The 57,671-nt window shown below is 64.2% G+C and carries 46 protein-coding genes and 2 tRNA genes (1 of these 48 running past the window's edge); 19 read left to right on the top strand and 29 right to left on the bottom strand.

Going from position 1 to position 57,671, the window contains the following annotated elements; translation table 11 throughout:
- Both IGS61_RS18320 and IGS61_RS18325 read left to right on the top strand, forming a co-directional pair.
- A tRNA-Leu gene (locus IGS61_RS18320) sits at positions 1-75 on the top strand.
- 82 nt (positions 76-157) lie between these two features.
- A tRNA-Leu gene (locus tag IGS61_RS18325) sits at positions 158-242 on the top strand.
- 97 nt (positions 243-339) lie between these two features.
- Here the strand turns inward: IGS61_RS18325 and IGS61_RS18330 are convergent.
- Positions 340-1,191 (bottom strand): SDR family oxidoreductase, encoded by an 852-nt coding sequence (locus tag IGS61_RS18330; protein WP_230540980.1) that lies wholly within the window; start codon positions 1,189-1,191, stop codon positions 340-342.
- Between the two features lie 112 nt (positions 1,192-1,303).
- On the opposite strand from IGS61_RS18330, the gene IGS61_RS18335 reads away from it, so the two are divergent.
- From IGS61_RS18335 to phaP, 4 genes are all read left to right on the top strand, one after another.
- Positions 1,304-1,732: a winged helix-turn-helix transcriptional regulator gene (locus IGS61_RS18335; RefSeq protein ID WP_230540981.1), complete on the top strand. Its 429-nt coding sequence runs from the start codon at positions 1,304-1,306 to the stop codon at positions 1,730-1,732.
- 91 nt (positions 1,733-1,823) lie between these two features.
- Positions 1,824-4,085, top strand: a complete 2,262-nt coding sequence (locus IGS61_RS18340) for an ATP-binding protein (RefSeq protein WP_230540982.1) — start codon at positions 1,824-1,826, stop codon at positions 4,083-4,085.
- A 47-nt stretch (positions 4,086-4,132) separates the two neighbouring features.
- The gene (locus IGS61_RS18345) at positions 4,133-4,327 is read left to right on the top strand and encodes a hypothetical protein (protein WP_230540983.1); all 195 of its coding nucleotides are present in this window, start codon (positions 4,133-4,135) and stop codon (positions 4,325-4,327) included.
- A gap of 107 nt (positions 4,328-4,434) precedes the next feature.
- Positions 4,435-5,046 (top strand): TIGR01841 family phasin, encoded by a 612-nt coding sequence (gene phaP / locus IGS61_RS18350; protein WP_230540984.1) that lies wholly within the window; start codon positions 4,435-4,437, stop codon positions 5,044-5,046.
- A 64-nt stretch (positions 5,047-5,110) separates the two neighbouring features.
- Here the strand turns inward: phaP and IGS61_RS18355 are convergent, their stop codons facing one another.
- Both IGS61_RS18355 and IGS61_RS18360 read right to left on the bottom strand, forming a co-directional pair.
- Positions 5,111-5,734, bottom strand: a complete 624-nt coding sequence (locus IGS61_RS18355; protein ID WP_230540985.1) for a helix-turn-helix transcriptional regulator — start codon at positions 5,732-5,734, stop codon at positions 5,111-5,113.
- Positions 5,731-6,948 (bottom strand): MFS transporter, encoded by a 1,218-nt coding sequence (locus IGS61_RS18360; protein ID WP_230540986.1) that lies wholly within the window; start codon positions 6,946-6,948, stop codon positions 5,731-5,733. Before IGS61_RS18360 ends, IGS61_RS18355 begins: the two co-directional genes overlap by 4 nt.
- A 152-nt stretch (positions 6,949-7,100) precedes the next feature.
- On the opposite strand from IGS61_RS18360, the gene IGS61_RS18365 reads away from it, so the two are divergent.
- From IGS61_RS18365 to IGS61_RS18375, 3 genes are all read left to right on the top strand, one after another.
- Positions 7,101-7,805, top strand: coding sequence for an SMI1/KNR4 family protein (locus IGS61_RS18365; RefSeq protein WP_230540987.1), 705 nt, complete (start codon positions 7,101-7,103; stop codon positions 7,803-7,805).
- Positions 7,806-7,899: 94 nt separating this feature from the next.
- Positions 7,900-9,549: a VRR-NUC domain-containing protein gene (locus IGS61_RS18370; RefSeq protein WP_230540988.1), complete on the top strand. Its 1,650-nt coding sequence runs from the start codon at positions 7,900-7,902 to the stop codon at positions 9,547-9,549.
- Positions 9,546-11,801 (top strand): ATP-dependent DNA helicase, encoded by a 2,256-nt coding sequence (locus IGS61_RS18375; protein WP_230540989.1) that lies wholly within the window; start codon positions 9,546-9,548, stop codon positions 11,799-11,801. The genes IGS61_RS18370 and IGS61_RS18375 overlap by 4 nt, the downstream gene beginning before the upstream one ends.
- Here the strand turns inward: IGS61_RS18375 and IGS61_RS18380 are convergent.
- From IGS61_RS18380 to pstS, 14 genes are all read right to left on the bottom strand, one after another.
- Complete coding sequence (locus IGS61_RS18380) at positions 11,787-12,515, bottom strand: LytR/AlgR family response regulator transcription factor (RefSeq protein WP_230541028.1); 729 nt, start codon at positions 12,513-12,515, stop codon at positions 11,787-11,789. The genes IGS61_RS18375 and IGS61_RS18380 overlap by 15 nt on opposite strands.
- A gap of 11 nt (positions 12,516-12,526) precedes the next feature.
- Positions 12,527-13,603: a sensor histidine kinase gene (locus IGS61_RS18385; protein WP_230540990.1), complete on the bottom strand. Its 1,077-nt coding sequence runs from the start codon at positions 13,601-13,603 to the stop codon at positions 12,527-12,529.
- Positions 13,604-13,609: 6 nt separating this feature from the next.
- Positions 13,610-14,419: a LiaI-LiaF-like domain-containing protein gene (locus IGS61_RS18390; protein WP_230540991.1), complete on the bottom strand. Its 810-nt coding sequence runs from the start codon at positions 14,417-14,419 to the stop codon at positions 13,610-13,612.
- Positions 14,409-14,792 (bottom strand): LiaF transmembrane domain-containing protein, encoded by a 384-nt coding sequence (locus IGS61_RS18395; protein WP_230540992.1) that lies wholly within the window; start codon positions 14,790-14,792, stop codon positions 14,409-14,411. The genes IGS61_RS18390 and IGS61_RS18395 overlap by 11 nt, the downstream gene beginning before the upstream one ends.
- Positions 14,793-15,173: 381 nt before the next feature.
- Positions 15,174-16,088, bottom strand: a complete 915-nt coding sequence (locus IGS61_RS18400) for an NAD-dependent epimerase/dehydratase family protein (protein WP_230540993.1) — start codon at positions 16,086-16,088, stop codon at positions 15,174-15,176.
- 228 nt (positions 16,089-16,316) lie between these two features.
- Entirely contained in the window at positions 16,317-18,257 is a 1,941-nt protein-coding gene (locus IGS61_RS18405; RefSeq protein ID WP_230540994.1) for a UvrD-helicase domain-containing protein, read from the bottom strand.
- Between the two features lie 33 nt (positions 18,258-18,290).
- The gene (gene senA / locus IGS61_RS18410) at positions 18,291-19,487 is read right to left on the bottom strand and encodes a selenoneine synthase SenA (protein WP_230540995.1); all 1,197 of its coding nucleotides are present in this window, start codon (positions 19,485-19,487) and stop codon (positions 18,291-18,293) included.
- Positions 19,488-19,556: 69 nt separating this feature from the next.
- A complete protein-coding gene (gene phoR / locus IGS61_RS18415; protein WP_230540996.1) occupies positions 19,557-20,873 on the bottom strand; it encodes a phosphate regulon sensor histidine kinase PhoR in 1,317 nt (438 codons plus the stop codon).
- A gap of 11 nt (positions 20,874-20,884) precedes the next feature.
- Positions 20,885-21,574 carry a response regulator gene (locus IGS61_RS18420; protein ID WP_034755074.1) on the bottom strand — a complete coding sequence of 230 codons (690 nt, stop codon included), beginning with the start codon at positions 21,572-21,574 and terminating at the stop codon, positions 20,885-20,887.
- Positions 21,575-21,579: 5 nt separating this feature from the next.
- Positions 21,580-22,290: a phosphate signaling complex protein PhoU gene (gene phoU / locus IGS61_RS18425; protein ID WP_076570862.1), complete on the bottom strand. Its 711-nt coding sequence runs from the start codon at positions 22,288-22,290 to the stop codon at positions 21,580-21,582.
- A 48-nt stretch (positions 22,291-22,338) separates the two neighbouring features.
- Positions 22,339-23,121 (bottom strand): phosphate ABC transporter ATP-binding protein PstB, encoded by a 783-nt coding sequence (gene pstB / locus IGS61_RS18430; RefSeq protein ID WP_373631409.1) that lies wholly within the window; start codon positions 23,119-23,121, stop codon positions 22,339-22,341.
- A gap of 38 nt (positions 23,122-23,159) precedes the next feature.
- Complete coding sequence (gene pstA / locus IGS61_RS18435) at positions 23,160-24,056, bottom strand: phosphate ABC transporter permease PstA (RefSeq protein ID WP_230540997.1); 897 nt, start codon at positions 24,054-24,056, stop codon at positions 23,160-23,162.
- Positions 24,053-25,024: a phosphate ABC transporter permease subunit PstC gene (pstC, locus tag IGS61_RS18440; protein ID WP_230540998.1), complete on the bottom strand. Its 972-nt coding sequence runs from the start codon at positions 25,022-25,024 to the stop codon at positions 24,053-24,055. The genes pstA and pstC overlap by 4 nt, the downstream gene beginning before the upstream one ends.
- Before the next feature lie 207 nt (positions 25,025-25,231).
- Positions 25,232-26,281, bottom strand: coding sequence for a phosphate ABC transporter substrate-binding protein PstS (gene pstS, locus IGS61_RS18445; RefSeq protein ID WP_230540999.1), 1,050 nt, complete (start codon positions 26,279-26,281; stop codon positions 25,232-25,234).
- A gap of 271 nt (positions 26,282-26,552) precedes the next feature.
- Between pstS and ppk1 the strand changes: the two genes are divergently transcribed.
- The 3 genes from ppk1 (at position 26,553) to IGS61_RS27880 (ending at position 29,454) form a co-directional block, all read left to right on the top strand.
- The gene (gene ppk1 / locus IGS61_RS18450) at positions 26,553-28,646 is read left to right on the top strand and encodes a polyphosphate kinase 1 (RefSeq protein WP_230541000.1); all 2,094 of its coding nucleotides are present in this window, start codon (positions 26,553-26,555) and stop codon (positions 28,644-28,646) included.
- Positions 28,647-28,671: 25 nt separating this feature from the next.
- On the top strand, positions 28,672-29,130 hold the full coding sequence (sixA, locus tag IGS61_RS18455; protein WP_230541001.1) for a phosphohistidine phosphatase SixA: 459 nt from the start codon (positions 28,672-28,674) through the stop codon (positions 29,128-29,130).
- Between the two features lie 198 nt (positions 29,131-29,328).
- Positions 29,329-29,454, top strand: a complete 126-nt coding sequence (locus IGS61_RS27880) for a hypothetical protein (RefSeq protein ID WP_254926692.1) — start codon at positions 29,329-29,331, stop codon at positions 29,452-29,454.
- Between the two features lie 96 nt (positions 29,455-29,550).
- On the opposite strand, the gene IGS61_RS18460 is transcribed toward IGS61_RS27880, so the two are convergent.
- From IGS61_RS18460 to IGS61_RS18500, 9 genes are all read right to left on the bottom strand, one after another.
- Positions 29,551-30,672, bottom strand: a complete 1,122-nt coding sequence (locus IGS61_RS18460; protein ID WP_230541002.1) for a polyamine ABC transporter substrate-binding protein — start codon at positions 30,670-30,672, stop codon at positions 29,551-29,553.
- A 168-nt stretch (positions 30,673-30,840) separates the two neighbouring features.
- Complete coding sequence (clpB, locus tag IGS61_RS18465) at positions 30,841-33,447, bottom strand: ATP-dependent chaperone ClpB (protein WP_070221393.1); 2,607 nt, start codon at positions 33,445-33,447, stop codon at positions 30,841-30,843.
- 121 nt (positions 33,448-33,568) lie between these two features.
- A complete protein-coding gene (moaE, locus tag IGS61_RS18470) occupies positions 33,569-34,042 on the bottom strand; it encodes a molybdopterin synthase catalytic subunit MoaE (protein WP_230541003.1) in 474 nt (157 codons plus the stop codon).
- The gene (locus IGS61_RS18475) at positions 34,039-36,618 is read right to left on the bottom strand and encodes a DUF349 domain-containing protein (protein ID WP_230541004.1); all 2,580 of its coding nucleotides are present in this window, start codon (positions 36,616-36,618) and stop codon (positions 34,039-34,041) included. The genes moaE and IGS61_RS18475 overlap by 4 nt, the downstream gene beginning before the upstream one ends.
- Positions 36,619-36,810: 192 nt before the next feature.
- A complete protein-coding gene (locus tag IGS61_RS18480) occupies positions 36,811-37,452 on the bottom strand; it encodes a hypothetical protein (RefSeq protein WP_230541005.1) in 642 nt (213 codons plus the stop codon).
- Positions 37,453-37,567: 115 nt separating this feature from the next.
- On the bottom strand, positions 37,568-40,234 hold the full coding sequence (locus IGS61_RS18485) for a bifunctional acetate--CoA ligase family protein/GNAT family N-acetyltransferase (protein ID WP_230541006.1): 2,667 nt from the start codon (positions 40,232-40,234) through the stop codon (positions 37,568-37,570).
- Between the two features lie 116 nt (positions 40,235-40,350).
- Entirely contained in the window at positions 40,351-41,343 is a 993-nt protein-coding gene (locus tag IGS61_RS18490) for a DUF2804 domain-containing protein (RefSeq protein WP_230541007.1), read from the bottom strand.
- Positions 41,340-42,623 (bottom strand): winged helix-turn-helix domain-containing protein, encoded by a 1,284-nt coding sequence (locus IGS61_RS18495; RefSeq protein ID WP_230541008.1) that lies wholly within the window; start codon positions 42,621-42,623, stop codon positions 41,340-41,342. Before IGS61_RS18495 ends, IGS61_RS18490 begins: the two co-directional genes overlap by 4 nt.
- Positions 42,624-42,696: 73 nt before the next feature.
- On the bottom strand, positions 42,697-44,058 hold the full coding sequence (locus tag IGS61_RS18500; protein ID WP_230541009.1) for a sensor histidine kinase: 1,362 nt from the start codon (positions 44,056-44,058) through the stop codon (positions 42,697-42,699).
- 166 nt (positions 44,059-44,224) lie between these two features.
- Between IGS61_RS18500 and IGS61_RS18505 the strand changes: the two genes are divergently transcribed.
- Positions 44,225-46,369: a TonB-dependent receptor domain-containing protein gene (locus IGS61_RS18505; protein WP_230541010.1), complete on the top strand. Its 2,145-nt coding sequence runs from the start codon at positions 44,225-44,227 to the stop codon at positions 46,367-46,369.
- Positions 46,370-46,446: 77 nt separating this feature from the next.
- Here the strand turns inward: IGS61_RS18505 and IGS61_RS18510 are convergent, their stop codons facing one another.
- Both IGS61_RS18510 and IGS61_RS18515 read right to left on the bottom strand, forming a co-directional pair.
- Positions 46,447-47,115 (bottom strand): response regulator, encoded by a 669-nt coding sequence (locus IGS61_RS18510; protein ID WP_230541011.1) that lies wholly within the window; start codon positions 47,113-47,115, stop codon positions 46,447-46,449.
- A 20-nt stretch (positions 47,116-47,135) separates the two neighbouring features.
- Positions 47,136-47,507: a YajD family HNH nuclease gene (locus IGS61_RS18515; protein ID WP_034755042.1), complete on the bottom strand. Its 372-nt coding sequence runs from the start codon at positions 47,505-47,507 to the stop codon at positions 47,136-47,138.
- A 296-nt stretch (positions 47,508-47,803) separates the two neighbouring features.
- Between IGS61_RS18515 and IGS61_RS18520 the strand changes: the two genes are divergently transcribed.
- From IGS61_RS18520 to IGS61_RS18530, 3 genes are read left to right on the top strand one after another with little or no spacing between them, the layout of a single operon-like run.
- Positions 47,804-50,824, top strand: coding sequence for a PAS domain-containing protein (locus IGS61_RS18520; protein ID WP_230541012.1), 3,021 nt, complete (start codon positions 47,804-47,806; stop codon positions 50,822-50,824).
- A 54-nt stretch (positions 50,825-50,878) separates the two neighbouring features.
- Positions 50,879-52,105 (top strand): exonuclease SbcCD subunit D C-terminal domain-containing protein, encoded by a 1,227-nt coding sequence (locus IGS61_RS18525; protein ID WP_230541013.1) that lies wholly within the window; start codon positions 50,879-50,881, stop codon positions 52,103-52,105.
- A 16-nt stretch (positions 52,106-52,121) separates the two neighbouring features.
- Entirely contained in the window at positions 52,122-55,880 is a 3,759-nt protein-coding gene (locus IGS61_RS18530; RefSeq protein WP_230541014.1) for an AAA family ATPase, read from the top strand.
- 4 nt (positions 55,881-55,884) lie between these two features.
- Here IGS61_RS18530 and IGS61_RS18535 read toward each other — a convergent pair whose 3' ends face one another.
- Positions 55,885-56,052, bottom strand: a complete 168-nt coding sequence (locus IGS61_RS18535) for a hypothetical protein (protein ID WP_168208539.1) — start codon at positions 56,050-56,052, stop codon at positions 55,885-55,887.
- Between the two features lie 178 nt (positions 56,053-56,230).
- Here IGS61_RS18535 and IGS61_RS18540 point away from each other — a divergent pair, with 178 nt between their 5' ends.
- The 3 genes in view from IGS61_RS18540 to IGS61_RS18550 are tightly spaced (at most 60 nt apart) and all read left to right on the top strand, a layout consistent with a single transcriptional unit that may run on beyond the window.
- Complete coding sequence (locus IGS61_RS18540) at positions 56,231-56,440, top strand: hypothetical protein (protein ID WP_034755039.1); 210 nt, start codon at positions 56,231-56,233, stop codon at positions 56,438-56,440.
- A 60-nt stretch (positions 56,441-56,500) separates the two neighbouring features.
- Positions 56,501-57,349: a hypothetical protein gene (locus IGS61_RS18545; protein WP_230541015.1), complete on the top strand. Its 849-nt coding sequence runs from the start codon at positions 56,501-56,503 to the stop codon at positions 57,347-57,349.
- A 58-nt stretch (positions 57,350-57,407) separates the two neighbouring features.
- Positions 57,408-57,671 carry the 5' portion of a methyltransferase gene (locus IGS61_RS18550; RefSeq protein ID WP_230541016.1) on the top strand. 915 nt of this gene lie beyond the right edge of the window, so the window shows 264 of its 1,179 coding nt (coding positions 1-264); it begins with the start codon at positions 57,408-57,410; its stop codon lies beyond the right edge, outside the window.

The raw sequence follows: 57,671 nt of genomic DNA on the forward strand, positions 1-57,671 counted from the left end.
CGGAATTGGTAGACGCGCATGGTTCAGGTCCATGTGCCTTCGGGTGTAGGGGTTCGAGTCCCTTCGTGGGCACCACCAGCAACGAGTTGTTTTCGTTGTAGTCCGCAGTAAAGCAGCACAGTAGTGAGATACAGCAACAAGTAGTAGCAGCATCAGTGCCCACGTGGCGGAATTGGTAGACGCGCATGGTTCAGGTCCATGTGCCTTCGGGTGTAGGGGTTCGAGTCCCTTCGTGGGCACCATTACCTAATTCGCAAAAAAGCCGCAAACTTTCACGAGTTTGCGGCTTTTTTCATTACAGAATGCCGCGCGGTTTCCCCAACCTGCGGCACCCTCCCCTTATTTGCCCAGCGCCGCCTTCACCGCTTCGGCCAGCGCCGTCGTCGGACGGCCTATCAGCGCGCTCAATTGCTTGCCATTGTCTTCCAGGCCGCCCTTGGCCGCGCCCGCATCGGAATCGGCCAGCAGTTCGGCAAAGCCTTCCGGCACGCCCACGCTCACCAGCGCCGCCTTGAAGTCCGCCTGCGGCATATCCTTGTACACGATCGCCTTGCCCGACTGGCGCGCCACCTCGGCCGCGTACTCGGCCAGAGTAAAGCCGTGGTCGCCAGCCAGTTCATAGATGGCTTGCGGCTGGGCCGCCGTCAGCACGGCAGCGGCGGCCGCCGCGTAATCGGCACGCGCAGCCGACGAGAAACGCCCGTCTTGCGCCGCGCCCAGCACGACGCCATGCTCGAGCACGGGCGCCAGGTGCTCCGTATGGTTTTCCAGATACCAGCCGTTGCGCAGGAAACTGTAGGGCAGGCCGGACGCGCGGATGGCCGCTTCCGTGACGACGTGCTCGGCGGCCAGGCCCAGCGGCGACGTGTCGGCGCGCAAGACGCTGGTATAGGCCAGCAGGGCCACGCCGGCGCGCCTGGCCGCATCGATGACGTTCTGGTGCTGCTGAGCGCGCTGGCCCACTTCGCTGGACGAAATCAGCAAGATTTTCGTTGCGCCCTCGAATGCCGCGTCGAGGCTGGCGCCGTCGTTGTAATCGGCCTGGCGCACTTGCACGCCCTGGGCGGCCAGACCGGCGGCCTTGGCCGGATTGCGCACGGCGGCGATGATGCTGGATGCGGGGACGGATTTCAGCAGGCTGGCGATGACGTGCTGGCCCAGATTGCCTGTGGCGCCGGTAATGACGATCATGATTTCTCCTTGGTACGTGGGTGGTAAAACCCTATAATAGGGCTATTACTTACTTATTGTAAGTACGTACCTTTTGGTAAGTGTAAATTAAATTTTTTTCAGGCCAACTATCATGCCCACAGACACTCCCGGCGCCGGCCTGCGCGCCGCCCTCGCCCGCCAGAACCAGGGCGCGCACCTGCTGGCGGCGGCCTGCCCGTCGCGCGCCGTGCTCAGCCATCTCACCAGCCGCTGGGCCGTGCTGGTGCTGGTAGTGCTGCTGAGCGGTACGCGGCGCTTCAGCGAGCTGCGCCGCGAAGTGGGCGGCGTCAGCGAAAAAATGCTGGCGCAAACCCTGGAAGCGCTGGCGGGCGACGGTTTCGTGCTGCGCCAGGCGTATCTGGTGATCCCGCCCAAGGTGGAATACAGCCTCACGCCGCTGGGACGCGAGGGGGCCGAACGCCTGGCCGTGCTGGTCGACTGGATAGAGGATAATTATCCACGCATCGAACAGGCGCGCGCCGGCGTGGAAGCGGCACCGGCAGCGCAAAATGCGGCTTGAACGGATTGCTTTTGATCATCAAGAATTATCGTTTACTCCTTCTTGCCTTGATGTAATACTAGGCCCATGAAACGCGTAAGGGCGCGACACCATGAATCAGCTGATATCTTCCATCACCGACCGGGCCAATGTGCTACTGGTCAGCAATTCGCCGAACGAAGTGCGCGAACTGCTGTATGTGCTGGACCGGCATAACCTGGGCACGGGACTGGCGGGCGATATCGACGAAGGCGTGGAACTGGCAGCCGGCGGCACGGACCTGATCCTGCTCGACGCGGCCCTGGCGGGCACGAATATCGGCGCCACCTGCATGCGCCTGCGCAATGCGGGCGGACGCCACAGCGTGCCGCTGCTGCTGATGTCGGCCACCCCCAGCGCCGAGGAGCAGGGGCGCAGCGTGGGTGCCGGCGCGTCCGACTACATCAAGATGCCCTTCAATGCGCGCGACGTGGCGGAAAAAATCCTCATGGAACTGGCGCTGCACAAGGCCGAGGCGCCCGCCGTCCGTCCCTTCGCCACGCCCGCCACGCCGCCGCGCCCCGTGCATCCGCAAACGCTGGAAGTCAATTACCACTCGATCCTGGCCGGTTCGCCCGACGCCGTGCTGCTGTTCGATATCGACAACAAGCTGCTGATCGACGCCAACCACCTGGCCGAAGACCTGTTCGGCATGCCGCTGGCCGAGCTGTTGCAAGGCGGCATGGAGCCGCTGTTTCCCCAGCATCAGGGCGATGGCCGCGCCTCGCCGCAATTGCTGGAAGAAAAGATCCAGGATACCCTGCAAGGCAAGATCGTCGTCTTCCGCGCCAGCTGCTGCCACCGCGACAGCCACCCGATCGCCTGCGAAATCCGCCTGATGCGATTGTCCGTGCCGGGCCGCCAGCTCGTGCATGCGCGCATCATCGACTTGACCGAGCGCAACCTCGCCGAAGCGATGCGCTCGGGCCAGAGCGCCCTGCTGGAAATGGTCGCCAAGGGTGCGCCCCTGGTCCCTACGCTGAACCAGCTGCTGCTGCTGATCGAGGGCCAGTCGCGCGGCGTGGTCTGCTCCATCATGCTGCTCGACGACGACGGCGTCCACATGCACAGCACGGCCGGCCCCAGCCTGCCGCCCGAGTACATGGCCCTGCTCGAAGGCGTCGCCATCGGCCCCGGCGTGGGTTCTTGCGGCACCGCCATGTTCCTGCGCGAACCGGTGGTGGTCAGCGACATCATGCACGACCCGCTGTGGGCGCCCTACCGCGAGCTGGCCGCGCCGTTCGGCTTGCGCGCCTGCTGGTCGCGCCCCATCTTCGGACAGGATGGCGCCGTGCTCGGTTCCTTTGCCATGTACTACCGCGAAGTGCGCCAGCCCGATGCGCGCGAAGAGGAGCTGATCGACACGGCCACCGACCTGGCCGGCATCGCGATTGGCCGCATGCGCCACGAACGCGAGCTGCAGCGCCACCGCGCCCACCTGGAAGAGCTGGTGGTCGAACGCACGGCGGCCCTGACGCAAGCCAAGGAACACTCGGAGCAGGCGAACCGCGAATTGGCCGCCGCACTGGAAAACCTGTCCATCACGCAAGAAGAACTGGTACGCCGCGACAAGCTGGCCGCGCTCGGCGCACTGGTGGCCGGCATCGCGCATGAACTCAATACGCCGATCGGCAATGGCCTGGTGGTGGCCACCACGATGGCCGAACGCACGCGCGAAATCCAGGCCAGCTTCCTCGATGGCTTGCGCCGCTCGGAACTGGGCGCCTACCTGACCCAGGCCAGCGAGGCGGACGCCATCATGCTGCGCAACCTGCAGCGCGCCGCCGACCTGGTGTCGAGCTTCAAGCAGATCGCCGTCGACCGCGCCAGCTCGCAGCGCCGCCACTTCTTGCTGCGCCAGTTCGTGGCCGAGCTGATGCTGCCCCTGTCCACGCCGCTCAAGGCCGCCGGCCTGAGCCTGACGCAGGACGTGCCGGACGGCCTGGCCATGGACAGCTATCCCGGCCCGCTGGGCCAGGTGCTCAGCAACCTGCTGGAAAACTGCCTGCGCCACGCCTTCGAGGGCCGCAGCGGCGGCACCATCGCCATTACCGCGCGCGGCAGCGACGACGGGCAGACGATCACCCTGTCCATCGCCGACACGGGCGTGGGCATCGCCGCCGACGACCTCGTGCACGTTTATGACCCCTTCTTCACGACCAAGCTCGGTTCCGGCGGCTCGGGCCTGGGCTTGCACGTGGCACACAACATCGTCACGGGCGTGCTGGGCGGCCATATCGACGCCACCAGCAGCACCGGGGACGCCAGCGGCACCAGCGGCACCACCTTCACCCTGCAACTGCCCGCCGCGGCGCCGCAATCGCCCGCCCCCTGAACGGCCGGCGCGCTACAATGCCGGCAAGCTTTTCTTTCGGAGCAACTATGAAATACCTGATTGCCACGGCCCTGCTGGCTGCCTGCGCATACGCCTCGGCCGGACCGGCGCCCTGGTACCAATGGCGCAGCAAGATCGACGGGACCCTGGCGTGCGCCCAGTCCACCCTGGGATTTGGCTGGGAACTGGCCTCGGGACCGTACAAAGATAGCCGTTGCGAAAAACCGGCGCTTGTTAAATAATGGGGCCATGACCACACGGGGCACCGGCTTGAGATCAAGCGATGGCATTGCGGCGTCGAAAGAGTATGGAACGATAAGAACGTATCTATTCAAACCGAGGAGACCACATGTTTACGAATCCCGAACAATTCGCATCGGCCACCAAGGCCCTGTTTGAATTCCAGCTGATGACCTTCAACACCCTCACCTCCAAGGCCGTGCAAGGCGTGGAGCAGGTGCTGGCCTTGAACATGGCCACCGCCAGGTCCGGCATCGAGGATGGCCTTGCCGCCGGCAAGGAAATCAGCCAGGCAAAGGATCCGAAGGCCGCCATGGCTGCCGCCGCTGCCCAGCTGCAACCGGGCGTGGCAGGCGCAAAAGCATATAAACAGCAACTCGACGACATCATCAAGGAAATCCACACGGAATTCACCACAGCCGCCGAAGCCCACGTGGCCGAAGCGAAAAGCAATCTGAGCGCCCTGATCTACGACGTCACGAAAAACGTGCCGCCCGGCTCGGAAAACGCCGTCGCCATCGTCAAGGCCGCCATCGACAACGCCTTCCTCGGCTACGAACAAGTGACCAAGGCCACGAAACAGGCCGTGAAGACCGTGGAAGAGCAGATCGCCAAGGCCAGCGCGCAAGTGGCGCAGGCTTCGGAAAAAGCCACGGCCGGTGCCACCGCCGCGGCTGAAAAGGCGGCCCCTGCCGCCAAGCCGAAAGCGGCTAAAAAGTAACAAGCCCCAGGAGCAGATACCGGTGTCGTACCCTGCAGGGTACGATCCCGGCCTTTGCCGGGTTTTACCCCACCGGCACGATCCGGTACACGCAGCGCCTCCCTCCCTCCAGCAAATACTCGCTGCGCTCCACCGTGCAATCGTCCCCCAATACCCGCTGAAAGATGGCCAGCTCGGAGCGGCAGAAATTCTGGCATGCCGTGGCTGCCGCGCAAATCGGGCAATGGTTTTCCACCAGCAAGACGCTGCCATCGTCCTGCGGCACCGCGTGGGCCATGTAGCCCTCGCCATCGCGCGCGCGCGCCAGGCTGTCCACCCGTTGCGCCAGCGCAAGCTGCGGGTCGATGAGCTTGCCATAAGCGGCTTCGCTGCTGCGCTCGCGCGCGCCGATCAGTTTATCCAGGCCTTCCTCGCCGAACAGGGTTTTCACTTGCGCGATCAATTCCAGGGTCAGGCCGGCATGGCGGTCGGGATAGCGCGCGTGGCCGGCCGGTGTCAGTTGCCAGCGCCGCGACGGGCGCCCCACCTTGTCGGCCACGTCCTCGAAGTCCACCAGGCCACGCTCTAGCGCCGCTTCCAGCTGGCGCCGCGCACCCATGGAGGTGATATCGAGCAAGGCCGCCAGTTGCTGCGCCGTCTGCGGCCCGCGCATCTTCAGCAGGAACAGGGTCTGTTCGGCAGTGTTCATGCCACCGCCTTGGCGTCAACCTCGCCGGCCAGCTGGCGGCGCCAGGCCGCCATGCGCCACGCGGCCCAGGCGGCGGACAAGGCGCCCGCGACGAGGATCAGCCGCGTGTCGATCAGGGTCAGCACGGAGCCGCTGAGGGCGACGATGATGTTGGCGATGCAAAAGGTGGTGGCCAGCAAGCCCATCACGGCGCCCTGTCCGTGCGCACTGAAGCGCTCGGCGCACCAGCCCTGTATGACCGTGTTGTACAGCGCATTCGGAATGCCGAACAGCACGATGGCGGCGATACCCACCCAGATATTGCCCAGCGCCAAAATCCCCACGGCCAGCGCCACGCCGCACGCATACCAGCTGGCGCGCAGCAGCGGCGCATGGCGGCTGGGACCGCCCGCCAGCAGCGACGTAATCGTCATCGTGCCGCACAGGCCCACGTTTACCCAGGCAATTTCCTGCGCATGGTAATTGGCCGTCTCGACCAGCCACAGCGGATAGAACTCATAAAAACTGGCCACACCGCAGGTGAGCGCCAGCTGCACGATGAACAGGGTGCGCAACTCCTCATGGCGCAGCAGGTTCAGCGAATGGCGGTCGCGCGCCACCTGCCACCACGACGTCGTCAACAGCGATGGCGTTTCGCGCGGCAAGCCGACGGCCACCAGCACGGCGACGAGCATCAGCGCGGCGGCGGCGATCCAGAACGGCACCGTCACGCCCCAGCCCAGGGTCGCGCCCGCCAAGATCGGCCCCACCAGCCAGCCCAGGTAAAACGCGCCGTTCAGCCACGACATGGCGCGCAGGCGCAACGGCCCCGTCAGCTGGTCGGCCAGCATGGCGCGCGCCACGGCGCCATTGCCTTCAAGCAAACCGGTGATGAAACGGGCGACGATGAACAGGGGGTAGGACTGGATCACCAGCGCCCAGGCTGTGATCGCGTGGCCGATGGCGGCGCCCACGGCCGTGCGCATCAGCAAGGGACGGCGGCCGTAGCGGTCGGACAAGGGCCCCAGCAGGGCCGAGCCGATCAGCAAGCCCAGCGGGTTGATGGTCAGCGCCAGGCCGAACAGCAATTTCGACGGCAAGCCGAGGAAATTGTTGAAGGCATTCGGCGCTTCGGCCGCGAACAGGGGCGGCAGGATCGGGTAGGGCAGCGAGGCGCCGATGGTCGACAGCAGCGCCAGCAGGCAGGCGGCGGAAATCAGGATGATGTTTTTCATGCGGACTCGATCAATAGTGTCTGGCAAGGCTACGTGGTCATGCTGCATAAGTAAACAAAAAAGTTTATTAATGCTGGGCATTGTCACAATGAAACGTGCAAGCCATCGCCTCGGCTATCATTGCCCCATGAATCTTATTTAACAGGGCAAACATGACACTGTCAGAAATTGAACAGCAACACGGCTTCACCTATCCCCCGCTGTACCGGCAACTCGAGCGCGACGGCATGCTGGCCGTGGGCGAATATGGCCCCGACTGGTACAAGCTGATGTTTCCTACCTTAAAGGATAAACCCACCCTGCTGCTGCATGCCGACGATTTCGAATTGCTCAATATCAAGGCTGTTGCCGAAGCAGCGGCAACCTTGCTTGACGGGGACGATTACCGGCAGATCGACCCCGCCTTCCGCTTCATCCCGTTCGCGCAAACGGGCGCGGGCGACCATTACTGCTTTTTCGCGTCAGGCGAACAGGACGGCGAGCTGCCCATCGTGCTGCTGTGGCATGACGAGAATGAAGCCCAGTACCTGGCGAAAAACCTGCAGGATTTCCTGTTTCACATGTTATTAAACAGCATGGCCGACCAGGATACCTACAACGACGTCAGCGACGAGGAATTCAGGGAACAGCTGGAAAAAACCCTGCTCACCCATGCGCGCTACCTGACGGCGCGCCAAGCCGACGTGCTGCAAACCTTGCTGGCCAGGAACATCATCGATTACGACGTGCTGCTGCCGAAAGGACGCAAGGAAGCGCACCGGGGCTTGCTGACCGATATCGAACTGGCCAGCCTGCGCGCGGAATGCATTCCCTACGAAAAGTTCGACAGCTGTTTTGCCTACAGCGCGGCTGGCTGAACATAAATCGCTGGGCAAGCGGCCGATGAAGGTTTAAACTGTATATAAACACAGTAAAACCGATCACCTTGCATCTTGCCCTATTGCCATCCCCATGTTGAGAGTCCTGGAAAATCCCCTGTACTATCTGGATAATTTCCAGGACGTGCTGAGCTGGATCAGCGCCCGTTACGCCGATCTGCTGAGTCTTGAGGAAACGCAATTCATCGCCGACTTCGGCGCACTGCCGCAGCCGTCGCGCGCCCTGTTCGTGCGCCTCGTCATGCGCAAGGGCTGTCTGTTTCGCGCCAGCAAGCTCAATTACCCGGAAATCGGCGACACGCGCGCGGCTGCCCTGCCCTTGCTGGCCACGGGCTGGGTGGAAGCCGATCCCGTCATTGGGCTCGATGAGTTGTTCGAGCAACTGCTGAAAGGGGAAATCGCCCAGGCTTTCGACCTCGCCCCGTCCCTGAAGGCGGCGCGCAAGGCCGAGCAGCTCGAAGCCTTGCGCGGGCAGAATGGGGAAAACAGACCGTTCTCCGCCTGGCATCCGGCCTCCGGCGACGTGCTGTACCGTATCGGCCTGCAAGCGCTGTGCGACCGCCTGCGCCTGATTTACTTTGGCAACTATCACCAGGACTGGTCGGAATTCGTGCTGTCCGACCTGGGCGTATATCAATACGAAAAAGTGGAATTCTCGCCCGAGTCGCGCGGTTTTCGCACGCGCCAGGATATCGAGCACTATGAAGTGCTGCACCAGTGCCGCGAACGCTACAACGACAGCGCGCCGGCGGACGAGGTGCTGCAGGAACTGGCCGCCCTGCCATTGCCCGAGGACAATACCTGGCTGGCCAGCCGGCGCGACAAGCTGCGCTTCCAGATCGCCCAGCATCTGGAAAAATGCCAGGACTGGCCCGCCGCCTACCGCGCCTACGCCGATTGCCGCTACCCGGGCGCCCGGGGCCGCGCCATCCGCGTGCTGGAAAAAGATGAACAGCCGCAAGCGGCCTACGAACGCCTGACGATCGCGCTGGCCGCGCCGGAAAGCGAGGCGGAACAGCAATTGCTGCAGCGCATGGCGCCCCGCTTGCGGCGCAAGCTGGGCCACGTAAAACAGGCGGCAGGCGCACCCGCCAGCATCGAGCGCATCGACCTGCTGCTGCCGCATCCGGGCGAAGCGTGCTACGTGGAAGGGGTGGTGCAGCAACACCTGATGCAGGACGACTCTCCCGTGTACTACGTGGAAAACACCCTGATCAACTCGCTGTTCGGCCTGCTGTGCTGGCCCGCCATCTTCAAGGCCATGCCAGGTGCCTTCTTCCATCCGTTTCACCGTGGCCCGGCCGACTTGCACAGCGCCGATTTCTACCAGCGCCGCAGCAAGGACTTTGCCGCCTGCCTGGCCCAGCTGGACGACGGCAGCTATCAAGCAACGATACGCGCCACGCTTGCCGCCAAGCATGGCATCGTCTCGCCCTTCGTCAGCTGGGACGTGCTGGGCGACGGCTTGCTGGATCTGGCGCTGGCCTGCATGCCGGCCGCGCATCTGAAAAAGGCGTTCGAACGCATCTTGCTCGATATCAAAAGCAACCGCAGCGGCTTGCCCGACCTGATCCAGTTCTGGCCGGCGGAACGGCGCTACCGCATGATCGAAGTCAAGGGTCCCGGCGACCGCCTGCAAGACAACCAGCTGCGCTGGATCGCCTATTGCGCCGAGCACGCCATGCCCGTCAGCGTGTGCTACCTGCAATGGGAGGGTGCATGAAATACACGATCGCCGTGCGCGCCCTGTGCGAATTCACGGCCAAGGTGGGCGACCTGGACTTGCGTTTCACGCCCTCGCCCACGGCCCAGGAAGGCATGGCCGGCCATGCCACCGTCACTGGCCGGCGCGACGACGATTACCAGCGCGAAATCAGCGTGTGCGGCGACTTCGGCCCCCTGCACGTGCGGGGCCGCGCCGATGGCTACGATCCGGCGCGCCGCCAGCTGGAAGAAATCAAGACCTACCGGGGCGACCTCGACGCCATGCCGGCCAACCACCGCCAGCTGCACTGGGCACAGGCGCGCATCTACGGCCATTTGCTGTGCCAGCAGCTGAACCTGCCCATGCTGCGCGTGGCGCTCGTGTATTTCGATATCGTGAGCCAGAAGGAAACGGTGATGCACGAGGAATGCACGGCCGAGGCGCTGTGCCTGTTCTTCGAGCAGCATTGCGCGCTGTTCCTCGACTGGGCCGAACAGGAAATGGCGCACCGGGCCAGCCGCGACGCGCAGCTCACGGCCATGGCCTTTCCCCACGCGGACTTCCGCCCGGGCCAGCGCCAGCTGGCCGAAGCCATGTACAAGGCCAGCAGCCGCGGCTGCGGCTTGCTGGCGCAGGCGCCGACCGGCATCGGCAAGACGGTGGGCAGCCTGTTCCCCATGTTGAAAGCGACGGCCGCGCATGGCCTCGACAAACTGTTTTTCCTGGCTGCCAAGGTGCCGGGCCGCCAGATGGCGCTCGACGCCTGCGCCATCCTCAAGGAGAGCGCGCCGCTGCTGCCCTTGCGCGTGCTGGAACTGAGCGCCAAGACCAGCGCCTGCGAACATCCCGACAAAGCCTGCCACGGCGAATCGTGTCCGCTGGCCAAGGGTTTTTACGACCGTTTGCCGCTGGCGCGCGAGGTGGCGCTGGCCAGCGGTTTGATATTGGACAAGGAAGCCGTGCGCGCCATCGCCTTGCAGCAGGGTATCTGCCCCTATTACCTGGGCATGGAACTGGCGCGCTGGAGCGACGTCGTCATCGGCGACTACAATTATTATTTCGACCTCAGCGCCATGCTGTACGGCATGACATTGGCCCACGACTGGAAAGTCAACGTGCTGGTCGACGAAGCGCACAATATGGTGTCGCGCGCGCGCAGCATGTATTCGGCCGAGCTGGCGCAGACCGACCTGAAAATGCTGCGCAAATTCGCGCCCGAGGGCTTGAAAAAGCCGCTGGACCGCCTCTCGCGCCAGTGGACGGCGTTATTAAAAGAGCAGGATGGCGACTACCACGTGCATGCGGCCTTGCCCGATAAATTCTTTGGCGCCCTGCAAGGCGTGGCCACGGCCATCGGCGACTACATGGCCGAGCACGCTGCCGCGCTGGACGAGGACTTGCAGCGCTTTTATTTTGACGTGCTGCTGATCAACCGCCTGGCGGAGAGTTTCGGCGCGCATTCGCTGTTCGACGTCAGCAAAACGGACACGGGTTCCACCGTCTGCATCCGCAACATCGTCCCGGCGCCGTTCTTGAAAGAACGCTTCGCGGCCAGCCACAGCACGGCCCTGTTTTCCGCCACCCTGAGTCCGTGGAATTACTACAGCGACACGCTGGGCATGCCGGCCGACACGGCCTGGGTCGACGTGGAATCGCCGTTCCAGGCGGAACAACTGTCCGTGCGCGTGGCCGATAGCATTTCCACGCGCTACCAGCACCGCGCCGCCTCGCTGCTGCCCATCGCCCAACTGATGGCGAAGCAATACGCAGAAACGCCGGGCAACTACCTGGCCTTCTTCAGCAGCTTCGACTACATGGAAAAGACGGCCACCCTGTTTGCCCAGCATTACCCCGACGTGCCCCTGTGGCAGCAGCCGCGCCGCATGGACGATAGTGCCCGCGCGCAATTTCTGGGCCGTTTCGGCCTGGACACGCGCGGCATCGGCTTTGCCGTGCTCGGCGGCGCCTTCGGCGAAGGCATCGACTTGCCCGGCGCGCGCCTGATCGGCGCCTTCATCGCCACCCTCGGTTTGCCGCAGATCAACCCTGTCAACGAACAGATCCGCCAGCGCATGGGCGAGCTCTTCGGTTCCGGCTACGACTACACGTATCTGTATCCTGGCATGCAAAAGGTGGTGCAGGCCGCCGGCAGGGTCATCCGCACACAGTCGGACAAGGGCGTCGTGTATCTGATCGACGACCGCTTTTCACGCCCGGAAATCCGGCAACTCTTGCCCACGTGGTGGGATGTGCAGCTAGCCAACCAGTAACTTCAGCTTCTGATACCCCGCCTTGCTCACGGGTATCCTCGTATCGTCGCGCAAGATGGCCACGTGGCTGTCTTTCGTCGCCGCCTCGATGCGGCGGATGCCGTCGATATTGAGCAGATACGAGCGGTGCACGCGCAGGAACTTGGCGGGGTCGAGCTGGGTTTCCAGCTCCGATAAGCGTTGGCTTTTCAGGTAGGACTTGCCCTCGGAACGGATACTGATGTAATCGTCCTGCGCTTCGATATAGTCGATCCGGGCGCTGGCGATCACGTGGACCCTGGCGCCGTCGCGTATCAGCACGCGGTCCAGCGGTGCCGCGCGCGTGGCCGCCTCGCGTGCCAGCGTCAGCACAGTTTCGGGCAAGCTGCGGTTGGCGCGCGCATGGGCCAGCGCCTGCTCGAAGCGCTGTTCGCTGAACGGTTTCAACAGATAATCAAGGGCATGGCATTCGAACGCTTTCAAGGCGTACTGGTCGTAGGCCGTGACAAAGATCAACTTTGTCTTCGCGCCGATCAGCTCGGCCACTTCGAAGCCGTCCAGGCGCGGCATCTGGATGTCGAGAAACACCAGTTCCGGTTCCAGTTCCGCGATGGCCTTGACGGCGTCGAAGCCGTTGGCGCACTCGGCCACGATGTCGATATCGTCATGGCGCGCCAGGTATTCGCGCAGCACGCTGCGCGCCAGCAATTCATCATCGACGATGGCGACCCGCATTCTTGCCTGCATCATGCTTCCTCCGTGTCGCCGGTCTGCGCCGGCATGGAAATCGTCACTTCGAAATGGCCGTCGCGCCGGCCCCAGTGCACGCTGGCCTCGTGGCCATAGGCGCCGGCCAGACGCTGGCGCACATTCTCCAGGCCTACGCCATTGCCGCGGGCCGTTCCTTGATCCGCATCAATCGGGTTGCGCACGGCAATCTGCAGCAGGCTGCCCGCGCGCCGGGCCTCAATGGCGATCAGCCCGCCCTCCGTCAAGCCGCAGATACCATGCTTGACGGCATTTTCCACCAGCGGCTGTATCAGCATCGGTGGCAGCAAACACGCCAGCGCGGCGGCGTCGATGGCTTCCGCCACTTGCAGGCGTTCGCCGAAACGCACTTGCTCGATGGCGAGAAAGTGGCGGATCAGCACCAGTTCCTGCTCCACGGTAATGTGCTTGTGCGCTTCCAGGCTCAGGCTCTGGCGAAAGAAGCTGGCCAGCTGCACCGTCATCTGGCGCGCGCCCGCCGCATTGATGGACGTCAAGGCGCTGATGGAGTTCAGGCTGTTGAACAGGAAATGCGGATCGATCTGCGTGCGCAGCATGCGCAATTGCGCTTCCTGCGCCGTCAGTTGCGCTTCCAGCCCCCGCTGTTCGGCCATCCTGGCACGCACGAATTCCAGCAACAAATAATGCACGGCGGCAGCCAGGCAATACAGCAGCGCGCCCAGGCCGAAGAACAGGGCCAGCAGCGACTGCGTCAGGTTCACGCCCAGCCAGCGCACATCCGGCAACAGGCTGATGCTGTTCAAAAACTGCAGCAAAGTAGCCCACAGCAAGCCCGCGAACAGGGCCGCCACGCCCATCACACCGGCGATGGCGAGCGGATGGCGGGCGTGCAAGGGGTAGGCGCGGCACAGGTAAAACGCGGAAAAGCCCGAACCGATCGCATACACGAGCGTGGCGGGCACCACCAGCACGATGGCGTTGAGCCACGGTGCGTGGGCCACCCTGGCCAAAATACAAGCCAGGGCCAGGCCCAGCGCAATGCACACCAGGAACACCACCACGGCGCCGCGCCGCTTCGACAAGGACCCGGACATGCGCGCCTAGTTGCGGATTTCCAGGCCGCCCATGATGGCGTAACCCGTCACGTACAGACGCTTGGCCTGGTTCGGCGGCACGATGGTCTTTTCTTCGAAGCCGCCGAGGATGGGCGTGCCCTGCAGCACGACGCTCCAGTCGGGCGGAATCTTGATGGTGACGCCGCCGCACAGGGCAAATACGTTGAGCACGGCTTCGCCTTCGATCGATGCCTGGCGCAAGTCGATTTCGCAGCCGGCCATGATGACATTGATATCGCCGCCCCTGAAGCGCTGCGACGACACGCGCCGCACGTAGCCGCCCAGGATGGCCGTCACTTCGATGATGCTGTCGTCGTCCGCCTGCCCGCCCGTGCCGGGCGCTGCCGATACTGCTTCCTTGTCGAGGGAAACGGCGCCATTCCTGGGCTGGCCGAATGCGTCGGGCGCAGCGGTGCCGTCGGGTGGCGCGGCAAAATGCCGGCGGCGCTGGCGCTGCTGCGCGCCGGGCAAGGATTTCGACACCACGGCCACGCCGGCGGCGATGATGAGCAGCGGCCACAGCATGCTCCAATTGATATAGAACAAGCCCATGGCTTTCAGGGTCCAGCTCAAGCCCAGCAAGACCATCACGCCGCCGAGAATGTAGCCGGAGCGGGTATGGCTTTGCGAAATTTTCAGCAAGCCGAAAATGATGAGGATGGTGGGCCAGAAGCGGAAGGTGTAGCGCACGCTGATGAAACCGAGGTTATCGAGCAGGAACAGCAGCCCCAGGCCGATAACGATGACGCCCAGCACGATCTGCGATGGCGAGTGCAGCGGCGGTTTATTTTTCATGCTCGGACTCCCGGTAGGCAATAAAATGTTTGTTCAACAGCGGTTCCAGCACGAGGCCCACGCCCCAGGCGATCAGCAAGGCTGGCCAGCTATTGTAGAAATTCAAGTTCCACAGTTCTTCATACGACACATACCACCAGGCGGCAAAGAAGATCAGCCACAGGCCGCTCAGTACCTGCTTGGCGGACACGGGCGTGAGCAGCTTGTTGAGGCCGAAGACGGCCAGTATGAGCGGCCAATAATGCCATAGTGCATAGTAATCGTGGAGATAGATCACATCGAGCCGGTCCAGCAGGATGACGGCGCCGATGGCGATCAGCAGCACGCCCCACAGCAGCTGGGTACGGCGGCAATAAGCTGGTTCAGGTTTCACGGTCACCCCTTGAAGTTGGTTGATCGTAAAGATACGCGGATTTGGGGCGCGCGCAAACGGCGCTTCGGCGAATGGCGGACAGGTGGCGGTGAATGGCGCGGCGGAGGAAACGACAGGCAAAAAAAAGACCGGCTAGCGCCGGCCTTGAAGGGGTTCGCAGTTCACACCGCGACCTGGAGTTGCAGTGCACAGCCGCTGGCGCAAGCGCGCCAGCGGCGGAAATCTGGTGCCGATCCTTGAGGCGACCGGCTGACCTGCTGGAAGATCGAACATGCCGCCAACTTCACGGCAGTGCGTCTCAACCAAGCAAAGCCATCATACTCCCGATCAGGCAAAAGCACCGTTCGCTAGCGCACACAGATGCGGTTTTGCTGAGGTGCATCAAGCAGTCGTGGCGTGCGGCGGCTGCAGCATGTCGTGCTTGATCCATGCCAGCACGGACGGTCCCTGCGGCTGCCAGCCCAGCAACTTGCGCGACCGTTCGCCGCGCACGCGGCTGTTGGAACCGAGGCCATACGACGCCATCTCGTAGCCCCATTCGGCAATCGCCTCGGGCAGCGGCCAGTCCTGTGCAGGCCCCAGGTCAAGCGCCTGGGCGATGACGGCCGTCATGTCGCAGAAAGCCGCCTCGCCCGACTCGACAAAGTAAAAGGTGCCGGCGGGCGACTTTTCCAGCGCCAGCAAATACAGGCTGACGACATCGTCGATATGCACGTTCGACCAGATATTGCGGCCCGGACCCACGTGGCGCACGATGCCGCTCTTGCGCGCCTGTTTCAATAAGCGGGGCAATTGCACGCTGTCGCGCGGCAAGGCGCCATGGCCATAGATCAAGGTGTTGCACAACACGCTGGCGCGCACGCCTTGCGCGGCGCTGGCCAGGATCAAATCATCGATGGCGACCCGGGCTGCCTTGTCGGCCGTGGGCGCCGGCAGCTTGTCTTCGACATAAATCTGTTCCGTGCCCTCGCCGCCCGAAGCGTCGCCCACGATGGACGAGCCGCTGGTATGCAGAAACACTTTGTTGCTGCCTGCCAGCGCTTCAATAATGGCTTCGACGGCGCCCCGGTGGTCGCTGCTGGCCGCATTGATGACGGCATCGGCCGCCTTCGCCTGCTCGATGATCAGCTCGCGGTCGTTCAAGGTGCCGACGATGCCTTGCACGCCAATGGTAGCCAGCTCGGCCACCTGCTCCGGCTTGCGCACGAGGCCCGTCACCTGGTGGCCGGCGCGCACGAGGCCCGCCGCGATGGAACTGCCGATAAAGCCTGCCGCGCCTGTCAAAAATACCTTCATACCGTGGACGCCAAACAAAACCTACTGCGCGTCGCGCTTTGCGGCCTGCGATGCTCACCGTGCTCCAGCACGGTTGCGCTTCTTAGCCACAAATCATCGCCGCTCGCTACGGTTTTGTTAGGCGTCGTTCCTCCTTGGTTAGCTTTGTTAATTCAGATCAAAAGCGATCGCATGAACAAAGTATGCCCGCTTTAATCTTTCGTAAAAAGCGGCTGCACGGCAAAAGATCTATGACTTGGACGCAACAATCTTGAGCTGCAGGGCGGCGATGTAGCGGCTGCGCCAGGCGGGATCTTGTGGCGTGAGCAAGGTGAGCCTGTCGCGCGCGCGCGTGGCGGCCACATAGAAACGGTTCTCTTCTTCCAGCGGGTCGGTCTTGCTGCGCGGGAATTCATCGACGGCCAGGTAAGGCAAGATCACGTGGTTGTATTCGAGGCCCTTGATCTGGTCGATGCAGGCGATGACGAGTTTGGCCTTGCCGGTCGACACCGTCACGGCGTCTTCCATCTCGCCCAGCCAGCCGGCAAAGCCGCCCAGCGCCACGCCCGCTTCGCGGCACACGTCGATAAAACCGTGCAGGGACCGGGCCACGACCCGCGCCTGGGCCGGGTCGACATAGATGCGGCGCGCCGTCTGTTCCAGCTGCATCAGGCCAAAGATGTGCTGCAGCGCATCGCCCGCCAGGGCGTCCGGGGGCAGCGCGCGCAGGTAATCGACTGCGGCCAGGGTCAGCGCCGCCTTGTCCTGGTTCTGCGACTTGGCCAGCTGGTTCGTCAAGAAACCTTCCAGCAAGTCCGGGTAGTTGGCCACGTCGGCCTTGGCTTGCTGCAACTCCGCGCGCGTAAACGGGATTTCCGCGAAGGCCACCAGGGCTTCGAGGATCTCGCCGCGGCGCGGGCCGCTCTTGATCGCGTGCAAATCCTTGCGGGCGATGGCGACCATGCCGCGCAGCATCAGTACTTCCAGGCTCAGCAGATAACTGTTCATATCCACCAGGCCATACGCGATGCCGCTCTGGAACAGCGCCGTTTCCACGCGGATCGCCTGGTCGCGGTCGCGCAGCAAGATGGCCGTCGTGCCCGCATGCGCGTGTTCGAGCGCGGCGATCAGCTGCGCGCTGCACGCTTGCGGCTGCGCATGGTCGTACTCGAGCAGTTCGATGTGGGTGGCGCGCGACAGGGCCGACACGCTGGCCTTGTTTTTCAGCACGCCCACGGCCTGCGCCAGCTGCGGGCCGTAGCGGTAGGACGCCGTCAGCGGCAGGCGCTGCAAGGCGGGAAATTCCTGCTCGAAACGCTGGCGCAGGAAGCGGTGGTCGGCGCCCGACCACGTGTAGATCACTTGATCCTTATCGCCGGCGCCGCAGAAAAACGCATTTCCACGGCGTATCAGCATGGTCAGCAGGCGGAACGACGCTTCGTTCAAGTCGTGCAATTCATCGGCCACGATGATCTGGAAGGCCGGCAATTGCTGGCGCAGCGGTTCGTCGCCGTCGAGCATGCGCACGAGGTCGTAGGTGGCGTCGAACGGGGCGCGGAACTGGATATCGCCCGTGTCGGCGCCGCGCAAGCCTTCGTATTCGCGCAGCCACAGATAGTGTGTGCGCGACATGCCCAGCAGCTCCAGGTTGTCGTCGAGGGAATTGCTCTCGAAGTCGGGATTTTGGAAATCCAGACGGGCCTTGGTGCGCAACTGCAGTTTCAGGAATTCGGCGATGGCGCCGTTGGTCGTATTGATTTCCAGCGGGTAGCGGTGAGCGTATTTCTCGGAGACCACTTCCAGCGCTTCCCAGGCCACCGGGCGCAGCTCTTCATCGCTGCGCATGGATGCCACTTGCATATTTTCCAGCTGCAACAGCACCTTGGCGGCAAAGGCGTCGAAGGTATCGATCGTCAGGCGCTTGACGACGCCCAGCGGCACGCCCACTTCCAGCAGGCGCTGGCGCAGGGCCACGCGCGCCGCCTCGGTGAACACGAGGGCCAGCATGCGCTCGGGCGCGCGGCCCCGGTGCAGCGCCTCGGCCAGGCGCAGGGCCAGGGTCGTCGTCTTGGCCGCGCCGGCATTGGCGTCGATCAAGACCACTTTCTTTTGCGCCGTCTGGATGGCGACCTGTTCCGGCGTGGGCGTGATGCGTTTGGGAATGAACTGCGGGGCGTTATCTGTACTCAAGGGTATCCTGAAATGATGTCTGTTTTCGGCGCGCTACCAGGCGCAGGTGCGCAGGCCGGCAAAGATGTCGCCCCGTTCGGGCGCGTGGAAGGCGCGCATGCGGGGCGAATGCAGGCGCGGCGGCGTGGCAAAGGCGGCGCCGCGCAGCACCTGGTGCTGCATGAAATACGGCGCCGAATATTCGCGCCAGGCATCCACCGCAAAGCCCGGATACGGCTCGAACGGCGTCGCCGTCCACTCCCATACCTGGCCCCAGTGAAAGCGCGGGTGGCCGGACAGCGCAGCATACTCCCATTCCGCCTCGGTCGCCAGGCGGCGGCCCGCCCAGGCGCAGTACGCCTGCGCTTCATACAGATTGATGTGGCGCACGGCTTCATTCGGCGGCAAGGTCGTGCGCCGGCCGAAACGCATGGTGCGCCACTGCGTCGCTTCGCGCAGCCAATATAAAGGCGACGAGCGCTCCTGCCGCATCAGCCAGGCGCTGCCGGCCGCGCTCCAGAACTGGCGGTTCTGGTACCCGCCATCGGCGACGAAGTCGGCAAACTGGGCGTTTGATACGGCGCAAGCATCGATGGAAAACGGCGCCACGTAGCAGCTATGAGGCGGCGATTCATTGTCGAAGGCAAACCCGTCCCCGCGCGGCGAGCCCAGTGCGATGGTGCCGCCAGGAAAAGCGATCTCCCCCGCCCCGGGCGGCAAGGCCGGGCTGGCGGCGAGGGATTCCGGCGCTTCCAGGCCCAGCCATTGCAAGCCTGCCAGCATTTCCTCGCCACACAGGTCTTCATGCGCCAGGGCCAGACGGTACGGCGCCAGGGCGCTGTCGACATTGGCTTCGCGCGAGAGCTTATCGAGCACGCGGTCAAGTACTTCGCGGCAATACGTTTTGACGGCGCCGGGACTGGGCAGTTCCAGCTTCCAGCGCGCGCGGTGCTCGACCATATTGGCGTCGAACAAGTCGTCGCCGCGCGTCAGCAGGGAGTTATAGATGGCGTCGGCCGGGTGGCTCGATGCCGCTTCGCGCAGGATGTACCACTCGGCAAACCAGGCGATCTGCGCCAGTTGCCACAAGGGCGGCGTGAGGCGCGGATGACGGGGCAGGCCCGCCACCACGTCCAGGCCGGCACTGACATAACAGTCGAACAGGGAAAGGGTATCCTGGCGCGCGGCTTGCAGCGACTGGGCCAGTTGCTGCGCGCCGGCATGGCGAAAAGAGGCGTTGATTAAAGTCATGGCCTGATTGTAACGACTTATGCCAAGCTTGCACCAGTCGCCGGGGAAACAGGGAGCTGCCTCCCCCGCTTACTTGACGAGCAATTCGCCCTGCAGCGGCGTGACGACGGACTTGGGCATGCTGACGATAAAGCTGCTGCCCTTGTCGGCCACGGACTGGATCGCCAACGTCCCGCCGTGGCGCAGCAGCACGTGCTTGACGATGGCCAGGCCCAGGCCCGTGCCCTGGGTTTCGCGCGAACGGCTCTTGTCGACGCGGTAAAAACGTTCCGTCAGGCGCGAAATATGCTCCTGGCTGATGCCGATGCCCGTATCTTGCGCGATAAATTGCGGTCCGGCCGGGCCATCCTGCCAGCGCAAGGTGATGGTGCCGCCGGCCGGGGTGTAGCGCACGGCATTCGAGGCCAGGTTGCCGAAGGCGCTGTACAGCTCGTCGTAGCTGCCCAGCACGTCGGGGCCGTTGCATTCCATGGTCACTTCATGCTTGCCTGCCGACAAGCCCTTGGCGTCACGCAAGACTTGCTGCATGAGCTTTTTGACATCCACGGGCTCGGGGCGCAGCGGATAGTCGACCGATTCCAGGCGTGACAGGGTCAGCATGTCCTCGATCAGATGCTGCATGCGGTGGCCCTGCTCCGTCATCAGCTTGAGGTGGGCGGCGCGCGTGGCGGCGTCCAGATCCAGCTCGGCGGAAGCGATTTCCAGGAAGCCGACGATGACCGTCAGCGGCGTGCGCAGTTCGTGCGAAGCGTTGGCGATGAAGTCGCGGCGCATCATTTCGATGCGTTCCGTCTCCGTCACATCGTGCGTGACGAGGATCTGGCGGCGGTTTTCAAACGGAATGATCTGCACGATCAGCTTGCGGTTGCGGAAGGTGATCGTCAGCGGCTGGTCGTAGCGGCCCAGGATGATGTAATCCATGAACTCGGGGCTGCGGATCAAATTCGTCACGCGCATGCCCTTGTCGCGCTCGTGGGTGAGGCCCAGGTGTTTCTCGGCGGCAGGATTGCACCATTCGAGGAAGAGCACGTCGTCCATGATGACGACGCCGTCCGGCAACAGGTGCATGGCCTGGCGGAAACGCGCCAGCCATTCCGTCAGCTCGGCCTGGTTTTTCTCGTCGTCACGGCGCATGCGGTACAAACGCGCAAAGATGCTGGTCCAGGCGCCCCAGCCGTCGGGCAGCCTGGCGCTTTGCGGATTGTCCAGCCAGTTGCTCAGCTGGAACAGATACGACAGCTGCACGAACACCATCATGGCCATCAGCACGAAGGCGATGCCCAGCGCATACGTGGCGCCGAACAGATACCAGACGACGGCCACGCCCAGCAGCGCCAGCACCATGCGCAAGGCGGCCGGTACCCAGAACAGCAATTTCGGATTCATAGAGGCAAGCTTTACTTTTCAGACAACATGTAGCCGACGCTGCGCACCGTCTTGATCAGGCTTTCCGCCTCTTTCAAGGCTTTGCGCAAGCGCAATACGTGGACATCGACCGTGCGTTCCTCGATCACCACATGGTCGCCCCACACCTTGTCGAGCAGCTGGCTGCGCGAAAACACGCGTTCCGGATGGGCCAGCAGGAATTTCAGCAGCTTGTATTCGGCATGGCCGATATCGATCTTCTGTTCATCCATCATGACGGTGCAGCTGACGGGGTCCAGGGCCACGTTGCCGGCACGCATCGGCGCCTGCGCATGTTCCGGACTCTTGCGTCGCAGCAAGGCTTTGGCGCGGGCCAGCAGCTCGCGCGGCGAGAACGGCTTGGTGACGTAATCGTCGGCCCCGCTGTTCAGGCCGGCCAGCTTGTCTTCTTCCATGCTCTTGGCGGTGAGCATGATGACGGGGATGGCGGCGAAATTGCGGTCGGCGCGGATGCGCGACAGCAAGCGCAAGCCCGTCTGGTCCGGCAACATCCAGTCCAGCAGGATCAGATGCGGCGTGCGGTGCTGGATGAATTCCCAGGCATCGGCGACGTTTTGTACGGAACAGCAATTCCAGCCGGATTCGCGCAGCGAATAGGTCACCAGTTCAACGATGGCCGGCTCATCTTCAACAATCAATACCGTGGTTTTATCAGATGCCATAAAGCTTACTCAGGGAGCTCCTCGGAAATGGCGGGAGCAGCCACCTTGGTGTGGCGGATGTCCTTGCCTTCAACCACGTAAATCACGTATTCGGCGATGTTTTTCGCATGGTCGCCGATCCGTTCGATGGCCTTGGCCACCCACAGGGTATCGAGCGCCGCCGAAATCGTGCGCGGGTCTTCCATCATAAAGGTAATCAAGTTGCGCATGATAGACCGAAACTCATGGTCGATGATGGCATCTTGTGCAATTAATTGTAAGGCCAGCTTGCCATCGTTGCGGGCGAAGGCGTCGAGCGCGTCGTGCAGCATGTCGGTGGCCGTGTTGGCGATGCCGCGCACCATCTCGTAATGGTTGACGACGCCGTTGCCGCGCTTGTGCAGGTTCTTCGCCACGCGGGCGATTTTGGTCGCCTCGTCGCCTACGCGTTCGAGGTCGGTAATCACCTTGATGGTGGCCATAATGGTGCGCAAATCGTTGGCGGCCGGCTGGCGGCGCACGATCAGATGGCTGCAGGCGTCGTCGAGCGACACTTCCAGCTGGTTGACGACGTCGTCTTCGCGCATCACGCGGTCGGCACGCTCGGCATTACCGATGCGAAAGCACGTCATCGCGTCGAGGAACTGGGTTTCAACGATGCCGCCCATCAGGAGCACTTTCGAGCGGATCGCTTCGAGTTCGTTATCGTATTGCTTGGATGAATGTTCGCCTAACATGCTGTCTCTCCGTATTCAGTTGTCTTGTATATCGTTATTCTGTTCGGATCAGCCGAAGCGGCCCGTGATGTAATCCTGCGTTTCCTTGCGGGCCGGATTCATGAAAATCTGGTCCGTTTCGCCGAATTCCACCAGTTCGCCCAGATACATGTACGCCGTGTAGTCGGAGCAGCGCGCCGCCTGTTGCATATTGTGCGTCACGATGGCGATCGTGTAATCCTGTTTCAGTTCGCTGATCAGCTCTTCCACCTTCGACGTCGAGATCGGGTCCAGCGCCGAGGTCGGCTCATCGAGCAGCAAGACGTCCGGCTTCACGGCCACGCCGCGCGCGATGCACAGGCGCTGCTGCTGGCCGCCCGACAGCGACAGGCCGCTCTTCGTCAGCTTGTCCTTGACTTCGCCCCACAGCGCCGCCTTTTTCAGGGCCCACTCGACGCGCTCATCCATCTCGCCCTTCGACAGGTCTTCATACAGGCGCACGCCGAAGGCGATGTTGTCGTACACGGACATGGGGAACGGCGTCGGCTTCTGGAACACCATGCCGACCTTGGCGCGCAGCATGTTGACGTCCTGGTCCGCGTCGAGCACGTTGCGGCCGCGGTACAGGATCGAGCCTTCCGCGCGCTGGCCCGGATACAGGTCATACATGCGGTTCAGGGTGCGCAGCAGGGTTGATTTGCCGCAACCGGACGGGCCGATGAAGGCGGTAACCTTCTTCTCGTGGATGTCCAGGTTGACGTTATGCAAGCTTTGCGTTTTGCCGTAAAAAAAGTTCAGGCCCGAAATCTCGATGGTTTTTTTCTTTGGTGCCAGGTCTTGGGCTGGATTCATTTGCGTATTCATATGGGTTCGCTTCGCTCGGTATCTGTTTAATGTGGGACTTTTTGGCTGAACACGGTGCGCGACAGGATATTTAAGGCCAGCACGCTGAAGGTGATCAGCAGTGCGCCGCCCCAGGCCAGCGAGCGCCAGTTGTCGTACGGGCTCATCGCGAACGATGCGATGACGGACGGCAAGTTGGCCATCGGCGCATTCATGTTGAAGCTTTGGAACTGGTTATTCAGGGCCGTGAACAGCAGCGGCGCCGTTTCGCCGGCGATGCGGGCCAAGGCCAGCAGTACGCCGGTGATGACGCCCGCCTTGACGGCGCGCAAGCGCACGAGTGTCGCCACCTTCCAGCGCGGCGCACCGAGGGCAAATGCGGCTTCCAGCAGGCTGTTCGGCACCAGGCGCAGCATATTGTCCGTCGTGCGCACCACCACCGGCACGGCGATCAGCGACAGGGCGATGGCGCCCGCATAACCGGAGAAATGTTTGACGTGCGCCACGTACAGCGCATACACGAACAGGCCGATGACGATCGATGGGGCCGACAGCATGATGTCGGTGACGAAGCGCGTCACTTGCGCCAGCTTGTTTTCTTCGCCGTATTCGGCCAGGTAGATGCCGGCCAGAATGCCGATCGGGGTGCTGACGACCGTCGCCAGGCCCACCATCAGGGCGCTGCCGACGATGGCATTGATCAGGCCGCCGCCTTCGCTGCCGGGGGCCGGCGTCGTTTGCGTGAACAGGTCGACGGACAAGGCGCCGAAACCCTTGATCACCAGGGTGAACAGGATCCACACGAGCACGGCCAGGCCCAGGGCCATGGCGGCCACCGACAGGGCGATGCCGATGCGGTGCATCAGCAGGCGCTTGCGGTAGACGGGGTTCATGGCCGGCTTGGCCGGAGCGTCGTGGGTGCTAACTTGGCTGAGCTGGCTCATTTCGTGCCTTCCTTGCGGGACATGCCAGCCAGCATCAGCTTGGCGGCGGATAAGACGATAAAGGTGATGACAAACAGGATCAGGGCCAGCGAGAACAGCGACGCCACGTGCAGTTCGGATTGCGCTTCGCCGAATTCGTTCGCCAGCAGCGAGGTGATGCTGTTACCGGCGGCAAACAGCGACCACGACAGCTTGTTCGCGTTGCCGATGACGAAGGTCACGGCCATGGTCTCGCCCAGCGCGCGGCCCAGGCCCAGCATGACGCCGCCGACGACGCCAGTCTTGGTGTACGGCAAGACAATCTTGCGCACCACTTCCCAGCGCGTGCAGCCGAGGCCGTATGCGGATTCCTTCAGCACGGCAGGGACGATTTCGAACACGTCGCGCATCACGGAAGCGATGAAGGGGATGATCATGATGGCCAGCACCAGGCCGGCCGTCAGCAAGCCGATGCCCATCATGGGGCCGCTGAACAGCTGGCCGATGACGGGCACGTTGCCCAGCGTGGCTTTCAGGATAGGCTGGACGTGGTCGGCAAACAGGGGGGCAAACACGAACAGGCCCCAGATGCCGTAGATGATCGATGGCACGCCAGCCAGCAGCTCGACAGCCGTGCCCAGCGGGCGGCGCAGCCAGGCCGGGCAGATTTCCGTGAGGAACAGGGCGATGCCGAAGCTGACGGGGAAGGCGATCAGCAAGGCGATGACGGAGGTCACCAGGGTGCCGATGATGGGAATCAGGGCGCCGTACTGGTCATTGACGGGGTCCCACTCGGCCGAGACGATGAAATGCAGGCCGAAGGTCTTGAAGGCCGGTATCGATTCCATGATCAGCGAAATGATGATGCCGACCAGTACGATCAGCACCGACAGGGCGAACAGCATCGTCACCTTGTGGAACATGAAATCCTGGATGCGCTGCTTGCGCATGGTGGAAAGCATTTGCGCGTGACTGATGGAATCGGTCATGGTGCCGCCTGGCATGGGGATCGTGGAGGAGGTAGATTGTGCGCTCATAATGTGCCATGTGGGTGGTACTGCAGGTACTGCTATTTTTATTTTGCTCTTTTAGCCGGGAACGCCTGCAAGGGCTTGCGGGCGGTCCTGGCTAACTCCCTGCCCCGCCGTGCTGCTGGCGGGGACAAGGATGGATATTGCTGTATTCAGACTATCGGATTAGTAGATCGACTTGCCCGATGCATCTTTCAAATTGGCTTTCCACGATTCCTGCACCAGTTTCACGACCGATGCCGGCATCGGCACGTAGTCCAGTTCGACGGCAGCAGGGCCGCCGTTCTTGTAGGCCCAGTCGAAGAATTTCAGGACTTCTTTTGCCTTGGCTGCGTCAGCCTGGACTTTGTGCATCAGGATGAACGACACGCCCGTGATCGGCCAGCTGTTCTTGCCAGCCTGGTCGGTCAGGACCACGCCGAAGCCTGGGGTTTGCGTCCAAGGTGCCGAAGCGGCGGCTGCCTTGAAGTTTTCGTCGTCAGGCTGCAGGAAGTTGCCGTCCTTGTTTTGCAGCTGGGTGTGCGACATCTTGTTTTTCTTGGCGTAAGCCCACTCGACGTAGCCGATCGAACCCTTGATACGCTGTACGTTGGCGGCGACGCCTTCGTTACCCTTGCCGCCCACGCCGACAGCCCATTTCACGGCCGAGCCAGCGCCGATTTTCGATTTGAATTCCGGGTTGGTTTTCGACAGGAAGTCGGTGAACAGGAAGGACGTGCCCGAACCGTCGGCGCGGTGCACCACGGTGATTTCCGTGTCCGGCAGCTTGACGCCACTGTTCAGTGCGGCGATCTCGGGAGCGCTCCACTTGGTGATCTTGCCCAGGTAGATGTCGCCAACGACCTTGCCCGTCATTTTCAGCTGGCCTGGGGTCACGCCGTCCAGGTTGACGATGGTGACCACGCCGCCCATGATGGCCGGGAACTGCATCAGGCCCGCTTCTTCCAGCTCTTCCGCCTTCAAAGGCATGTCCGAAGCGCCGAATTCAACAGTCTTGGCCTTGATTTGCTTGATGCCGGCGCCGGAACCGACGGACTGGTAGTTCAGGCCGTTGCCCGTGTTGGCTTTGTACGTCTCAGCCCATTTGGCGTAGATCGGGTACGGGAAGGTTGCACCAGCACCTGTCATATCTGCCGCCATGACGGAAGCGGAAGAAAATGCCATCGCTGCCGAAGCACCCACGACGATAAATTTGAACATTTGCTTCATTTGCATATCAAGTCCTCAGGGTTGTTAGGGCTCAAAGTCCCGGTTGAATGCTGCGCAGTCTAGCAAGCGAATATGACAGCTTTATGACATGGGTAAAAAATCCTGAAATAATTGGCTACGCCCGGGGAATCGCCCTTTTTGGCGCGAAAAATGACAGGGCGGGCGACGCTTTATGACAGCTTATGTCACGCTTACGTCATATTTCATGATTACACTCACAACGCGTCATACATGATGAAATACGGCTAGAATTAACTATCTGCAAAGACAAAAGAATATGAAACCTGAACTGCACACGGAAGTGACCAAATCGGGCATCCTGCTTGACCGCGAGCTGTCGCAACTGACTTTCAACCGGCGCGTGATGGCCCAGGCGGAAGACCCGAACATTCCGCTGCTCGAGCGCCTGCGCTACCTGTGCATCGTCAGCAGTAACATGGATGAGTTCTTCGAGGTGCGCGTGGCCAGCCTGCTGGCGGCCGGCAGCATCGGCGGTTCGCTGGCCGGCCACCCTGCCCTGGCGGCCAACCTGGAGCGCATCGGCAAGGAATGCCATGCACTGGTGGAACGCCAGTACGAGATATTAAATAGCGAAGTCTTGCCGGCCCTGCGTGAAGCGGGCGTGCATTTGCTGCGCGACAGCGACCGCAACGAGGCGCAGCGCGCCTGGGTCAAGCAGTATTTCGACCGCGAAGTGCGCCCACTGCTGACGCCGATCGGCCTCGACCCGGCCCATCCGTTCCCACAGGTAGTCAACAAGAGTCTCAATTTCATCGTTTCGCTGAGCGGCAAGGATGCGTTCGGCCGCGGCACGGCCATCGCCATCGTCAAGGCGCCCCGCGTCTTGCCGCGTGTCATCAAGTTGCCGGACGACATATCGGGCGACGGCGTGTCCTTCTGTTTATTGTCGTCCGTCATCCATGCGCATATCTCGGACCTGTTCGCCGGGCGCGAGGTGATTGCCTATTCGCAATTCCGCGTCACGCGCGACAGCGACCTGTGGGTCGATGAAGACGAAGTCAAGAATCTGCGCCAGGCGTTAAAAGGCGAACTCGTGGGGCGCCAGTTCGGCACCTCCGTGCGCCTGGAAGTGGCGCGCAATTGCCCACCGGAATTGTCGCAATTCCTGCTCGACCAGTTTAATCTGGATCAAAGCCGCCTCTACCGCGTCAACGGCCCCGTCAACCTGGTGCGCCTGTCGGAGATGATCGACCACGTCAAGCAGCCGGAACTGCGCTTCCCGCCGTTCTTCCCCGGCCTGGCGCACAAGGCCATCGGCAACGACATCTTTGCCGCGCTGACCAAGCACGACATCCTGCTGCACCACCCGTATCAATCGTTCCAGACGGTCATCGACTTCATCCGCAGCGCCGCCTACGATCCGTCCGTCGTGGCCATCAAGCAGACGATCTACCGCACCGGCATGAACTCCGACCTGATGGAATCCTTGATCACGGCGGCGAAGATGGGCAAGGAAGTGACCGTCATCGTGGAGCTGATGGCGCGTTTCGACGAAGAAGCCAATATCAACTGGGCCGACAAGCTGGAACAGGCGGGCGCGCAAGTCGTGTACGGCGTGGTGGGCCTGAAAACCCATGCCAAGGTGGCGCTCGTCATCCGCCGCGAAGAAGGCGCGCTGCGCTTCTACGCCCACTTGGGCACCGGCAACTACCACCCCACGACAACCAAGCTGTACACGGATTTCGGCTTGCTGACGGCCAACCAGGACCTGGCCGTGGAAGTCAATGAGGTGTTCATTCATCTCACCAGCCTGACCAAGCCGCACAACCTGAACCATTTGTGGCTGGCGCCGTTCGGCCTGCAAAGCGAGATCATCAAGGCCATCCGCAACGAGGCGAAGATCGCCCGTTCCGGCCGGCGCGGGCGCATCATCGTCAAAGTCAATGCGCTGGTCGATGAATCCGTGATCCGCGCCCTGTATGCGGCCTCGACCGATGGCGTGAAGATCGACCTGATCGTGCGCGGCGCCTGCACCCTGAAGCCGGGCGTGCCGGGCTTGTCGGAAAACATCAAGGTGCGCTCCGTGATCGGGCGTTTCCTCGAACACAGCCGTATTTACTACTTCCGCAATGATCTGGCGCACGATGTTTACCTGGCCAGCGCCGACTGGATGAGCCGCAACCTGTTCCGCAGGGTGGAAGTGGCCTTCCCCGTGCTGGACCGGGCGCTGAAGCGGCGCGTGATCGCCGAGGGCCTGAATCCGTATTTGAAGGATAATACGAATGCATGGGAACTGGAGCCGACGGGCCATTACGCGCGCCGCAAGCCGCGCGGCAAGCAAACGCCGTTCAGCGCCCAGCAATACCTGATGCACACACTGGGCACGCCGGGCGCGGAGGTCGGCGAATAGGCAATTCTACACAGAGGAGTACAACATGGATCTCATCTTGTGGCGGCACGCAGAAGCGGAGCCGGGCGTCCCCGACCTGGAACGCGCACTGACCGTCAAAGGGCAGAAACAGGCGCGCCGCATGGGCGAATGGCTGGCCTCGCAACTACCGGAAAATTGCCGTATCCTCGTCAGCCCCGCCCTGCGCACCCTGCAAACGGCCGAAGCGCTGGGCCGCAAGTTCAAGCTGATGCCGGAACTGGCACCGGGCGCCGAGGCGGAAGACATCCTCAAGGCGGCGAACTGGCCCGGAGGCAAGGAAAGCGTGCTCATCGTCGGCCACCAGCCCACCCTGGGCCAGGCGGCCGCCCTGCTGCTGACGGGTGAAGAGCAGGAATGGGAAATGCGCAAGGCCAGCGCGTGGTGGTTTTCCCAGCGCGAACCGGGCGACCCCATCAGCGTCTATTTAAAGGCCGTGATGGCGCATGACCTAGTGGTGAAATAAGGGTGGTGAAATAAGGGAGCTGAAGCAGAAAATGCGCAAAAAGTGCGCTGGGACAAATGCTAGTAAGAATTACAACTCGGCAGCCTTGCAAAGCGCTGCCGATCTGCTAGAGTTTAATTGCATCAACTACGTGTTGGAGCGCTGCTCTGGCACATTGAGCAACCCAGCGGACAGCCGTCCAACGGCGGCTGAAAGACCATGTTAACCTTCCTCGTTTTTCTCTTCATCGCCATCTTCGCCGCCATCATAGGCTTCGTCGCCTTTGAACTGATCGAAGAAATGCGCGGCAGTCATCACAAGCTGATGGACCGCTACCACGAGTAGTGTTCACCTCGGCAATATCGCATGGCGCCAGCGACGGCCTACAGGCCCGTCCCTCGCGCCATACTTGTTTTTACGCTCCCGTCTTACGCTCCCGTATTACACTCCCGTCTTGAACTTCGTATAAATGCGCGTCATCAGGCGGCGGATATCGGCCGTGGTCGCTTCTGGCGCGGCCATGCGCTGCTTGTCGGCGTCGGACAGGAAGATGGCCTTGTTCTCGCCGATGTCCTTGCGCACATATTTGATGCTGGCCGGATTCGGATTCGCGTAGAACACCTTGTTGCTCAGGCTGGCATGCACTTGCGGACGCAAAATGTAATTGATGAACAGGTGCGCATTGTTCGGGTGCGGCGCGTCGGCGGGAATGGCCATGGTGTCGAACATCAGGGCGGCCGTCTTCGGCACCAGCACCTGGATCACATTGCCGTTTTTCGCGTCGATGGCGCGCTGGCGCGCGATATTGATGTCGCCCGACCAGCCCAGCGCCACGCAGACGGAGCCGTTGGCCATGTCGTTGATGTAGCCGGACGAACTGAACAGGGTCACGTAGGGACGGATCGCCTGCAGCACCTTGCCCGCTTCCTGGTAATCGGCAGCCGTTTTCGAGTACGCGGGCTTGCCCAGGTATTGCAGGGCGGCCGGCAGCACTTCCGACGGCGAGTCGAGGAAGGACACGCCGCACGATTTCAGCTTCGCCGCATATTTCGGGTCGAAGATCAAATCCCAGGCGTTGTCGGGCATGGGCATGCCGCCCAGCGCGGCCTTGACCTTGTTGACGTTGATGCCCACCGTCGTGTAGCCCCACAGCCAGTCGACCAGGTAATCGTTGTTCGGGTCGATCTTCGACAATTTCGCCTGCAGGTTCGGGTCCAGGTTGCCCAGGTTCGTCAGCTTGCTCTTGTCGAGCTTGCGCAGCAGGCCCGCATCGATCTGCAGGCGCGCCCACTGGGCTGTCGGCACGACGATGTCGTAGCCGGACTTGCCCGCCACCAGTTTCGCGTTGAGGATTTCGTTATTGTCGAAAACGTCGTAGCGCACCTTGATGCCCGTTTCCTTCTCAAAATTCTTGATCGTATCGTCGCCGATATAGTCCGACCAGTTATAGATGTTCAGGACCTTCTCTTCCTGGGCCTGAGCTTGGGCCGACAATGCCAGCATGGCCGCCGCCAAGGTCAGTCCCACTCCAATGCGCCGCCCTGCTTGCCATGTGTTTGCCATCGTACCGCCTCCGAAAATTAGTCAGAAAATAGTGACGATGATAGCAAGAAGGGCGGCATCAGGTCTAGCCTGATACCGCCCTGCTTATTACTGCTAAATCAACCCCCACCGCAAACACCGGGGTCGGACCCTGAGGGTCCGACCCCAGCCTTTCGCCTTTGGGGTAAATTACACCTTGTCCAGCCCCACCTGCGCACCCGTAAACACCAGGTTGCCGTTCTGGGCGTCGATGCGGATCTCGTCTTTCGGGCCGAAGCGGCCTTCCAGAATCAGCTTCGACAGCGGATTTTCGATCTGCTGCTGGATTGCCCGTTTCAACGGACGTGCCCCATATACCGGGTCGTAGCCCGCCTCGGCGATTTGCTGCAGCGCAGCGTCCGTCAGGCTCAGCTGCATGTCCATGCGCGCCAGGCGTTCTTCGAGGATCTTCAGCTGGATCTTCGCGATCGCGCCGATATTCTTCTCGTCGAGGCCGTGGAACACGACGATTTCGTCGATGCGGTTGACGAATTCGGGACGGAAGTGCGAGCGTACCTCGGCCATCACGGCCAGCTTCACGACACCGGGATCATCGCTTTCCATGGCCTGGATCTTGTGCGAACCCAGGTTCGAGGTCATGATGATGACGGTATTCTTGAAGTCCACCGTGCGGCCCTGGCCGTCCGTCATGCGTCCATCGTCGAGCACTTGCAGCAGCACGTTGAAGACGTCGGCATGCGCCTTTTCCACTTCGTCGAGCAGGATCACGCTGTACGGCTTGCGGCGCACGGCTTCCGTCAGGTAGCCGCCCTCGTCGTAGCCCACATAGCCTGGCGGCGCGCCGATCAGGCGGGCCACGGAATGTTTCTCCATGAACTCGCTCATGTCGATGCGGATCATCGATTCTTCCGTATCGAACAGGAAGGTCGCCAGCGCCTTGCTCAGCTCGGTCTTGCCGACGCCCGTCGGTCCCAGGAACATGAAGGAACCATACGGCCGGTTCGGGTCGGAGAGGCCGGCGCGGGAGCGGCGGATGGCGTCTGCCACGGCCGTGATCGCTTCATCCTGGCCCACGACGCGCTCATGCAGCTTCTCTTCGATGTGCAGCAGCTTGTCGCGTTCGCCCTGCATCATGCGCGACACGGGAATGCCCGTCGCGCGCGACACCACTTCGGCGATTTCCTCGGCGCCCACTTCCGTGCGCAGCAGTTTCGGCTGGTCAGGGTCAAGTTTCGGGATGCCGCTGTCAGCCTGCTTGAGCTGGGCTTCCAATTGCGGCAGCTTGCCGTATTGCAATTCCGACACTTTCTGCCAGTTGCTCTCGCGCGTGGCCTGCTCCATCTGCAGCTTGACTTGCTCGATCTCTTCCTTGATGTGCGTGCTGCCCTGCACCACGGCTTTTTCCGCCTTCAGGATTTCCTCGAAGTCATTGTATTCGCGCTGCAGCTTGACGATCTCTTCCTCGATCAGGCCCAGGCGGCGCAACGATGCTTCGTCTTTTTCCTTCTTGACGGCTTCGCGCTCGATCTTGAGCTGGATCAAACGGCGCTCCAGCTTGTCCATCACTTCCGGCTTGGAATCGATCTCGATCTTGATCTTCGCCGCCGCTTCATCGATCAGGTCGATCGCCTTGTCGGGCAGGAAGCGGTCCGTGATGTAGCGGTGCGACAACTCGGCGGCGGCAATGATGGCCGCATCCGTGATTTCCACCTTGTGGTGCAGCGCATACTTATCCTGCAAGCCGCGCAGGATGGCGATCGTCGCTTCCACGGTCGGTTCGTCGACGAGCACTTTCTGGAAGCGGCGTTCCAGCGCGGCATCCTTCTCGATGTACTTGCGGTACTCGTCGAGCGTGGTGGCGCCCACGCAGTGCAGTTCGCCGCGCGCCAGGGCCGGTTTCAGCATATTGCCGGCATCCATCGCGCCGTCGGCCTTACCCGCGCCCACCATGGTGTGCATCTCGTCGATGAAGACGATGGTTTGCCCTTCATCCATGGCCAGTTCCTTCAGCACGGACTTCAGGCGCTCCTCGAACTCGCCGCGGAACTTGGCACCGGCAACCAGGGCGGCCATGTCCAGCGCCAGCACGCGCTTGCCTTTCAGCGACTCGGGCACTTCGCCGTTGACGATGCGCTGCGCCAGGCCTTCGACGATGGCCGTCTTGCCCACGCCCGGTTCGCCGATCAGCACGGGATTGTTCTTGCTGCGGCGCTGCAGGATCTGGATGGTGCGGCGGATTTCATCGTCGCGGCCGATGACAGGGTCGAGCTTGCCCTTGCGCGCCCGCTCCGTCAGGTCCAGGGTGTATTTTTTCAAGGCTTCGCGCTGGCCTTCGGCCTCTTGCGAATCGACCTTGTTGCCGCCACGCACGGCGTCGATGGCCGCTTCCAGGGCCTTGCGGGTCAGGCCGTTTTCGCGCGCCAGCTTGCCGCAGTCGGACTTGTCGTCCGTCATGGCCAGCAAGACCATTTCGCTGGAAACGAACTGGTCGCCCGCCTTTTGCGATTCCTTGTCGGCCAGGTTCAGCAGGGCCACGAATTCGCGGCTGACCTGCACATCGCCGCCCGTGCCCGATACCTTCGGCAAGCGTTCGATCGACGCGCCCAGGGCCTTCGACAGGCCGCCCACGTTGACGCCGGCCCGCTGCAACAGCGAACGGGCGCCGCCGTCGTCCTGGTTCAACAGGGCCGTCAGCAGGTGGACTGGTTCAATATAGGGATTGTCGTTGCCCACGGCCAAGCTTTGCGCATCGGCCAGGGCTTCCTGTAATTTGGTAGTGAGTTTGTCTTGTCGCATGAAAAGCGCTCCCGGTTAATTAGTTGTTAACCAAATTGGGGTGAGGCAGTACTTTTCAAGCATACACAAAGCAGAAAACTGATGCATTTTGGCAAATGCTACGGTGCGGGGCGCGTTCGCTTCAAATGGCGCTTGCTTTTACGGCCCACTTGTCCAGGGCCGTCTCGTCGCTGTCGCGCGCATCGACCCAGCGCGCCCCTTCGGGCGTGTCTTCCTTTTTCCAGAACGGCGCTTCCGTCTTCAGGTAATCGATGATGAATTCGCAGGCGGCAAATGCCTCGCCCCGGTGAGCGGAAGAGACGGCCACCAGCACGATCTGCTCCTGCGGCAGCAAGGGACCCACGCGGTGGATCACCAGCGCGCCGGACAGGGGCCAGCGGCCCCGCGCCTGCTCGACGATGGCTTCGATGGACTTTTCCGTCATGCCCGGATAGTGCTCGAGCTCCATGGCGGCCACGTCCAGCCCTTCATTCATGTCGCGCACCGTGCCGACGAAGCCGACGACGGCGCCTACCTTGGGGTTGCCTGCACGCAATTGTGCGATTTCTTGACTCAAGTCAAAATCAGCGTGCTGGACACGGACGGATGTACTCATTTGGCGTGGCCTCCGATGCGGCGCAGCAGGGTTTCGATGCGGCTGGCCGTGCGCGCATCGGTAGCGGCGGCAATCGCGCACAGCTGCATCAGCTGCGACACTTGCGTGAGCGGCTTCTGGCCCGATTTGAGCGACGATTGCAGCACTTCCACCTGCATTTTCAGGCGGTCGCGGGCAAATTCGGCGCCGCTGTCGACGCCGGCGACGATTTCCAGGCGCAAGACTTCAGCGAGCAAGCGCTCCTGGTTGGCCTGCAATTGCCGCACGTAAGCGGCAGCGCCCTCGCCCAAGGCGGCCTGGGCGGCGGCAAAGCGCTGCTGCAGGCTGCGTTCGTACTGGGCGTCCAGCGGCGGCAAGGCGCTCCAGCGCTCGGACCAGGCTTGCGCGTCGGCGCCGTCGCCGCCGTCCGCCAGTGCGGCTTCCAGCGCCTGCACCAGGCGCAGCTTGTCGCGCAAGGCGTTGGCCTGGGCCGCGCCGGCACGCTCGGCGATGGCGTCCGCCTGCGCTTGCACGCCGGCAACAGCCGCCTGGTAGCGCTGCTCGATCTTCGCTTCGCTGGCGCGCGGCACGGGGCCCGTGGCGTTCCAGGCGGCGCGCGTGTCGCGCAGCAAGTGATTGATGAAGGCGCTGCGGGTCTTGTCGTCGCCCTCGGGCACGACGGCCGTTTCCAGACTGGCGCACAGGGCTTCGCGCGCATGCAGGTGTTCGCGGCGCTCGTGGTCGGCCGCGTGGGCCGTTTCCTTGCGCCGGGCGAAGATATCGTCGCAGGCGGCGCGGAAACGCTGCCACAGCGCCTGTTCCGCGCGGCGTTCCAGCGGCAGGGCTTTCGCCAGTTCCTGCCATTTATCCTGCAAGGCTTTCAGCATGTCGACCGTGTTGCGCTCCGATGGCTTGAGCAGGCCCACTTCGACGATCAATTGCTCGCGGCGCGCCGTCTCGATCTGGCGCTGCGTATCCAGCGGCTTCGACAGGGCGTCCAGCGCGGCGCCAAATTCCGCATCGAGGCGTTTCTTTTCCTTGCGGTCGATGGTGCCCAGGCGCGTCCACGCCTGGCGCAAGCGCTGCGAGCTTGATGCGACATGTTTCCAGTCGGTACTCTCTTCGGCCGCCAGGGCCGCCGTTTCCGCGATCAGTTCCTGGGCCTTGGCCGCATTGCCGTGGCGCTCTTCGGCCAGTTGCTTGAAATGCTGGGCCGCCGGTGCGTACGCCACGCTGCAGGCGGCGTCGAAACGCTCCCACAGGGACTTCGGCGCGGGGCCGGACAAGGTGTCGAGCGACTTCCAGCGCTCGCGCAGGCTGCCCACTTTCTTGGCCAGCTCGGCCATTGGCAATTGCTGCGCCGGCAATTCCTCGCCCGCCTTGACCAGTTCCTCGCGCGACACGTTGCCGCCCCAGCGCGCCCAGTCGGCCAATTGCTTGAATTGCGCGCGCACATGGGCCAGGCGGTCGGACTGGGCCGGCGTCAAGCGGCCATGCTTGCTATCGCGCAAGGTTTTATCGTGCTCGGACGCCACGTGCAGCAAGCCTTCCTGCAAGGCCGCGTCCATGGCGTCGAGGGTCTTGATGAACTGCTCCGTTGCTTCCTTCGACACGGGGGCGTGTTCCTGGCGCGGCTTGCGCGGCGCCGGTTCCGCATGCGCTGGCGCAGCCACGTCTGCAGCAGGAACGACAGGCGCTGGGGCACTGGCCAGCAGGGCCGCAAATTGCTGCTGCAAGCTGTCGGACAAACTCGATTCGGGCAGGCGCGGCAAGGCTTGCCAGGCGCGCTTCAAGGCGTCGGCGTCCAGGGTGGCGGCGTCCTGCGCCTGCCATTCGGCCAGCGCAGCCTGGCGCGCGTCAAACACGGCCTGGTGCTGCTGCAGCGCCTGCAAGACGGACTGCGCCTGTTCGCGTGCTTGCGCAAAGTCAAGTTCCAGGTGTTTCGGCAGCGAGCCGCGCTCGGGCGACTGTGCATGCTGCGCATGTTCCGCGTCCAGGCGGGCCAGCGACTGGGCCAGTTCTTCTGCGGACTGGCCATTGCTGGCCAGCGCGCGCATGGCACCCACGGCGTCGATTACGGCGCGCTGCAGCACCACTTGCGCTTCCAGGCGGGCGGCCAGCGCGGCGCGCGCGGCGGCAAAGGCGGCCGCCAGTTCGGGCGTGGACTTGATGACCTGCCATTGGCGGTCCAGCTCGGCTACCTGGTTGGGGCTCAGCTTGTCATCATTCATCAGGCGCTGGGCCGTATCGATGCTGGCCTGGGCGCGTTGCGTCTCGGCAGCCTGATGACGGATCAGGTCGATACGGCCCTGCATCAGCTTGGCAACGCGGCGGTCCGTGTTGCGCATGGCATGGTGGACTTTTTCCAGCAGGGGCAAGCTATGGACGTGTTCGGCCGCGATCAGGCGGGCATCGGCAAATTCGCTGGACAGGATGAACTCACAGGCGGCGGCTTCGTCGCCCGCCACGGCATGGGCACGCGCAACCTGTTCGGCACGGCGCGATGCGCTCTGCGCCGAGGCGGCGGCCTGTTCTGCCACGACAGGATCGGGGACGGCAGTCTTGCTGGCAGAACGCTTGAAGAGAAATTCGAACATGACGGGTTTCGCGTGGATCAAAACCACCATCATAACAAAGCCCGGGGTATTGCATCGGACAGGGCCGAACAAGTTATCAAATGAATAAAGCGAATCTTTTCCCTATATCTTTCCCTATGACAGCTCGCCAGTCACCATTACAAAAACGACGCCGGCAGACTCCGCCTGACGGGGTGTGCGCTCGCTACCCGTTCAAGCCTGCGCACGCAGCGGCTGCGGCGGCACGGGCAACGCGGATGCGGCCTCATCGGCTGCCGTTTCAGCGCCGCCGGTGGCCGGCAAAGGCGCTGGCAAAACAAAGGGCAGCACCTGCGCCTTGCCACGGCGCGCTTCCTGCGCGCGCGCATCGTGGGCGAGGAACTGGTAGGCGATGGCAAACCACGCTTCGCCCACGATGACCTTGCGCGCCAGCGCGAACAGTTCGCGCTCTTCTTTTTCCAGGCGCTGCAGCAAGGCCGCGCAAAAGGCGTCGATGGCGGCGCACAGCTGCTCGGCCTGCAATTCGGAATGGTCGATGGCGGCGCCCGCGCCCTGCTGCACCACATTGATGCTTTCCAGCGCCGCGTGGTTCAGGCCGTTGAGCTCATCAAGCAAGCCATCCGCATGCGGTGCGGCCTGGCGGATGGCGGGAATCAGATACATCTCGACCTTGCGCCAGTAACCGCCCTGGTACAGCCGGTTCAGCCAGTCGCCCGCGTACTGCAGCTGCGCCATGCTGAGCCTGCTCTGCTGGCGCAACTGCACATGCATGTATTTCTGAAAAGCCAGCAGGCTCATGCGGATGCTGGCCTGTTCCACCGACAGGGAAACCAATATATATGTTGCCGTAAGCATGCACTCACTCCCGAAAATACGCTGGATATCTGATCCTGGAAGTGAAAGTGTAAAGACTACCGACAGGGATGGGTTTGATCCTGCACAAACCCGCAGCGAGCCCCCCGCGCTTTTTTTACGGCGCGCGCAAGCCGATATGCAAGTTGACGACGCCAGGCTCTTCCGACGGCGTGACCTCGCCGCCAAAGCTTTTCACCAGCCGCTGCATGCCCTTGTTGCGCGCCATCGCCTCGCCCACCAGCGCTTCCGTGCCGCGGCTGCGGAAGTAGTCGACGAGCTTCTCGAACAGGATATGCCCGAGTCCCTTGCCCTTCAGGGCCGAGCGCACGGCGATGGCGAAATCGGCGTGGATATTGTCCGGGTCGGCCACGGCGCGCACCACGCCCAGGGTTTCCGGCTTGCCGTCCGGCCCCGTGTGCGTGGCGATGAAAGCCATGGCGCGGTCGTAATCGATCTGCGTCAGGCGCGCCAGCTGCGACACGGGCAGTTCGCGCATCGAGGTAAAAAAGCGCAGGCGCACGTCGTCCGGGTCCAGCGCGTGGAACAGGTCCATGTGCTGCGGCGCGTCCTCGGGGCGGATGGGGCGCAGCAGAATCGATTGCCCCATCCACGTCACCTGCTCTTCCAGCTCCTGCGGATACGGGCGGATGGCCAGGCGGTCGCGCTGCTGGCCCGGCTGCAAGCGGATGCGCGCGTCGAGCGCGATCACGCCGTCCGCGTCGGCCACCAGCGGGTTGATGTCGAGTTCGGCCAGCTCGCCGATGTCGGCCACCAGTTCGGCCACCTGGATCAGCGTGTAGCAGATGGCGTCGATGTCGGCCGGCGGCTGGTTGCGGTAGCCTGCCAGCAATTTCGACACGCGCGTGCGCGCCAGCATGTCGCGCGCCAGCACCATGTTCAATGGCGGCAGGCCGATGGCGTGATCGGCCGTCACTTCCACGGCGATGCCGCCCTGCCCCACCAAAATCACGGGGCCGAAGGCGGCGTCCGTCGTCACACCGACGATCAGTTCATGCGATTGCGGCCGGCGCGCCATCTGCTGCACCGTAAAGCCGTCGATCAGCGCGTCGGGGCGCATGCGGCGCACGCGCTTGAGCATGGCGGCGGCGGCCGTGCGCAGGATGTCGGGCGTGTCGAGGTCGAGCGCCACGCCGCCCACGTCGGATTTGTGGGCGATGTCGGGCGAGTGGATCTTCAGCGCCACCGGGTAGCCGATGTCCGCCGCCACGGCCAGCGCCGCTTCCACGTCGGCCGCCATGCGCGTGGTGGCCACGGGGATGCCGTAGGCGGCCAGAATCTCTTTCGAGCGGCATTCGCCCAGCACCGTCTGGCCGGCCGCCAGCGCGGCGGCGACGATCTCGCGCACCCTGGCGCGGCGCGGCGTGGCCGACATGGGCAGCTGCGCCGGCACCTGCATCAGGGTTTCCTGGTTGCGCCGGTACTGCACGATCTGCATGAAGCCATGCACGGCCTTTTCCGGCGTGTCGTAGGTGGGAATGCCGGCGCGATTAAAAACCTGGCGCGCGGGGGCCACGGTCGTGCCGCCCAGCAGGCACGACAGCACCGTGCGCGAAGTGGCCTTGATCAGCGGCGTGACGGCTTCGGCAATGTCGATCGACGAGACCATGGCCGTGGGCGCGTGCAGCAGCAGCAAGGCGTCCGCCTGCGGCTCGTCGAGCAGGGGCTTGATGGCGTCGGCATAGCGCTGCACGGCCGCGTCGCCGGGCAAGCCGACGGGGTTGTCGTGCGACCAGCCCCGTGGCAGCGCCTTTTCCAGTGCGATCACGGTATCGGGCGACAGTTCGGCCAGCTTGCCGCCGCTGCCCACCAGCGCGTCGGTGGCCATCACGCCCAGGCCGCCGCCGTTGCACAGGATCGCCAGGCGCTCGCCGCGCTGCGAGCGGATGTGCGTGAGCGTTTCCACGGCATCGAACAGTTCTTCGGCCGAATACACGCGCAGCATGCCGGCGCGGCGGATGGCCGCGTCGTAGACGGCGTCGGAACCGGCCAGCGCGCCCGTGTGCCAGGCCGCCATGGCCGCGCCTTCCGCCTCGCGTCCCGCTTTCAGGACGATGACGGGCTTGCTGCGCGCGGCCGCGCGGGCCGCCGACATGAATTTGCGGGCCGCCTGGATATCTTCCATGTACAGCAGGATGGCGGCCGTGTCGATGTCGCCGGCCAGGTAATCGAGCAGGTCGCCGAAATCGATATCGTAGCTGGCACCGAGCGAAATGAACTTGGAAAAGCCCACGCCGTGCGCGTTGGCCCAGTCGAGCACGCCCGACACCAGCGCGCCCGATTGCGACACGAAGGCGATCTTGCCGGCCGTCGCCCCCACGTGGGCGAAGCTGGCGTTCAAGCCCAGTTTCGGCACCAGCAGCCCCATGCTGTTGGGTCCCAGGATGCGCAGCAAATGCGGTTTGGCCGCCTTCAGCATGGCCAGGCGCAGCGACTGCTCGCGCACGGGGTCGAGGCCGGACGTCATGACGATGGCCGCGCGCGTGCCCAGCGCGCCCAGTTCGCGGATCAGCGCCGTGATGGTGGCGGGCGGCGTGCAGATGATGGCCAGCTCCGGCGCCTTCGGCAAGTGCGCCAGCTTGCGGTAGCATTTCAGGCCCATCAGCTCGTCATACTTGGGATTGACGGGCCAAATCTCGCCTTGATATCCCCCGCCCAGCAGGTTGTACAGGGCGATGGCGCCCAGCTTGCGTTCGCGCGCCGTGGCGCCGATCAGGGCCACCGAGGCCGGCTTGAACAGCTTGTCGAGATTACGGATACTCATGTTCTGGCCTCATGGATTGCCGGAGCGGGATTGCCGGAGTGGCTGCGCCAGTGTATAGGATGCGTTGCCAAAAAAATTTGACTTTGCAAAGCGTTTCACGAAAAAACCGCGCGCGCCTACCAGCGCGAGCGGTGGCTTTCCGTCACCCCCGCCAGCTGCGCCACGATGCGCTTGGGCGACTCGGCGCTGGCGCGCACCCAGCCGCTGAAGGTGCCGATGGGCTGGATGTAGCGGCTGGCGGCGATCCACAGGTTTTTGTCCTCGCGCCGCGCCCCTTCCGGCTTGAAGTGCAGGTCGAGCAGATCGTCGTCCGTCCACACGTGCCACGGCGCCAGCGGGTTGTCGGGATTGAAGTCGAAATGCGCGCGCCCCAGCGGATACAGCTGGCCATCGAGCCACAGTGCGTTTTCGTGCCCGCCGAAATAGCCGGCCTGCAGGTTGAAACCCAGGTCCAGGCTGTGCGCCGAGGCCCAGCGCCATTCCGTCTCGCGCGCCAGCAAGCCGTTCGAATAGTCGAAGCTGGCCACGCCGTCGTCCAGGCTGTAGCCCATGGCGCCGCAGCGCACCGTGCCCCACAGGGGCAGGCCGCCCGACTTTTGCGTCGCGTGCACGGAGCCGCCCTCGCCCACGGGCCCGACGGCCAGCAGGGTGGGCGCCACGGGCGGTCCGAACTCCGCATCGATGCCGAAATGGCCGCAATCGAGCCGCAAACGGTAGCGCTGCTGCTGCAGCGCCTCGATGGAGATCAGGTGCGAGAGGAAGCGGAAACGGCTGCTGGCACCCGCGTGCGACGCCAGCGTGGCGCTCAAGCCCGGCACGCCATCCTGCGAAAAACTGGCCACGATCTTGCCCTTGTGCCGGTCGAAGGCATACGCGAACGCCGTGCTGGTCCAGCCCAGGTCGACGATGGCCACGCCGCAAAACACGGCGGGCGTGGACAGGGCCACGTAATGCCAGCGTTTGTGGTGGAACAAACGCCAGACGGCCCCGCGCGCGTGCGGCGGCGCCAGCGCGGCCCAGTCGAAGGCGCTCAATTGCCCCGTGTAGCGGCCAAAATGGGGCACGCCCTCGGCGTCGAGCAGCGCGGGCGGGGCCGGCGGCAGCATCATGCGGCCTGCCTTGCGGCAGCGCCGCCGTCGTGCAGGGCGGCGGCCAGCTGCACACCAAACAGCGCCGGCTGCGCTTGCGCAATATCAATCTCCGGACACGCATGCCACAGCGCCAGGCGACGCACGGCGCCGGCCACGTCCTGCACCAGGCGGGAGCTGAGGCGCACGCCCTCTTCCAGCGCCAGCGACTTGATCTCGAAGCGGCCCAGTGCGCGGTGCGCCTTGGCGTCCAGCCGTCCCACCAGCGCGCCGCGGCGCAGGATCGGCAGGGTGAAATAGCCATAGCGGCGTTTTTCAGCGGGCGTGTAGCATTCGAGCCGGTAGTCGAAACCGAACAGTTCCAGCGCGCGGCGCCGGTCCCACACGACGGGGTCGAACGGCGACAAGATCGTCGTCAGGGTGGGCGCCAGCTTGCCGGCCGCCGCCGCGCGCAGCAACTCCCCATGATCCGCATGCACGTAAACGGCGTCCATCCAGCCGTCCACCGTGCAGCGCAGCAGCGCGCCCACGTCCACCAGCGCCTGCAGATCGTGCGCCAGGCTGGCGCGTGACTGTTTGGTGCGAAAATAATCGCTGATCCAGCCGGCCCGCGCCAGGCCCAGCGCCTTCACGCTGGCCAGCAGCAAATGGCGGCGCACCTGCTCTTCCGGCGGCAGCAAGCCGTCGTGCCAGCCCGGCAGCACGCGCTCGGCCAGGTCGTAATAGCGCTGGAACTGATGGCGCTTGGCGATCATCAGCACGCCCGACGTAAACAACACTTCCAGCGAGCGCTTTTCCGGTTTCCAGCTCCACCAGCCGCCCGCCTGGCCATCCGTGCGTTCAAAATCGGCCGAGCGCGCGGCGCCGTTGACGCGGATGTGGTCGAGCACCGAAGCCACGGCCTCGCCCTGCTCGGCCATCCATTTGACGGAATACTTCCAGCCCATGGCGGCCGGGTCCAGCATGCGATGGCGGTACAGGCCATAGTCTTCGATGGGCACGAAGCACGCTTCATGCGCCCAGTATTCGAACAGCGCGCCCTCGGCCAGCAATTGCTCCAGCCACGGTTGCGGATAATCGCCCAGCCGGCTCCACAGCACCAGATACGGGCTGCGCGCCACCACGTGGATGGTGTCGATCTGCAACACGCCCATCTGGCGGATGGCCGCCAGCACGTCGGCCTTCACGGCTTTTTTACGCCGCGCCTGCAGCAAGCCTTGCGCGGCCAGGTGCAGGGCGCGCGCGGCGGCCAGCGGTAGCGGGGGGAGGTCGGGAGGAATGGGCTTGTCTGAGCTGTGCATAACAGAAAGATACCGCATTCCGGACGCGCCTTGTGCGATTTATCGCTACCGGATCGCCCAGCCCGCTGTCACGCTACGCGGCGGGAAACACCACCGTCACGGCCAGCCCCCTGCCCTGCAAGCCGGTGCCCAGGACGATGTCCGCGCCATGCCGCTCGGCGATGCGGCGCACGATGGACAGCCCCAGCCCGCTGCCGGGCAGCTGCGTCGCACTTTCCACCTGCACCAGGCGCACAAAGCGTTCGAATACGCGCGCGTGCCATTCCTCGGCGATGCCCGGCCCCGTATCGGCCACGCGCAGGTAGCTGCGCCCCGCTTCCACGCCGCAGCTGATCTCGACGGCGCCCGGCGCCGGCGTGTAGCGCAGCGCATTCTCGACCAGGTTGCGCAGCAGCATATGCAGGCCGTCCGCATGCAGCGCGCACGGCGCCGGCGCCATGTGCACGCTCAGCGCCAGTCCGTACGGCGCGGCCAGCGCCTGCCAGGGCGCGGCTTGCTGCGCCAGCAGGTGCGCCAGGTCGCCCGGCGCCAGCCGCATCTCCAGGGCCTGCGGATCGAGCTGCGCCAGCGCCAGCAGCTGGTTGACGAGGCGCGTGGCGCGCTCCACGCTGGCGCCCAGCGCGGCGATGAATTCCTCGCGTTCGTCCGCGCTGCGGGCCCGCTGCAGCACTTGCAGATTCGTCTTGATGGCGGCCAGCGGGGTGCGCAGCTCGTGCGCCGCGTCGGCCGTGAAGCGCTGCTCATTGTCGCGGCTGTGCCGCACCCTGCCGAACAGGCGGTTAATTTCCTGCAGCAGCGGATGCAGCTCGGCGGGCGCGCCAGCCAGCCTGACGTCGGCCAGCTCATCGGGCGTGCGCGCCGAGACTTCCTCGGCGCACGCCTGCAGCACGCGAAACACGCGGTGGATGCTCCACCAGATGGCGACGGTGGCCAGCGCCACCAGCAGCAGGCCGAACAGCGCGATGCGGTAAAAGAAGCCGCGGCTGATGTCGTCGCGGTGGCTGGTCGGCTCGGCCACCAGCAGCTGCAGGCTGCGCTGCGGATCCCACAGCGAAAACAGACGCCAGCGCTGGCCGGCTATCGTGGTCCACGACAGGCCGTCGGGCGCGCTGCGCGACAGGGCGATGTCGGACGCCGCATCATTGCGGTACAGCACGCGCTGCTGCGCGTCGCGCACCTTGAACAGCAGGTATTGGTGGGGATTGCGCTGGCCGCGCAACGGCAGGTCGATGGTTCCCGCCAAGCCATGTTCGCGCACGTCCTTTTCCACCAGCGACAGCAGCAAATGTCCCGTCTCGGTCAGCGACTGATCGAACAGCTCCTGGCTTTCGCGGCGCGCTTCCACGTACACGATGGCGGCGCTGCCCACCCACAGGGCCAGTGTCAGGCCCAGCAGCACGGCCAGCAGGGTGCGCCGCAGCGACCAGGTGTGCACGCCGCCGCCGGCAGTTAAGAATCTCTTAAGAACTTCTGCGCATGATCCGGAGCGAAATATTTTTGGGAAAGCCATGCCCGTAATTGTAAATGATTCTTATTGCTTTCATGATTCCCATTACTCAAACAATACAGACCAATAACTAATCCACCTTCCAGGAGTTTGCATGTCCCACAGCCCCCGCCGCGCGCGCCTGCCGCGCCCCACCACGCTTGCCCTGGCGCTCGCCGCCCTGTCCTGGCTGCCGGCCCACGCCCAGACGGGCACGCCTGCCAGCATGCCGGAAGTGGTGGTTTCCGCCTCCGGTTTCGAGCAGGACATCAAGCAGGCGCCGGCCTCGATCACGGTGCTGACGCGTGAAGAACTGTCGAAGGAACGCTTCGGCAACCTGACGCAGGCGCTGGAAAGCGTGGAAGGCATCGACGTGGGCGCGGCGGGCGACAAGACGGGCGGCATGAACATCAGCATCCGGGGCATGCCCAGCGACTACACCCTGGTGCTGATCGACGGACGCCGCCAGAACGCGGCCGGCAATGTCACGCCGAACGGTTTCGGCGGCACGCAGACGAGCTTCATGCCGCCGCTGGCCGCCATCGAGCGCATCGAGATCATCCGCGGCCCCATGTCGACCCTGTACGGCTCGGACGCCATGGGCGGCGTGATCAACATCATCACGCGCAAGGTGGGCAAGCAGTGGATGGGTTCCGTCTCGGCCGACTACACCGTGCAGCAGGAATCGGACTTCGGCGACGTGAAAAGCGGCCGCTTCTACCTGAGCGGCCCCATCGCCACCGACCTGCTGGGCCTGTCCCTGCGCGGCAGCAAGCAGCGCCGCGACGCGGCCGACATCCGCTACAGCGACGCGGCCGGTGCGGAAGTCACCCCGAACATGGGCGCCAATCCCGTGCGCGCGGACATCGACAACTTCGGCGCGCGCCTGGCCTTCACGCCAAACCGCCACCACACCGTCATCCTCGACGCCGACGCGGGCCGCCAGACCTACGACAATTCGAAGAAGCAGCTGGGCACCCTGGGCTTGCAGGGCGGCTACGGTCCCGAGCAGAAATACAACCGCGACCAGTGGACCCTGTCGCACACGGGCCGCTTCGGCTTCGGCACCCTCGACAGCAGCTACATGGTGAACAAGACGGAAACCCTGGGCCGCACGATTCCGCCTGGCACGCCGGGCGCCGTCGCCGGCAGCGCGCGCACGCTGGAAGTGGAAAGCCAGGTGTTCGACACCAAATTGGTCATGCCTTTGGGCAAACACATGGCGACCGTCGGCGCGCAATGGTGGAAAGCGGACATGACGGACGGCGTGGCGCCGAAAAAATTCGAATTCACGCAAAAAGCCCTGTTCCTGGAAGACGAATGGCAGGTGCTGGAGAATCTCGCGCTGACCTTCGGCGCCCGCTATGACGATCACAGCATCTTTGGCGGCCAGACCAGCCCACGCGCCTATGCCGTGTGGAACGCGACGCCGAGCTGGACAGTCAAGGGCGGCGTCAGCAAGGGTTACAAGACGCCGCGCGTGGAGCAATTGTCCCCAGGCATCAACGGTTTCGGCGGCCAGGGCACGATCCCGCTCGTCGGCAGCCCGAACCTGAAGCCGGAGACGAGCACGACAACAGAAATCGGCGCCTACTTCGACAACCTGGCCGGCTGGACCGCCAGCGGCACCGTGTTCAACAATACATTCAAGGACAAGATCACGACGGGCACGGGCCTCGTCAATTGCAGCTACCGTCCGTCGCCGAACCGTCCCGGCTGCGTCAGCTTCGGCAACTGGCCGAATGTCGATGCGTTTGGCCAATCCGTCAACGTGGATGAGGCCGTCACCCGCGGCGTCGAACTGAACACGCGCTTCCCGCTGGGCAAAACCTTGTCGGCCAGCGCCAACTACACGTACACGGAAAGCGAACAGAAGAGCGGCAGCAATGCGGGCAAACCGCTGAGCGACACGCCCAAGCACGCCGTCAACGCCCGTTTGAGCTGGGATATCTCGCGCGCATGGAATGGCTGGCTGCGCGCCGAGTACCGCAGCGAGCGCTTCCGCGATCCAGGCACCTCGGCTTCCACGCGCGCCGCCAAGGCCGCGCTGGGCGACTACAAGGGCTACACCATGCTGCACCTGGGCAGCAGTTACCAGCTGAACCAGCGCGTCACCCTGAACGCGGCCGTGTACAACCTGCTCAACAAGGACTTCATCGACTACCAGCCGTACCGCGCACCGGCCTTGAACTACGCCAACCGCTACGTCAACAGCCTGGACGGACGCCGTCTGTGGCTGTCGGCCAGCGTGGATTTCTGACGATGTAAGGTCTGATGATGTAAGGCGTCATCCGCGTCAACATCGAACGGGCTGCCTCAGGGTAGCCCGTTTTTTCATCAAGCCGTTTGCGCTTTATCAATGCAATAGCCGATCGCATGCACCGTGCGTATCAAGTCCCGCCCCAGCTTCTTGCGCAGGTGGTGGATGTGCACTTGCACGGCATTGCTTTCCACCTCGCCGCCCCAGCTGTACAGGTTTTTTTCCAGCTGTTCCCGGCTCAGCACGCGTCCGCCGTGTTCCAGCAGCAGTTGCAGGATGCGGAATTCCTTCACCGTCAAGGTCACGGGCACGCCCCCTTGCGTCACCTGCCGGTCCGCGATGTCAAGCACCAGGTCGCCGTGCACGAGGTGCTCGCGCAGGCGGCCCGCGGCGCGGCGGCAGGCGCTGCGGATGCGGGCGGCCAGCTCGTCGAGGTCGAACGGTTTCACGATGAAGTCGTCGGCGCCCGCGTCCAAGCCGGCGATGCGCTCGCCCACCTGGTCGCGCGCCGTGACGACCAGCACGGCGCCGCTGTAGCCGTTATCGCGCAGCACACCCAGCGCCTGCATGCCGTCCTGCCCCGGCAAGCCCAGGTCGAGCAGGATGCAGGCATAGTCGTGCAGGCGCACGGCCGTGTGCGCATGTTCGGCGCTCGTGACCCAGTCGACGGCGTAGCCGCCCTGTTCCAGGCCGATCTGCGTGGCGCGGCCCAGCTGCGGGTCGTCTTCGGTCAGCAGGATGCGCATGGGAAAGCGGCGCGGCCCGCTCAGTCCTTTTTCTTGATCAGGCCCGCCAGCGCGGCGAACGGATTGTGCGTGGCGGGCGCCACCTCGGCCGACAGCAGGCCGGCGCCACGATCCGCTTCCAGGTAGCGCGAGTGCTCATTGTCGTGGCAATACAGACACAGCAGTTCCCAGTTGCTGCCATCGGGCGGATTGTTGTCGTGGTTATGGTCGCGGTGGTGCACCGTCAGTTGCTGCACGTTGGCACGCGTAAATTCGCGCATGCAGCGGCCGCACACCCACGGATACATCTTCAGCGAGCGCTCGCGGTAGCCGCTCTCGCGCTGGTCGGCGGCGCGGCGCGCTTCGGCCACGATCTTGTCCAGTCTTGCCGCGTCGGGCTTTTTACTCTGCATGACAACTTTCGATATGGGAGGAAGAAGCCACCATTTTAATGAGGATGCAAGCCGAATTGTACTTTTTCTGCCACTCGCCACGCCCGTGCCGGCAGCATGGCGCTTTTTTTAGCATGCGCAGCGCCACGCATGTTTGATTTAACGCAGAATTAACGCAGAATAGGATCAGCGACAGACTACGAACGGACGGTGGGGAGCAGCAACAGGGCGCAGCGCAAGCGGGCCGATTCGGCTATCATGCGCGCCACGCCGCTCCTCCACGTTCCCCTTTTCATCAATCTAGCCTGCAAGCGCCCGTGATAGCGATAACAAGACCCCTGCAACGCCTTGCCCGCCGCCTGTACCGTCTCAGCCTGGTGCCCCTGTTCGCGCTCATCCTGCTGCTGGCGCTGTGGGCGGCCGTCTTGTACCAGGTGGGCCAGGAGCGGGCCAGCGCCGTGCGCGACGCCGTGGCCGTCAGCCAGTCGCTGGCGCGTACCCTGGCCGACCACACCAGTTTCACCTTGCGCCAGACGGATCACGCCACGCAATTGTTCAAGCTCAAATACGAGGAAACGGACGGCGCCCTGCGCCTGAATGAATTCACGCGCCGCCAGGGCCTGCTCGACAGCGTGCTGCCGTCGAAGCTGGCATTGCCGATCGCGCTGGTCGACGCGCACGGCGACGTGATCGACAGCGCCAACGCGTATTTGCCGGAAAACCTGGCCAGCCAGCCGTTTTTCAGGGCGCTGGCCGCGAATGCGTCCGACACGGCCCTGGTCGACACGCCCATGCTGGACGCGGGCAGCAAGCACTGGACCATCCGCCTGGCGCGCCGCCTGAACGATGCGCAGGGCCGCTTTGCCGGCGCCATCGTCATCCACGTCGACCCCACGTATTTTGTCGACGATTACGACCGCCTGAACCTCGACGAACAGGGCGCGCTGATGCTGGTGGCGCGCGACAGCGGCCTGACGGTGGGGCGCATCGGCGAGCAATTGATCCTCAGCGACCGCATCGACTTCCGCATGCCGGGACCGCCGCCGCACGCGCCCGAGGAACTGCTGATCGAGCCGCCAGTCGACGCGACGGCGCGCATCTACAGCTACCGCGAGCTGCCGCGCTATCCGCTGCTGGCCGTGGTGGGCGTGAGCAGTGCCGTCGCCCTGGCCCGCTTCGAACACCGCCGCCTGGCGTATGTCGGCGCGCTGCTCGCCGCCAGCGTGCTCATCGCCGGCTTTACGGCCCTGCTGATGCGCCAGAGCGCGCGCCTGCGCCGCAGCATCCGCCAGGCCACGGAAACGCAAGCCTTGCTGCGCGCGGCACACCAGGGCAGCCTCGATGCCGTGCTGCTGCTGAAAGCCTGGCGCCCCGCGCCGGGCAAGCCGGTGGAAGACTTCATCTTCGCCGACGTCAACGAGCGGGCCGCCGACATGCTGGGCAAGCCGCGCTCGGAACTATTGGGGCAGCGCGTGCTGCCGCGCGTGCCGCTGCTGCGCGGCGAGCGCTTTTTCAAGCGCTTCGTGCTGGTGATGGAAACGGGCCAGCCGCTGGAAGATGAATTCGAGCTGAAACTGGCCTCGGGCGGCACGCGCTGGCTGCGCCACCAGGTGGTGCCGATCGCCGACGGCGTGGCCGTCACCTCGCGCGACATCAGCGCACGCAAGCACGACGAACTGGCGCTGCAGGACAACCGCAGCTTCCTGCAGTCGCTGATCGACCATTTGCCCGTGCTGGTCTACGTGAAAAGCGCGCGCCCGGAAAACTTCGGCCGGATGGAAGTGTGGAACAAGGCGGCCGAGGATATCACCGGCCACCTGGCCGCCGACGTCATCGGCAAGACCGATTGCCAGGCCTTTCCGCCCGGCTTTGGCCTGCACGACGCCGAGGACGACCGCGCCATTCTGGCCGAACGGGGTGTCATCGACCATACGGAAAAGCCGCTGCGCCTGCTTGACGGCAGCCTGCGCTACCTGCGCGCCGTCTCCGTGCCCGTGTTCGACGAGCGCCAGCAGGTCGAACATATCCTGTGCATCGCCGAGGATATCTCGCAGCGCCGCCAGCAGGAACTGGAACTGCGCCAGAAACAGGCCGAACTGGCCGCCGTCAACGACGCCTCGCCGCTCGGGCTGGTGCGCCTGGACCGCCAGCGCCGCTGCACCTACGTCAACCGCACCTTCGAAGCCATCACGGGCCTGCCGCGCGCCGCCGCGCTGGGCGCCGGCTGGACCAGCGCCCTGCACCCGGACGACTACCCGCTGATGCACGTGGCGCTGGAACAGCTCACGCGCAGCCACGCGCCATTCCAGTCCACCCTGCGCTGCCTGCAGCGCGACGGCAGGCTGGTCTGGGTCTCCGTCAAAATTGCCCCCATCCTCATCGACGGCAGCATCGAAGGCTACGTGGGCAGCCTGGACGACATCACCACCTTGCGCGAATCGGAAGTGGCGCTGCTGGAAAGCGAAGCACGGCTGCGCACCATCGCCGACACCCTGCCGGCCATGATCGCCTACATCGACGCCGACCAGGTCTACCGCTTCCTGAACATCGCCTACGAACGCGAATTCGGCCTGACGGGCCGCCAGGTGCTGGGCAAGAGCGTGCGCGACACCGTGGGCGAGGCGCGCTACGGCACGGTGGCGCCATATATCGGGCGCGTGCTGGCCGGCGAAACCCTGAGTTTTGAAGAGGAAGATGAAAAGGAAGGCATCGAGCGCTGCATGGAGGTGATCTACATCCCGCAGATCGGCGAAGACAAGCTGCAGGTGGTGGGTTTTCACGTGATGCGCCAGGATATCACCGTGCAAAAGCGCGAAAAGCAGCGCCTGCTGAAACTGGCCCAGGTCGACGCGCTGACGGGGCTGTCGAACCGCGCCGGCTTCCAGCAGAAACTCAGCGACGCCATGCACGCCAGCCGCCAGCAGCAGCGCCTGATGGCCGTCATGTACATGGATATCGACCGCTTCAAGCCCGTCAACGACACGCACGGCCACGGCACGGGCGACGCCCTGCTGCGCGCCTTCGCCCAGCGCCTGACGCAAACCATGCGCGCCACCGACATCATCGCCCGCCTGGGCGGCGACGAATTCACCATCATCATGGAACAGATCGCCCGCCCCGACGACGCGGCCGTGCTGGCCGAAAAAATCGTCGCCGCCATGCGGCAGCCGTTCGAACTCGACGGCATCAGCGTGCGCATTTCCGCCAGCATCGGCCTGGCCTTCTACCGCGACGAAGACATTTCTCCCGCCGTGCTGCTGCAGCGGGCCGACGTGCTGCTGTACCAGGCCAAGCAGGATGGGCGCAATACTTATCGCGCAGGCGTGCTGACAGCGTGAGACAGGCGCCATTCCTGCTATATTGGCGCCTGTCTTCCCTACCCTTGGCCCACCATGCGCCTGCTGCACACTTCCGACTGGCATCTGGGCCAGACCCTGCACAATTTTGAAAGGGGCTACGAACACCAGCGCTTCCTCGACTGGCTGCTCGACACGCTCGTGGCCGAGCAGGTCGACGTGCTGCTCGTCGCCGGCGACGTGTTCGACAATGCCAATCCTTCCGCCGCCTCGCAGAAGCAGCTGTATGTCTTCCTGCAGCAGGCGCGCGCGCGCCTGCCCGCGCTGCAGCTCGTCGTCGTCGCCGGCAACCACGATTCGGCCGGACGGCTGGAAGCGCCCGGCCCCCTGCTGGCCGCGCATGGCACCCACGTGATCGGCCATTTGCTGCGCGGCGACGATGGCCAGATCGACCTGGAACGCCTGCTGCTGCCGCTCACCGGCAGCGATGGCCAGGTACAGGCCTGGTGCCTGGCCGTGCCTTTTCTCCGCCCCGGCGATGTGCCGAAACTGCCGGCCGGCGACACGCAGGACGCCTACCTGGGCGGCATCGCCCTGCTGTACCGCCAATTGACCGACCTGGCGCTGGCGCGCCGCCAGCCCGGGCAAGCCATCATCGCCATGGGCCACTGCCACATGGTGGGCGGCGAAATGTCGAACGATTCCGAACGCCGCATCGTCATCGGCGGCACGGAAATGCTGCCATCGGGGATCTTCGATACGTCCATCGCGTATGCGGCGCTGGGCCATTTGCACAAGGCGCAGGCCGTGGGCGGGCAGGAACGCATCCGCTATTGCGGCAGCCCGATACCGCTGTCGTTCGCCGAAGTAAACTACCGCCACCAGGTGCTGTGCCTCGACATCGACGGCGAGCAGTTACGCGAGGTGCGCGCCATCGCCGTGCCGCGCGCCGTGCCCCTGCTGCGCGTGCCGGCCACCCCGGCGCCCATCAACGAAGTGCTGGAACAGCTGGCCGCCCTCGACGTGCCGGACGCACCGGCCGAAGCGCAGCCGTTCCTGGAAGTGCGCGTGCGCCTCGATGCGCCCGAACCGGGCCTGCGCACGCGCATCGAAACGGCGCTCGACGGCAAGAGCGTGCGCCTGGCGAAGATCGAAACGTCGAGCGCCGCGCGCGGCAGCGCCCCCGAAAACATGACACTCGACCAATTGGGCCAGCTGCAGCCGGACGACATCTTCCGCCGCCTGTACCAGCAAAAATACGCGAAGGAAGCGCCGCCCGAACTCCTCTCGGCCCTGGCCGAACTGCTGCTGCCTGGCGCCTGAGCGTACCTGAAAAACCATGAAAATACTGAAAATCAGCGGCAAGAACCTGGCTTCGCTGGCCGGCGAATTTGAAGTCGACTTCCAGCAGGAGCCGCTGGCGTCATCCGGCCTGTTCGCCATCAGCGGCCCCACGGGCGCGGGCAAGAGCACCCTGCTCGACGCCCTGTGCCTGGCCCTGTACGACGCCACGCCGCGCCTGCTGAAAGTGCTGGGCCGGGGCAGCGCCCTGCCCGACGTGGGCAAGGAAACCGTCAACGCGCAGGATACGCGCACCCTGCTGCGCCGCGGCACGCCCGAAGGTTACGCGCAGGTGGACTTTGTCGGCAACGACGGCGCAAGCTACCGCGCGCGCTGGAGCGTGCGCCGCTCGCGTACCAAGGCGGAAGGCGCGCTGCAGGCGACCGCCATGAGCTTGCACCAGCTGCCCGCGCTGCAGCCCATCGGCGGCACCAAGACGGAGGTGAAGGAAGAGATCGAAAAACGTATCGGCCTGTCCTTCGACCAGTTTACGCGCGCCGTGCTGCTGGCGCAGAACGAGTTTTCCACCTTCCTGAAAACGGAAGACAATGAGCGGGGCGAATTGCTGGAAACCCTGACGGGCAGCAGCATGTATACGGACATTTCCATGCGCGCCTTCGAGCGGGCAAAGAAGGAAAAGCAGGTTCTCGAACGCCTGGGCGAAAAACTGGCCGATCAGCGGCCATTGTCGCCGGAAGAACGTGCTGAAACGGCAACGCTGGGTGAGGCCGCCGAAGCGGCCCTGCACACCATCGACCTGCGCAAGGCGGTGCTGGAATTGCAGCAGCGCTGGCACCAGGAGACGCACAAGCTGCAAAGCCAGGCGGCGGCCGCGCAAGAGGCGCTGGACGGCGCGGATGCCGAACGGACCGCTGCGGAAGAACGCCGCGCGGCGCTGGCGCAGTGGGAATTGCTGCAGCCGGCACGGCCCCTGATCGACGGCGTGGCGCGCCTGGCCAGCGACATCGCCGGCACGGGCGCCGCGCTGGAAGCGTCGCGCGCGCAGGCCGCGCAAGCCATCGCCAGCGAAGCGCAGCTGGCGCAGGCCGTGCAGCAAGCGGCAGCGGCCTTGCTTGCCACGGAAGCGGCGCAGCGCGATGCGGCGCCCTTGCTCGACCGGGCCAAGGCGCTCGACGCGGGCGTTGCGGCGCAGGTGCCCGCGTACCGCCAGGCGCAAGATGGCGCCCTGGCCGCCGACCAGGCCAACGAAGCGGCGCGCGCCGCGCTGCACGCGCTGCAGCAGCGCCAGCACGCGGCACTAACGGAACAGGAAACGGGCCGCCAGTGGCTGGCATCGCACCAGCAATGGCAGGCGCTGGCGCAATCGTGGCAGTTGTGGGATCAATTGTTTGCCCAGGCCGGGCAAGCGGCCGCGCAAGCCGATGCGGCCGACGCCAGCATGGCCGAGTCAAGACAGCAGGTGCGCCAGGCCTTGGACGCCACGCAGGCGGCGCAAGCGGCGCTGGCCAGTGCCGCCGCCGTCCTGGCCGTGCGCGAGGCGGAACGGCGCGAGGCGCAAACGGCCGTGCAAGCCATCGATGGCCAAGGGCTGCAGGAACAGCGCGGCCAGCTGGAGACGCACGCGCGCACGTTGACCAGCGCGGAAAAGACCTGGAGCGAACTGGCGCGCCAGCAGCAGGCACTGGCGCACTGGCAAGCCAGGGCGGCCCAGCTGGCGCAGGCCGCGCAGATGGAAAGTACGGCATTGGCGGCGGCAGCGGCGCAAACGCCGCTGCTGGAAGCGCGCCTGGCGCAGGCGGAAAAATCCTTGAAAGGGGCGGAAGCGGCATGCGCGGCCAGCGTCGAGCAGCTGCGCGCCAATTTGCAGGACGAGCAGCCCTGCCCCGTCTGCGGCGCGCTGGAACACCCGTACAGCCACGCCGACGACGCCTTGCAGGCGATGCTGGCCAGTTTGCAGGATGACGTGCTGGCTTGCCGCACGCAGGCGCGCGGCAATCTGGAGCGGTTGGCCACGCACAAGGCGGCGCTGGCCGCGACGGCGCGCGAACAGGCGCAGACGGATGCCGAGCTGGCGGCCCTGCCGCCCGCCATCGACAGCTTGCTCGCGCAGTGGCAGCCGCATGCCGATACCCTGCAACTGCCGCAGGAAAATCAGCGCGCGGACTGGTTCGCGCGGCAGCTGGCGGCCAATGCGGCCGGTTTGCAGGCGCTGGCGCAGCAGGAAACGGCGCTGCGCCAGGCCGGCGCGCGGCGCGAGCAGGCGCAGGCGGCGCACGAACTGGCGTCGAGCGAGCACGCGCGCTGCACAAGCGCCGTCGCCGAAACGCAAGCGCGGCTGGCGCAGCTGCAGGCGCAGCAAGCGGGCAACGCCGACAAGGGCGAGACGGCGCGCGCTGCGCTCGATGCCTTGCTGGCGCAGCTCGATGGCGCGTTTGCCGACGCCGATGGCGCCGAGGACTGGAAAGACGGCTGGCGCGCCGGCCCGGCCGCCTTCCGCGCGGCGCGTGAAACGGAAAGCCGGCAATGGCTGAAACAGCAGGCGGACCAGGACCACCGCGGCCACGCGCTGGCGACCCTGGCCGCGCAGCTGGAAGCTGCACTGCTGGCCGCCGCCAAGGCGCAGCAAGCGGCGCAGGAAGCCCACGCCGCCTTTGCCGCCGCCGACAAGCAGCGCACGGCAATGCAGGCGGAACGCCACGCGCTATGGCAAGGCCAGAGCGTGGCCGAGGTCGAGCGCGCACTGGCAGGCGCCATCGCGGCAGCCAGGGAGCTGCTGGCGCGGCAGCAAACGGCGGCGCAATCGGCCAGCCAGCAGCGCACGCGCCTGGAAGAAGCGTGCGCGCAATTGTCGCAGCGCCTGGCCGCCTTGCGTGAACAGGAACACGGCGCCAGCGCCGCCCTGCACGACTGGCTGCGCCAGTTCCAGAATGCCCATCCGGCCCATGCGCCCGCCGACATGAACGCCTTGCGTACGCACCTGGCCATCGCACCGGAAGCGATGCGCGCCGAACGCGACGCGCTGCAAGCGATCGCCGACCGTCACACGGCGGCCGCTTCCGTGCTGGCCGAGCGCCGGCAGCAGCTGGCGGCGCACCTGGCACAGCCGCCAGACGGCCTGGAAACGGACTCGGCCGCGCTGCAGGCGGCGCTCGATGCACTGCTGCTGGAACGCCAGGCGGCCAACCAGGAAGCGACGCGCCTGCGCCTGGCCATCGCGCAGGACGACGCGCGGCGCCACGGTGCGCAAGCGATGCTGGCGCAGATCGAGGCGCAGGCCGTCATCGAGCGGCGCTGGGCCAGCCTGAATGAATTGATCGGCTCGGCCGACGGCAAGAAATTCCGCAACTACGCGCAGCAATTCACCTTGGAAGTGCTGCTCGGCTATGCCAACGCGCACCTGAACCACCTGGCGCGCCGCTATCAGCTCGAACGCATCGACAACCCGAACAATCCGTCGCTGGGCCTGATGGTGCGCGACCAGGACATGGGCGGCGAGCTGCGCTCCGTGCATTCGCTGTCGGGCGGCGAATCGTTCCTCGTCTCGCTGGCCCTGGCGCTGGGCCTGGCCTCGCTGTCATCGAACCGCGTGCGCGTGGAATCGCTGTTCATCGACGAGGGCTTCGGCAGCCTGGACACGGAAACCCTGCGCGTGGCCATGGATGCGCTCGACGGCCTGCAAGCGATGGGCCGCAAGGTCGGCGTCATCTCGCACGTCCAGGAAATGACGGAGCGCATCGCCACCCGCATCCTCGTGCAGCCTGGTTCGGGCGGCAGGAGCGTGGTGACGGTGCGCTGAGTCGCTAGCGGCTGGCCGGCTCCCGGCACAGCTTGAGCATATCCCAGCCCAGTTCGCGGCGGATCTGCTCGGGGTCGGGCGGCGGCCGGCGTTGTGCCAGTTCCGCTTTCAGCCACTTCCTGACCAGCTCCTTGGCGGGCTGTACAGGCTTTTCCTTGTCATGCTTGTCCATGGTGCTACCTCTTCAATGGCGGTCAGACGACCTCCTATATACGTTCAACGTCATGGCGCGGATTCAGTTGACCTGCGCGTGGCGCAGATGCAACAACGTGTAACGATGGCCGGAGTGCGTTAAAATCGCCGCCTTCGCGTAGATGAACTCTACGCCCCGCAACAGTTCAAGGAAACCCATGAAAGCCGCCCGCAGCCTCACCTTCAAGTGCGTAAAATGTCACAAATCCATGCAGGTCTACCTGCAAAAAGTCTCCGCCTGCTCGCATATCCAGCCGTATCAGGGCATTTGCGCATGCGGCGAACTCAAGCGCCACGCCACGGGCCAGGCCGATGCCGTCAAGTCCTACCTGGAGTCGGCGGATGGTAGCTGGTCGCACCACCACTAATGGTTAAAGAATGGGACACGACTGCCGTTAACTGAGTACTTGCTCATTCGGAATTTGTTCATGTCCCAGCTTCCCGCCCTTGCCAGCCGTCAACCCGCCTCGACTACGCTGGCTGGCCAGCAACCGTCCCGCACGGGCGGCAGCGCCACGGGCCTGGCCGGCTCGCCCCTGATGCAGCGCACGGCGCAAGACGTGGTGGCCCTGTCGAAAAACGGCCTGGACCTGTCGGCCAAGGGGCTGTCGCAACGGACCGATGCGCTGGGCAACGCCACCGTCGACGTGGCGCAGGATTTCCTGAACAACATGACACGCCAGCTGTTCGGCGACGGCGCCAGCATCGCCTTCGATTCCGTCGACCTGCAAGCCGGCTCCAGCTTCAGCAGTGCTGGCGCCAGCGTCTCGGGCGCAGGCGCCAGCAGCCGCGCGGCCGCCTTCAGCCTCGATGAAAACGCGCATTTCATCGGCAAGGGCAAGATCACCACGGCCGACGGCCAGACTTTCGACTTCGAGCTGGAAGTGCAATATCAATCGAACATCAGCGCTGGCATCCTTGAGCAAACGCAAGGCGAAGCGCCGGAAGCCACATCCTCCGATGACGCCGCCCCGCCCGCCAAGGAGTTGCCCGCCACGCACTTCGCCGGCAATCTGCACGACCTGTTCAAGCTGCTGGGCCAGCAATTGCAAAGCAACATTTTTAATAACAACGTCAACGGCAACGCCGATGGCGCCAGCGCCAGCGGCAAGGATGGCGACCTGGCGGGCAGCCTGAGCTTGCGTTTGCTCAAGCTGGTGCAGCCGGACGCGGCGGTCAAAGCCGTGGAAACCACGCCGGAAGACCAGGCGCGCGCCCGCGCGCTGGCACTCGCCTATGGCACGGACACCGCTGACGGCACGGCCAGCGACGTATAATGGAAGACGGCCTGCGCAGGCGACCATGCCGCGCGCCCCCTTCTATCGATTGAAACCCATGTCCGACACTTCTTCCCCTACCGTTCATCCGCAGATCCACTGGAGCGAAAACGGCGCCGAACATTCGGCCCGCTGGCGCTCGGAAAGCGGCATGCCGCCGCCCAAGCGCGTCGTCATCGCCGACGACCGCACGACGGCCGACCAGGCTTACCGCCTGGCCTGCGAAGGCACGGCCATGCTGTGGCGCGGCGACTTCCAGAACGCGCGCCAGCTGCTGCAGGCACTGGCGCGGCGCGCCGACCACAAGAACGACAAGCCGAGC

Source organism: Janthinobacterium sp. FW305-129, assembly GCF_020858115.1.
Classification (GTDB): domain Bacteria; phylum Pseudomonadota; class Gammaproteobacteria; order Burkholderiales; family Burkholderiaceae_D; genus Janthinobacterium.

Bases quoted from the DNA above. Each gene is read 5' to 3' on its own strand.
- IGS61_RS18515 (WP_034755042.1), bottom strand. From the start codon at position 47,507: ATGCAGAGTAAAAAGCCCGACGCGGCAAGACTGGACAAGATCGTGGCC.
- IGS61_RS18360 (WP_230540986.1), bottom strand. From the start codon at position 6,948: ATGAAAAACATCATCCTGATTTCCGCCGCCTGCCTGCTGGCGCTGCTG.
- IGS61_RS18375 (WP_230540989.1), top strand. From the start codon at position 9,546: ATGAAATACACGATCGCCGTGCGCGCCCTGTGCGAATTCACGGCCAAG.
- pstA (WP_230540997.1), bottom strand. From the start codon at position 24,056: ATGAGCCAGCTCAGCCAAGTTAGCACCCACGACGCTCCGGCCAAGCCG.
- IGS61_RS18460 (WP_230541002.1), bottom strand. From the start codon at position 30,672: ATGGCAAACACATGGCAAGCAGGGCGGCGCATTGGAGTGGGACTGACC.
- IGS61_RS18355 (WP_230540985.1), bottom strand. From the start codon at position 5,734: ATGAACACTGCCGAACAGACCCTGTTCCTGCTGAAGATGCGCGGGCCG.
- IGS61_RS18475 (WP_230541004.1), bottom strand. From the start codon at position 36,618: ATGTTCGAATTTCTCTTCAAGCGTTCTGCCAGCAAGACTGCCGTCCCC.
- IGS61_RS18390 (WP_230540991.1), bottom strand. From the start codon at position 14,419: ATGAAAAATAAACCGCCGCTGCACTCGCCATCGCAGATCGTGCTGGGC.
- phoR (WP_230540996.1), bottom strand. From the start codon at position 20,873: ATGAATCCGAAATTGCTGTTCTGGGTACCGGCCGCCTTGCGCATGGTG.
- moaE (WP_230541003.1), bottom strand. From the start codon at position 34,042: ATGAGTACATCCGTCCGTGTCCAGCACGCTGATTTTGACTTGAGTCAA.
- sixA (WP_230541001.1), top strand. From the start codon at position 28,672: ATGGATCTCATCTTGTGGCGGCACGCAGAAGCGGAGCCGGGCGTCCCC.
- phaP (WP_230540984.1), top strand. From the start codon at position 4,435: ATGTTTACGAATCCCGAACAATTCGCATCGGCCACCAAGGCCCTGTTT.
- IGS61_RS18510 (WP_230541011.1), bottom strand. From the start codon at position 47,115: ATGCGCATCCTGCTGACCGAAGACGACCCGCAGCTGGGCCGCGCCACG.
- IGS61_RS18530 (WP_230541014.1), top strand. From the start codon at position 52,122: ATGAAAATACTGAAAATCAGCGGCAAGAACCTGGCTTCGCTGGCCGGC.
- phoU (WP_076570862.1), bottom strand. From the start codon at position 22,290: ATGTTAGGCGAACATTCATCCAAGCAATACGATAACGAACTCGAAGCG.
- clpB (WP_070221393.1), bottom strand. From the start codon at position 33,447: ATGCGACAAGACAAACTCACTACCAAATTACAGGAAGCCCTGGCCGAT.
- IGS61_RS18400 (WP_230540993.1), bottom strand. From the start codon at position 16,088: ATGAAGGTATTTTTGACAGGCGCGGCAGGCTTTATCGGCAGTTCCATC.
- IGS61_RS18485 (WP_230541006.1), bottom strand. From the start codon at position 40,234: ATGAGTATCCGTAATCTCGACAAGCTGTTCAAGCCGGCCTCGGTGGCC.
- pstC (WP_230540998.1), bottom strand. From the start codon at position 25,024: ATGACCGATTCCATCAGTCACGCGCAAATGCTTTCCACCATGCGCAAG.
- IGS61_RS18370 (WP_230540988.1), top strand. From the start codon at position 7,900: ATGTTGAGAGTCCTGGAAAATCCCCTGTACTATCTGGATAATTTCCAG.
- IGS61_RS18480 (WP_230541005.1), bottom strand. From the start codon at position 37,452: ATGCTTACGGCAACATATATATTGGTTTCCCTGTCGGTGGAACAGGCC.
- IGS61_RS18330 (WP_230540980.1), bottom strand. From the start codon at position 1,191: ATGATCGTCATTACCGGCGCCACAGGCAATCTGGGCCAGCACGTCATC.
- senA (WP_230540995.1), bottom strand. From the start codon at position 19,487: ATGACTTTAATCAACGCCTCTTTTCGCCATGCCGGCGCGCAGCAACTG.
- ppk1 (WP_230541000.1), top strand. From the start codon at position 26,553: ATGAAACCTGAACTGCACACGGAAGTGACCAAATCGGGCATCCTGCTT.
- IGS61_RS18540 (WP_034755039.1), top strand. From the start codon at position 56,231: ATGAAAGCCGCCCGCAGCCTCACCTTCAAGTGCGTAAAATGTCACAAA.
- IGS61_RS18495 (WP_230541008.1), bottom strand. From the start codon at position 42,623: ATGCACAGCTCAGACAAGCCCATTCCTCCCGACCTCCCCCCGCTACCG.
- IGS61_RS18365 (WP_230540987.1), top strand. From the start codon at position 7,101: ATGACACTGTCAGAAATTGAACAGCAACACGGCTTCACCTATCCCCCG.
- IGS61_RS18380 (WP_230541028.1), bottom strand. From the start codon at position 12,515: ATGCGGGTCGCCATCGTCGATGATGAATTGCTGGCGCGCAGCGTGCTG.
- IGS61_RS18420 (WP_034755074.1), bottom strand. From the start codon at position 21,574: ATGGCATCTGATAAAACCACGGTATTGATTGTTGAAGATGAGCCGGCC.
- pstS (WP_230540999.1), bottom strand. From the start codon at position 26,281: ATGCAAATGAAGCAAATGTTCAAATTTATCGTCGTGGGTGCTTCGGCA.
- IGS61_RS18535 (WP_168208539.1), bottom strand. From the start codon at position 56,052: ATGGACAAGCATGACAAGGAAAAGCCTGTACAGCCCGCCAAGGAGCTG.
- IGS61_RS18545 (WP_230541015.1), top strand. From the start codon at position 56,501: ATGTCCCAGCTTCCCGCCCTTGCCAGCCGTCAACCCGCCTCGACTACG.
- IGS61_RS18345 (WP_230540983.1), top strand. From the start codon at position 4,133: ATGAAATACCTGATTGCCACGGCCCTGCTGGCTGCCTGCGCATACGCC.
- IGS61_RS18385 (WP_230540990.1), bottom strand. From the start codon at position 13,603: ATGTCCGGGTCCTTGTCGAAGCGGCGCGGCGCCGTGGTGGTGTTCCTG.
- IGS61_RS18525 (WP_230541013.1), top strand. From the start codon at position 50,879: ATGCGCCTGCTGCACACTTCCGACTGGCATCTGGGCCAGACCCTGCAC.
- pstB (WP_373631409.1), bottom strand. From the start codon at position 23,121: ATGAATCCAGCCCAAGACCTGGCACCAAAGAAAAAAACCATCGAGATT.
- IGS61_RS18340 (WP_230540982.1), top strand. From the start codon at position 1,824: ATGAATCAGCTGATATCTTCCATCACCGACCGGGCCAATGTGCTACTG.
- IGS61_RS18490 (WP_230541007.1), bottom strand. From the start codon at position 41,343: ATGATGCTGCCGCCGGCCCCGCCCGCGCTGCTCGACGCCGAGGGCGTG.
- IGS61_RS18335 (WP_230540981.1), top strand. From the start codon at position 1,304: ATGCCCACAGACACTCCCGGCGCCGGCCTGCGCGCCGCCCTCGCCCGC.
- IGS61_RS18505 (WP_230541010.1), top strand. From the start codon at position 44,225: ATGTCCCACAGCCCCCGCCGCGCGCGCCTGCCGCGCCCCACCACGCTT.
- IGS61_RS27880 (WP_254926692.1), top strand. From the start codon at position 29,329: ATGTTAACCTTCCTCGTTTTTCTCTTCATCGCCATCTTCGCCGCCATC.